This window comes from Burkholderia sp. RF4-BP95 (assembly GCF_001521985.1).
Lineage (GTDB): Bacteria > Pseudomonadota > Gammaproteobacteria > Burkholderiales > Burkholderiaceae > Burkholderia > Burkholderia diffusa.
The window spans coordinates 1-56,547 of record NZ_LOSX01000018.1 but is presented as its reverse complement, the minus strand read 5'-3'; the positions used below and the strand labels follow the sequence as shown (position 1 = coordinate 56,547).

Annotated in this window: 51 protein-coding genes and 2 pseudogenes (1 of these 53 only partly in view); 18 read left to right on the top strand and 35 right to left on the bottom strand. The window is 67.8% G+C overall.

The window, feature by feature from the left end:
* The 5 genes from WS46_RS04995 to WS46_RS04975 form a co-directional block, all read right to left on the bottom strand.
* Positions 1 to 1,783, bottom strand: partial view of a methyl-accepting chemotaxis protein gene (locus tag WS46_RS04995; protein WP_059689477.1) — the 5' portion only. It extends 80 nt beyond the left edge of the window; only the first 1,783 of its 1,863 coding nucleotides appear in the window; it begins with the start codon at positions 1,781 to 1,783; its stop codon lies beyond the left edge, outside the window.
* Positions 1,784 to 1,932: 149 nt separating this feature from the next.
* Positions 1,933 to 2,610 carry an OmpA family protein gene (locus WS46_RS04990; protein ID WP_059689476.1) on the bottom strand — a complete coding sequence of 226 codons (678 nt, stop codon included), beginning with the start codon at positions 2,608 to 2,610 and terminating at the stop codon, positions 1,933 to 1,935.
* A gap of 18 nt (positions 2,611 to 2,628) precedes the next feature.
* Positions 2,629 to 3,393 carry a flagellar motor protein gene (locus tag WS46_RS04985; RefSeq protein WP_059689475.1) on the bottom strand — a complete coding sequence of 255 codons (765 nt, stop codon included), beginning with the start codon at positions 3,391 to 3,393 and terminating at the stop codon, positions 2,629 to 2,631.
* Positions 3,394 to 3,416: 23 nt separating this feature from the next.
* Positions 3,417 to 4,664, bottom strand: coding sequence for a Crp/Fnr family transcriptional regulator (locus tag WS46_RS04980; RefSeq protein WP_059690179.1), 1,248 nt, complete (start codon positions 4,662 to 4,664; stop codon positions 3,417 to 3,419).
* Between the two features lie 235 nt (positions 4,665 to 4,899).
* The gene (locus WS46_RS04975) at positions 4,900 to 5,562 is read right to left on the bottom strand and encodes a glutathione S-transferase family protein (RefSeq protein ID WP_059689474.1); all 663 of its coding nucleotides are present in this window, start codon (positions 5,560 to 5,562) and stop codon (positions 4,900 to 4,902) included.
* Positions 5,563 to 5,865: 303 nt separating this feature from the next.
* Between WS46_RS04975 and WS46_RS04970 the strand changes: the two genes are divergently transcribed.
* Positions 5,866 to 7,224, top strand: coding sequence for a polyhydroxyalkanoate depolymerase (locus WS46_RS04970; protein WP_059689473.1), 1,359 nt, complete (start codon positions 5,866 to 5,868; stop codon positions 7,222 to 7,224).
* A 124-nt stretch (positions 7,225 to 7,348) separates the two neighbouring features.
* On the opposite strand, the gene WS46_RS04965 is transcribed toward WS46_RS04970, so the two are convergent.
* From WS46_RS04965 to WS46_RS04940, 7 genes are all read right to left on the bottom strand, one after another.
* Complete coding sequence (locus WS46_RS04965) at positions 7,349 to 7,816, bottom strand: DUF3761 domain-containing protein (protein WP_059689472.1); 468 nt, start codon at positions 7,814 to 7,816, stop codon at positions 7,349 to 7,351.
* A gap of 68 nt (positions 7,817 to 7,884) precedes the next feature.
* The gene (locus WS46_RS35940; RefSeq protein ID WP_167359252.1) at positions 7,885 to 8,022 is read right to left on the bottom strand and encodes an HHHH-motif protein; all 138 of its coding nucleotides are present in this window, start codon (positions 8,020 to 8,022) and stop codon (positions 7,885 to 7,887) included.
* 270 nt (positions 8,023 to 8,292) lie between these two features.
* Positions 8,293 to 8,727: a cupin domain-containing protein gene (locus WS46_RS04960; RefSeq protein ID WP_059531811.1), complete on the bottom strand. Its 435-nt coding sequence runs from the start codon at positions 8,725 to 8,727 to the stop codon at positions 8,293 to 8,295.
* A gap of 70 nt (positions 8,728 to 8,797) precedes the next feature.
* Positions 8,798 to 9,565, bottom strand: coding sequence for an ABC transporter ATP-binding protein (locus WS46_RS04955; protein ID WP_059511632.1), 768 nt, complete (start codon positions 9,563 to 9,565; stop codon positions 8,798 to 8,800).
* 33 nt (positions 9,566 to 9,598) lie between these two features.
* On the bottom strand, positions 9,599 to 10,312 hold the full coding sequence (locus tag WS46_RS04950) for an ABC transporter permease (protein ID WP_059531814.1): 714 nt from the start codon (positions 10,310 to 10,312) through the stop codon (positions 9,599 to 9,601).
* On the bottom strand, positions 10,309 to 10,998 hold the full coding sequence (locus tag WS46_RS04945; RefSeq protein WP_059689471.1) for an ABC transporter permease: 690 nt from the start codon (positions 10,996 to 10,998) through the stop codon (positions 10,309 to 10,311). Before WS46_RS04945 ends, WS46_RS04950 begins: the two co-directional genes overlap by 4 nt.
* A gap of 175 nt (positions 10,999 to 11,173) precedes the next feature.
* Positions 11,174 to 11,947 (bottom strand): ABC transporter substrate-binding protein, encoded by a 774-nt coding sequence (locus WS46_RS04940; protein WP_059531821.1) that lies wholly within the window; start codon positions 11,945 to 11,947, stop codon positions 11,174 to 11,176.
* A 495-nt stretch (positions 11,948 to 12,442) separates the two neighbouring features.
* On the opposite strand from WS46_RS04940, the gene hutC reads away from it, so the two are divergent.
* Positions 12,443 to 13,138: a histidine utilization repressor gene (hutC, locus tag WS46_RS04935; RefSeq protein WP_059466626.1), complete on the top strand. Its 696-nt coding sequence runs from the start codon at positions 12,443 to 12,445 to the stop codon at positions 13,136 to 13,138.
* A 16-nt stretch (positions 13,139 to 13,154) separates the two neighbouring features.
* Here hutC and WS46_RS04930 read toward each other — a convergent pair whose 3' ends face one another.
* Entirely contained in the window at positions 13,155 to 14,396 is a 1,242-nt protein-coding gene (locus WS46_RS04930) for a glycosyltransferase (RefSeq protein WP_059689470.1), read from the bottom strand.
* Positions 14,397 to 14,490: 94 nt separating this feature from the next.
* Here WS46_RS04930 and WS46_RS04925 point away from each other — a divergent pair, with 94 nt between their 5' ends.
* Positions 14,491 to 15,111, top strand: a complete 621-nt coding sequence (locus tag WS46_RS04925) for a TetR/AcrR family transcriptional regulator (RefSeq protein WP_059531824.1) — start codon at positions 14,491 to 14,493, stop codon at positions 15,109 to 15,111.
* 252 nt (positions 15,112 to 15,363) lie between these two features.
* Entirely contained in the window at positions 15,364 to 15,717 is a 354-nt protein-coding gene (locus WS46_RS04920) for a hypothetical protein (RefSeq protein ID WP_059531827.1), read from the top strand.
* 51 nt (positions 15,718 to 15,768) lie between these two features.
* Here WS46_RS04920 and WS46_RS04915 read toward each other — a convergent pair whose 3' ends face one another.
* From WS46_RS04915 to WS46_RS04900, 4 genes are all read right to left on the bottom strand, one after another.
* On the bottom strand, positions 15,769 to 16,596 hold the full coding sequence (locus WS46_RS04915; RefSeq protein WP_059690178.1) for an alpha/beta fold hydrolase: 828 nt from the start codon (positions 16,594 to 16,596) through the stop codon (positions 15,769 to 15,771).
* A gap of 112 nt (positions 16,597 to 16,708) precedes the next feature.
* A complete protein-coding gene (locus WS46_RS04910) occupies positions 16,709 to 17,626 on the bottom strand; it encodes a LysR family transcriptional regulator (protein ID WP_059448822.1) in 918 nt (305 codons plus the stop codon).
* A 239-nt stretch (positions 17,627 to 17,865) separates the two neighbouring features.
* Positions 17,866 to 18,111 (bottom strand): DUF3717 domain-containing protein, encoded by a 246-nt coding sequence (locus tag WS46_RS04905; protein WP_006761486.1) that lies wholly within the window; start codon positions 18,109 to 18,111, stop codon positions 17,866 to 17,868.
* Between the two features lie 263 nt (positions 18,112 to 18,374).
* Positions 18,375 to 19,910, bottom strand: a complete 1,536-nt coding sequence (locus tag WS46_RS04900; protein WP_059531830.1) for an amino acid permease — start codon at positions 19,908 to 19,910, stop codon at positions 18,375 to 18,377.
* 597 nt (positions 19,911 to 20,507) lie between these two features.
* Between WS46_RS04900 and WS46_RS04895 the strand changes: the two genes are divergently transcribed.
* The 4 genes from WS46_RS04895 (at position 20,508) to WS46_RS04880 (ending at position 25,642) form a co-directional block, all read left to right on the top strand.
* Positions 20,508 to 22,040: a diguanylate cyclase gene (locus WS46_RS04895; protein ID WP_059531833.1), complete on the top strand. Its 1,533-nt coding sequence runs from the start codon at positions 20,508 to 20,510 to the stop codon at positions 22,038 to 22,040.
* 153 nt (positions 22,041 to 22,193) lie between these two features.
* Positions 22,194 to 23,264, top strand: coding sequence for an FUSC family protein (locus WS46_RS04890; RefSeq protein WP_059689469.1), 1,071 nt, complete (start codon positions 22,194 to 22,196; stop codon positions 23,262 to 23,264).
* Positions 23,265 to 23,593: 329 nt separating this feature from the next.
* Positions 23,594 to 24,931, top strand: coding sequence for an argininosuccinate synthase (gene argG, locus WS46_RS04885; RefSeq protein WP_059531840.1), 1,338 nt, complete (start codon positions 23,594 to 23,596; stop codon positions 24,929 to 24,931).
* 213 nt (positions 24,932 to 25,144) lie between these two features.
* Positions 25,145 to 25,642, top strand: a complete 498-nt coding sequence (locus WS46_RS04880; RefSeq protein WP_059531843.1) for a hypothetical protein — start codon at positions 25,145 to 25,147, stop codon at positions 25,640 to 25,642.
* A gap of 49 nt (positions 25,643 to 25,691) precedes the next feature.
* Here the strand turns inward: WS46_RS04880 and WS46_RS36360 are convergent.
* Positions 25,692 to 25,917 (bottom strand): annotated as a pseudogene (locus WS46_RS36360) (MFS transporter); the annotation flags it as partial.
* A gap of 139 nt (positions 25,918 to 26,056) precedes the next feature.
* On the opposite strand from WS46_RS36360, the gene WS46_RS04875 reads away from it, so the two are divergent.
* From WS46_RS04875 to WS46_RS04860, 4 genes are all read left to right on the top strand, one after another.
* Positions 26,057 to 26,683 carry a LysE family translocator gene (locus tag WS46_RS04875; RefSeq protein ID WP_059531846.1) on the top strand — a complete coding sequence of 209 codons (627 nt, stop codon included), beginning with the start codon at positions 26,057 to 26,059 and terminating at the stop codon, positions 26,681 to 26,683.
* A 14-nt stretch (positions 26,684 to 26,697) separates the two neighbouring features.
* Entirely contained in the window at positions 26,698 to 27,459 is a 762-nt protein-coding gene (locus WS46_RS04870; protein ID WP_059689468.1) for a bifunctional 2-polyprenyl-6-hydroxyphenol methylase/3-demethylubiquinol 3-O-methyltransferase UbiG, read from the top strand.
* Positions 27,460 to 27,509: 50 nt separating this feature from the next.
* Complete coding sequence (locus WS46_RS04865; protein WP_059689467.1) at positions 27,510 to 28,733, top strand: RtcB family protein; 1,224 nt, start codon at positions 27,510 to 27,512, stop codon at positions 28,731 to 28,733.
* A gap of 188 nt (positions 28,734 to 28,921) precedes the next feature.
* Positions 28,922 to 30,217 (top strand): O-acetylhomoserine aminocarboxypropyltransferase/cysteine synthase family protein, encoded by a 1,296-nt coding sequence (locus WS46_RS04860; RefSeq protein WP_059531860.1) that lies wholly within the window; start codon positions 28,922 to 28,924, stop codon positions 30,215 to 30,217.
* 161 nt (positions 30,218 to 30,378) lie between these two features.
* On the opposite strand, the gene WS46_RS04855 is transcribed toward WS46_RS04860, so the two are convergent.
* Together WS46_RS04855 and WS46_RS04850 are read right to left on the bottom strand one after the other, a co-directional pair.
* Entirely contained in the window at positions 30,379 to 30,876 is a 498-nt protein-coding gene (locus tag WS46_RS04855) for a hypothetical protein (RefSeq protein WP_257129926.1), read from the bottom strand.
* A gap of 33 nt (positions 30,877 to 30,909) precedes the next feature.
* Positions 30,910 to 31,254: a DUF4148 domain-containing protein gene (locus WS46_RS04850; RefSeq protein WP_257129934.1), complete on the bottom strand. Its 345-nt coding sequence runs from the start codon at positions 31,252 to 31,254 to the stop codon at positions 30,910 to 30,912.
* Between the two features lie 246 nt (positions 31,255 to 31,500).
* On the opposite strand from WS46_RS04850, the gene WS46_RS04845 reads away from it, so the two are divergent.
* Complete coding sequence (locus WS46_RS04845; protein ID WP_059689464.1) at positions 31,501 to 32,661, top strand: porin; 1,161 nt, start codon at positions 31,501 to 31,503, stop codon at positions 32,659 to 32,661.
* A gap of 205 nt (positions 32,662 to 32,866) precedes the next feature.
* Here WS46_RS04845 and WS46_RS04840 read toward each other — a convergent pair whose 3' ends face one another.
* Positions 32,867 to 33,115 carry a hypothetical protein gene (locus WS46_RS04840; RefSeq protein WP_236873256.1) on the bottom strand — a complete coding sequence of 83 codons (249 nt, stop codon included), beginning with the start codon at positions 33,113 to 33,115 and terminating at the stop codon, positions 32,867 to 32,869.
* Positions 33,116 to 33,409: 294 nt separating this feature from the next.
* On the opposite strand from WS46_RS04840, the gene WS46_RS04835 reads away from it, so the two are divergent.
* Entirely contained in the window at positions 33,410 to 33,700 is a 291-nt protein-coding gene (locus WS46_RS04835; protein WP_059531872.1) for a DUF4148 domain-containing protein, read from the top strand.
* Positions 33,701 to 33,794: 94 nt separating this feature from the next.
* Here WS46_RS04835 and WS46_RS04830 read toward each other — a convergent pair whose 3' ends face one another.
* The 11 genes from WS46_RS04830 to WS46_RS04775 form a co-directional block, all read right to left on the bottom strand.
* Complete coding sequence (locus WS46_RS04830) at positions 33,795 to 35,222, bottom strand: heavy metal sensor histidine kinase (protein WP_059689462.1); 1,428 nt, start codon at positions 35,220 to 35,222, stop codon at positions 33,795 to 33,797.
* Positions 35,219 to 35,902, bottom strand: coding sequence for a heavy metal response regulator transcription factor IrlR (gene irlR, locus WS46_RS04825; protein ID WP_059466657.1), 684 nt, complete (start codon positions 35,900 to 35,902; stop codon positions 35,219 to 35,221). Before irlR ends, WS46_RS04830 begins: the two co-directional genes overlap by 4 nt.
* Positions 35,902 to 39,114: an efflux RND transporter permease subunit gene (locus tag WS46_RS04820; RefSeq protein ID WP_059689461.1), complete on the bottom strand. Its 3,213-nt coding sequence runs from the start codon at positions 39,112 to 39,114 to the stop codon at positions 35,902 to 35,904. The genes irlR and WS46_RS04820 overlap by 1 nt, the downstream gene beginning before the upstream one ends.
* A gap of 56 nt (positions 39,115 to 39,170) precedes the next feature.
* Entirely contained in the window at positions 39,171 to 40,640 is a 1,470-nt protein-coding gene (locus WS46_RS04815) for an efflux RND transporter periplasmic adaptor subunit (protein ID WP_059689460.1), read from the bottom strand.
* Between the two features lie 26 nt (positions 40,641 to 40,666).
* Positions 40,667 to 41,971, bottom strand: coding sequence for a TolC family protein (locus WS46_RS04810; RefSeq protein WP_059689459.1), 1,305 nt, complete (start codon positions 41,969 to 41,971; stop codon positions 40,667 to 40,669).
* A 228-nt stretch (positions 41,972 to 42,199) separates the two neighbouring features.
* Positions 42,200 to 43,408: a phosphotransferase enzyme family protein gene (locus WS46_RS04805; RefSeq protein WP_059689458.1), complete on the bottom strand. Its 1,209-nt coding sequence runs from the start codon at positions 43,406 to 43,408 to the stop codon at positions 42,200 to 42,202.
* A gap of 36 nt (positions 43,409 to 43,444) precedes the next feature.
* Complete coding sequence (gene pnuC / locus WS46_RS04800) at positions 43,445 to 44,056, bottom strand: nicotinamide riboside transporter PnuC (protein ID WP_059531890.1); 612 nt, start codon at positions 44,054 to 44,056, stop codon at positions 43,445 to 43,447.
* Between the two features lie 59 nt (positions 44,057 to 44,115).
* A complete protein-coding gene (locus tag WS46_RS04795) occupies positions 44,116 to 46,347 on the bottom strand; it encodes a TonB-dependent siderophore receptor (RefSeq protein ID WP_059689457.1) in 2,232 nt (743 codons plus the stop codon).
* Between the two features lie 608 nt (positions 46,348 to 46,955).
* Positions 46,956 to 47,159 (bottom strand): DUF2970 domain-containing protein, encoded by a 204-nt coding sequence (locus WS46_RS04785; protein ID WP_059531896.1) that lies wholly within the window; start codon positions 47,157 to 47,159, stop codon positions 46,956 to 46,958.
* Positions 47,160 to 47,283: 124 nt separating this feature from the next.
* On the bottom strand, positions 47,284 to 49,371 hold the full coding sequence (locus WS46_RS04780; RefSeq protein WP_059690177.1) for a pyridoxamine 5'-phosphate oxidase family protein: 2,088 nt from the start codon (positions 49,369 to 49,371) through the stop codon (positions 47,284 to 47,286).
* A gap of 31 nt (positions 49,372 to 49,402) precedes the next feature.
* Positions 49,403 to 50,047, bottom strand: a complete 645-nt coding sequence (locus tag WS46_RS04775) for a glutathione S-transferase family protein (protein WP_059689455.1) — start codon at positions 50,045 to 50,047, stop codon at positions 49,403 to 49,405.
* Positions 50,048 to 50,173: 126 nt separating this feature from the next.
* Here WS46_RS04775 and WS46_RS04770 point away from each other — a divergent pair, with 126 nt between their 5' ends.
* Positions 50,174 to 51,118 carry a LysR family transcriptional regulator gene (locus WS46_RS04770; RefSeq protein WP_059689454.1) on the top strand — a complete coding sequence of 315 codons (945 nt, stop codon included), beginning with the start codon at positions 50,174 to 50,176 and terminating at the stop codon, positions 51,116 to 51,118.
* Positions 51,119 to 51,181: 63 nt separating this feature from the next.
* Here WS46_RS04770 and WS46_RS04765 read toward each other — a convergent pair whose 3' ends face one another.
* On the bottom strand, positions 51,182 to 51,823 hold the full coding sequence (locus WS46_RS04765; protein ID WP_257129925.1) for a TetR/AcrR family transcriptional regulator: 642 nt from the start codon (positions 51,821 to 51,823) through the stop codon (positions 51,182 to 51,184).
* Between the two features lie 103 nt (positions 51,824 to 51,926).
* Here WS46_RS04765 and WS46_RS04760 point away from each other — a divergent pair, with 103 nt between their 5' ends.
* The 3 genes from WS46_RS04760 to WS46_RS04750 are packed head-to-tail and all read left to right on the top strand — an operon-like array spanning position 51,927 to position 55,382.
* On the top strand, positions 51,927 to 52,829 hold the full coding sequence (locus WS46_RS04760; protein ID WP_059689452.1) for an SDR family oxidoreductase: 903 nt from the start codon (positions 51,927 to 51,929) through the stop codon (positions 52,827 to 52,829).
* The gene (locus WS46_RS04755; protein WP_059689451.1) at positions 52,826 to 54,388 is read left to right on the top strand and encodes an NAD(P)/FAD-dependent oxidoreductase; all 1,563 of its coding nucleotides are present in this window, start codon (positions 52,826 to 52,828) and stop codon (positions 54,386 to 54,388) included. Before WS46_RS04760 ends, WS46_RS04755 begins: the two co-directional genes overlap by 4 nt.
* Before the next feature lie 7 nt (positions 54,389 to 54,395).
* Positions 54,396 to 55,382 carry an alpha/beta fold hydrolase gene (locus WS46_RS04750; protein ID WP_059531914.1) on the top strand — a complete coding sequence of 329 codons (987 nt, stop codon included), beginning with the start codon at positions 54,396 to 54,398 and terminating at the stop codon, positions 55,380 to 55,382.
* 41 nt (positions 55,383 to 55,423) lie between these two features.
* Here WS46_RS04750 and WS46_RS04745 read toward each other — a convergent pair whose 3' ends face one another.
* Both WS46_RS04745 and WS46_RS36720 read right to left on the bottom strand, forming a co-directional pair.
* A complete protein-coding gene (locus WS46_RS04745; protein WP_059689450.1) occupies positions 55,424 to 55,822 on the bottom strand; it encodes a carboxymuconolactone decarboxylase family protein in 399 nt (132 codons plus the stop codon).
* Positions 55,823 to 56,199: 377 nt separating this feature from the next.
* Positions 56,200 to 56,547: pseudogene (locus WS46_RS36720) on the bottom strand (highly repetitive protein); the annotation flags it as partial.

Sequence of the window (56,547 nt, the reverse complement as noted above, 5' to 3'; positions counted from 1 at the left end):
TTTCCTCCACCAGCGCCGCATTCTGCTGCGTCATCTGATCGAGCGACTGCACCGCGTCGCCGATCTGATCGATGCCGGCGCTCTGTTCCAGGCTCGCTTCGGCGATCTCGCTCATCATCGCGCTGACGCCCTGCACCTGCGATACGACGTCGCTCATCACCTTCCCGGCCTCGCTGACGAGCCGCGACCCGGCGTCCACCGTCCCCGCGCTGTGTTCGATCAATGCCTTGATTTCCTTCGCCGCCTGCGCGCTGCGCTGCGCGAGATTGCGCACTTCCGACGCGACGACCGCGAACCCGCGGCCCTGCTCGCCGGCGCGTGCGGCCTCGACCGCCGCGTTCAGCGCGAGGATATTCGTCTGGAACGAAATGCTGTCGATCATCACGATGATCTCGGAAATGCGCTGCGACGCATCGCTGATCTGCTCCATCGTCGTCACGACTTCGCCCACGACGTGCCCGCCGCGCATCGCCGCATCGGATGCGCCGGTGATCAGCTTCGCGGCCGTCGTCGCGGTTTCGGTGTTGTTGCGCACGACCGCCGTGATTTCCTCCATCGACGAAGCCGTCCGCTCGAGGTTGCTCGACTGCCCTTCGGTCCGTTCGCTGAGGTCAGCATTGCCCGACGCGATCTGCGCGGACCCGGTCGCGATCGACGCGGACGCCGCGCGAATCCGGTGAACGAGCGTCGACAACGACGACACGAAGCGGTTGAACGCGTCCGACAGCTGGCCGATCTCGTCCTCGCTCTCGACCGTCATCCGGCGCGTCAGGTCGCCCTGGCCGCTCGCGATCTCCGACAGCAGCGTCGCCGCGCGGCGGATCGGCGCGGCGATCGCGCGCCCGACCAACCAGATCACGACCAGCGCGACGCCGAGGCCCGCGACCGCGGCGACCAGCGCCGCGCTGCGAATCGCACGCGTCACCGGGCCGAGCAGTTCGGCCTGCGGCACTTCGACGACCACGTACGCATTCAGCTCCGGAATGAACGACGTCGCGATGAAGCGCGCACCGCCGTCGCCGTCGTAGCTCAGGTACGCATATGGCTGGCCGGCCAGCAGCGTCGACGATGCATCGCCGGGCAGCCCCGGTTCGTCCTTCAGGAAGTGCTTGCCGTCGATCAGCGACGTATCGCGATGCATCATGATCGCGCCGTCCGGCCGCACGAGGTACGCGAACCCGGTATCGCCGATCCGGTATGCGGCGATCCCCTTCGCGAGCGCGTCGACGGACAGGCTCATGCCGGTCGCGCCGACCGGCGTGCCGTCGAGTTCCACGCGGCTGTTGATGAACATCATGTAGCCGCCGGCCGTGACCTCGCGATCCATGTTCACGTCGTAGGTCTTGCCCGATGCGAGGAAGGTCGCGAGCCATCGATCGTTGTCGGTGACCTTCCGCTGCAGGCCGGCCTCGTTGTAGTAGTTGCCGCTCTTCACCGACACCCACTGCACGGACGCCGCCTTCTGCTCGTCCTTCACGTTCCTCGCCAGCTGGATCCAGTTGCGCGTGCCGGCGTCGGGCTCGCCGTCGGCTTCCCATTGCAGCAGGAACGCATCGCGCGCGAGGACGCGCGATGCGGCGATCGGCCCGGCCAGCTGCCGCTGCACGTCGGCGCGGATGCCGCTCACGGCCGTCGGCAGCCCTTCGCGGACGACGCGCTCGCGCACGGCGTTGCCGATCAGACGGACACTCAACCCGCTCGAGATCGCGACGAACACGAGCAGGCAGCTCGTCATGCTGAGAATCAGCTTGTTCTGAATGGACAGCTTGCGCCAGAAATGCATGGGGAACCCTCGATAACCGCTCGGTCTGAGCCAGCTTGAGTTATCGGCAGGCGTGCGCGGAATCGCATCGCCGGGTTCACATGTTCGTCATGCGAGATCGGATATGTCGTTGGCGGGTAACCGTCGCGCGCCTGGCGAGGTCCGCACGCTCAATACGCGACGAAGATGGTCACGCGCCGGTTGCGCGCCCTGGCGGCCGCATCGTCGCCCGCGACGAGCGGCTGCGTATCGGCCCGCCCGATCGCGGCGAGCCGGTGCGGGGCGACGCCGCGATCGGCCAGATAGCGCACGACGCTGCCCGCCCGCGCGGACGACAGCTCCCAGTTCGATTCGTATTTCGCATTCGCGATCGGCACGCTGTCGGTATGCCCTTCGACGAGAATGTCGCCGGTCGCATGTTCGCTCAGCGCCTGCGCGATCTGGCCGAGCACCGGCGTCGCATCGGGCAGCAAGCGTGCGTCGCCGACGTTGAACAGAACCTTCGCGTCGATGCCGATCTCGATGCCATGCCGCGCGCGCACGAGCGAGATGCGGCCGCTCGACTTCAGCGCGTCGAGCGATGCCAGCCAGGCGGGGGCACGCTCGGGCATCGCCGCGCCGGGCGCGCTGGCGGTCCCGCTGTCGTGCCGCGCGAGCGTCTGGTAGCGCGCGTCGAGCGCGTTGTATTTCGCGAGCTGCAGCACGTACAGCGCGAGAAACAGCACCATCAGCGTCGTGATCAGATCCGCGTAGGAAATCAGCCAGCGTCCGGACTGCGTGCCTTCGCCTTCGTCGTCGCGATCGGCGGCGAGCGAGCCCGCCCGCGCGCCGTCAGTTCGAGCGGTCATGTCGAAGCTCCCGGTGCATCATGCGAGGGACTCCGCCGCGCGGCCGCGCACGTCGCCGGTCAGCCGCGTCTCGATCGTATGCGGCGATTCCTTGCGCGAAATCGCGAGCAGGCCGTCGAGATACAGCTTGCGGAATCGCAACTCGCTGTCGATCTGCGCGCGCAGCTTGCCGTAGAGCGGCAGAAACACGAGGTTCGCGAACGCGAGGCCGTAGAGCGTCGCGATGAACGCGACCGCGATGCCCGGTCCGAGCTGCGCCGGTTCGAGAATATGGCTCGTCACCTGGACCAGCCCGAGCACCGAGCCGAGAATGCCGAACGTCGGCGCATAGCCGCCGGCCTGATGCCACACGCGCGCGGCCGCGAGCCGGCTGCGCTCGTATGCGTCGAGCTCGCGGTGCAGCGCGTCCTCGAGCACGGCGGTCGACACGCCGTTCGCGAGCAGTTCGAGCCCGCGCCGCGCGAACGGATGGATGCCGCTCACGTCCATCGATTCGAAGGCGAGCAACCCGTCGAGCTTCGCGCGATCGCCCCACTCCAGCAGGTCGGTCAGGTGCTTGCGGTCGACTTCCTGCGCACGCACGAACGCGAGCCGCAACTGTTTCACCGCATCGAAGAACCGCGCCCACGTGTTCTGAATCATCACCGCGCCGAGCGTACCGCCGAGCACGATCACGAGCGCCTCGAACTGGAACAGCGTCGAAAAATGCCCGCCTTCCAGTGCGAAGCCGAACACGATGGCCGCGCCGCCGAGCAGCACGCCGGCCAGGGTCAACAAGTCCATGGGTGTCTCCGTCGGGTTGCGCGTCACGCGTCGGATGAAGCCAGCGGCATGGGTGCCGCGCCTGCCGCAGGCGCCTTGGCCGCGCGCACGGCATCGAGCACGCGCCGTTCGATCTCCTCGATCTCGATCGGGTCGAGCTTCAGCTCGCGGCGCATCACCCACGACACCTCGTTGCGCCGCGCTTCCGTCATCACGGAGAACAGCTTGTCGGCCACCGCGCGATCGTCGAGGCTCGCGATCAGCTTCGCGAGATCGTACGTATCGAATGCGCTGATCACGTCGAACAGCGTGCGCTGGTCGACCCACACGATATCCTCGAGCGCGCGCACGTCGCCGCCGGCGCGCGGGCTGCGCCGCGAGAAATACGCGACGCCCTTCTGCTCGACGTAACCGAGCACCTTCGACTTGCGGAACGCGAACACCTCGTCGGCGATCTCGCCGTGCGACAGCTTGTTGAGCAGCAGCTTCCGGTCGACGCCGATCAGCGCTTCGAGATCGGCCAGCTCGATCAGTTCCAGCTCGCTGTTGATCGACAGGTCGAGATCGTGATCGGCGACCTGCTGCGCGCGATCGACCACGCGCGCGGCATCGAACGTGACGACCTGGCGCGCATCCGATGACGCCGTGTAATCGGCCGAGCCGCCGGCATGGTCCGCCTGCGCGGCTTCGATCGTGACGAGATTGAGCTTCTCCATGCGGCGCAGCATCGCAAGCACGTGCGGGCGCGAATGGCCGGCGATCGCGCGACAGCGGCGAATCACGTCGGCGAGCGGCACCGATGCCTCGGCCGCCTGCGCCTGCATCGGCCGCCGCGACCACGCGTCGTCCGATCCGCGCGTGTCGGCGCCCGCCATCAGCGACAGCACATGCGCATACGACAGCACGCCCGGCATGAAATCCGCGTGCGTATAGGTCGCGAGCTGGTCGTCCTTGCGCTTCACGCGCCGGATCATCGTGCGCACGACATGACGGAGCAGCGCGGACACGTGCTCGATTTCCTCGTCGAGCAGCGTGGCCGGCACGACCGTGAGCTGACAGAACGACAGCGCCTTCGCCGTATGCGCGCGCGGCTCGGAAGCGAGCAACGCGGATTCGCCGAAGAACTCGCCGCGCCCGAGCGTCGCGACGACGACACGCTTGTCTTCGCAGCGCGTCGACAGCTCGACCTTGCCGTCGGCGATCAGAAAGATGACGGGCTCGCCGGCGAAGCCCTCCGAGTAGATGATCTCGCCGGGCGCGGCCGTACGCGTCCAAGATTGCTGACGGTTCAAGTTGGTTCCCCTGCTGCGCTGGTTGTTGCGGACTGCGCGTCGCATGTCGCATGCATGCGATCGACAGTCGTCCCCGTGCCCGTTTAACGTCATCGGCGCCGGCATCCTTTAGGGAATTCGTCCTCGTTTCCAGCGAAAATCAACGTAAAACGTTTGCGAGTTGCGCAGTTGCGGCGGCGGTTCGTTTCGATGGACGTGCCGGCGTCCGATTCAACGCACGAAGGTGCGTCGCGCGTCAGAACTCCATGTCCAGTTCGTCGATGTCTTCGTGCTCCGCTTTCGCGGCATCGATCCACTCCGCGACGAACGGATGCGCGAGGATGCGCATGCAGTACTCGGCGATATCGGGTTCGAGTTTCACGTCGTAGGTCAGGAATCGCGTGACGACCGGCGCGTACATCGCATCGGCGACGCCGATCCGCTCGCCGAACAGCCAGGGGCCGCCGTACGCGTCCAGACAATCGCGCCAGATCGTCACGATGCGCTCGATGTCGTGCTGCGCACGCGACCAGATCCGGAAACCGGGGAAATGCGCGCGCAGGTTCATCGGCAGCGCGGAGCGCAACGCGCTGAAACCGGAATGCATCTCGCCGCAGATCGACCGGCAATGCGCGCGCGCATGCCGGTCGTCCGGTAACAGCCGCGCTTGCGGCCGGATTTCGTTCAGGTATTCGGCGATCGCGAGCGTGTCCCACACCGTGCTGCCGTCGTGCGTCAGGCACGGCACGAGGATCGACGGCGACAGCAGCAGCAGCTCCGCGCGCGATGCGGCGTCGATCGGCACGCTGACGGTCTCGAACACGAGGCCGCTCAGCCTCGCGAGCAGCCAGCCGCGCATCGACCACGACGAGTAGTTGCGGCTGCTGATGGTCAACGTCGTCCGCCCGGTAGCTTCCATGTCGCTCTCCCGCTGATTGCCGTTCGCGCCCCTGCACCGAAAGCGCACGCCGCGCCACGCGAACCGCACCACGCCAGTGCGGCGCGTTCGCCGAAGTGGCGCATCGCCGCCTGGTGCAGAGGCACGGCCGTTACCCCGAACCGCAGCAGCAGCGCGCGGCGGTCGGTCGCCCGGCTGCACGGGGACCGCATGTATCGCCGTGTCCGTCGCCGCGTTCGAGAACCGCGTGCAACGCGCGTGCCAGCCGCATGCTGGCACACGGCTTGCCTCGCTCCATGCAACGTGACGCAACGAGCGACGGACATGAACCTGCTTGCCTATCCGTACTACCAATGGTCTGCGGAATGCCTGCGCCCGGCGCGCGCATGGGCGGCCGTCACGCGCGCGACGATGTCGCAGTGGCCGGCCGCCACGTCGACGCCGACGGGCCGCATGGTCGACGCGCTGTGCGAACTGCTCGAATGCTGCGCGTTCTCGCACCGGCGCCCGCCGTTCGGCATCGCGTCGGTCGTCGTCGACGGCGAATCGGTGCCGATCGTCGAGGAAGCCGCGGCGGCCACGCCGTTCGGCACGCTGCTGCATTTCCGCAAGGCGCGGCCGATTGCGCGCCAGCCGCGCGTGCTGATCGTCGCGCCGATGTCCGGGCATTTCGCGACGCTGCTGCGTGGTACGGTCGCCACGATGCTGGCCGATCACGACGTGTACATCACCGACTGGCACAACCCGCGCGACATCCCGCTTTCGGCCGGGCGATTCGGCTTCGACGAATACGTCTGGCACGTGATCGATTTCATTCACCAGATCGGCCCGGACGCGCACGTGCTCGCGATCTGCCAGCCGACCGTCGCCGCGTTGTCGGCGGTCGCGCTGATGGCCGCCGCCGGCGATCCGACCCAACCCGCGAGCCTGACGCTGATGGCGGGGCCGATCGACTGCCGCGTGAATCCGACGAAAGTCAACGCGCTCGCCACGAGCCGGCCGATCGAATGGTTCGCGCGCAACCTGATCAGCGTCGTGCCGACCGGCTTCGTCGGCGCGCAGCGTTGCGTGTACCCGGGCTTCGTGCAGGTCGGCGCGTTCATGTCGATGAATCCCGACCGCCATGCCGCTTCGTTCGCCGACCTGTACTACGAGCGTGCGAAAGGCGACCCCGCGAAAGCCGATACGCTGCGCCACTTCTACGACGAATACTTCGCGACGGCCGATCTCACCGCGGAGTTCTATCTGGAAACGGTCGAGAAAGTATTCCAGCAATATGCGCTCGCGCGCGGCGAGCTGCTGGTCGGCGACCGGTTGGTGGAACCGGCCGCGATCCACCGCACCGCGCTGCTGACGATCGAGGGCGAGAAGGACGACATTTGCGCCGTGGGCCAGACGATGGCCGCGCAGGAGCTGTGTTCGGGATTGCCGCCGTACCTGAAAACGCACCACGTGCAGACGGGCGTGGGCCACTATGGCGTGTTCAACGGCAGCCGTTGGGAAACGCAGATCTATCCGATCGTGCGGGCGACGATCCATGACAACGAGCCGTACGATCGCACCGCCGATACGGACGGCGGCGCGAACGGCGCGCACTACGTGACGCTGCGGTCATTGCTCGACGCGCGCGCGGCCGATCGCGATGCGGCGGCGACCTCGCCGCAATCCGATCGCGTGCACTGAACCCGCGCGGTACGGCAGCGATCGGCTGCGGCACGTCGGAGTTGAAAACGAAGCGCCCCGCACGGATGGCGGGGCGCGATGCCGGTCAGTGCGCGAGCGGCATCGCTCGCGCATGCCGTCGATATTACGAACAGGCCTTGCCGTGCGACGCGTGGTAGCCCTTCGCCTTCGCATCGGCTTCCGACATGTAGCTGCCGTGCTTCGTCTTGCCGTAGAACTTGTCGGTCGAGCAGTGGTAGACCTTCGTGCTGTCGTTGGCCCACACTTTGCCCGCGCCGCCGCCGGGCGCCGCTGCCGCGGTCGTCGCGGGCGCGCTCTTCGCCGGTGCGGCGGCCGATGCGGCGGAAGCGGAAGCCGCGGTCGCGGGGGTTGCGGCCGGTGCGCTGGCCGCGGCTGCCGACGATGCGCCGTACCACGTCTTCACGCCCTTGTGACCGGCGCATGCGCCCTTCTTCGACGCGCCCGAGTAGAACGAGCCATCCTTGCACAGCCCGGTCGTGCCGGCCGGCGCGCTGGCCGGAACCTGTGCGAACGCACCGATCGACATGCCCATGCCCGCGACGAGCGCGGCGATCAACATCGTCTTTTTCATAGTCCTCTCCTGATTTGCCTGAATGGGAAAAACGTCCCGACGCGATGCCGGGAATACCGCGCCACGGGTCAACGGACCCAGCGGCACACGCGGTGATGGTGGTGATCGAAATGGCACACGCGGTGCGAATGGGCTTCGGCCAGCGCCGGGACGAGAGCGGCGCACGCGACGGCCGTCACGGTCAGGATCTTCGCGATGCGGGTCATGACATTCTCCTGGGTAAGCCAGCCGGTGATCCGGCTGTTATCCCCTTAACGCCGGCCACCGATGTGCCGTGCACCGCACCCGCATCGAATTGACGATCTTTGACGGCGTGTAACGAAACGTCACGCGAGGCTGACAAACGCCTGTCTGTCATTTCCAATTCCTTACATGACGAACGCTTCGGATGTCGAATGACTGAAGGCCAATAAAAAAACCGCCCGAAGGCGGTCTTTCCCAGGCACGTGGATGCCTCGCATGCGAAACGACGGCGGCTACGCGCCCGCGTCGCCCCACGGCGTCGGCGCAGGCACTTCGCACGGCCCTTCGACGTCGATCGACTTGAAATCGGCCGGCCCGACGATCTCCAGATACTCCATGTCAGGTGAATAGTCGAACAGGTAATGCACGATTCCCGGTGCCTGGTGCACGCAGTCGCCGGCGTTCACCAGCGTCTCGCGCTCGCCGTACATGAAGCGCGCCCAGCCCTTCAGCATGATCACGATGTGGAACTCGGCCTCGTGACGGTGCCAGCCGGTGCCCGCCGTCGGTGCATGATTCGCCCTGACGAGTTGCGCGACGACCTTGCCGTTCGTCGCGGCCGCGATGCCGAGATCGCGATACAGGAAGAAGTCGCGCAGGCCTTCGCCTTGATACGCGGTGTCCTGCGGCCTCACGTGGGAAAACGCGGTAGGGGTCGGCGTGCTCATCGCGGCGCTCCTCGATCGAAAGAGTCATCCGGGACAAGCATTTAGCGTTCCAGGCCGCGGCAGCGTCCGCTTACTTGAGCCGCCCCGACAGGAACTGCCCGAGCCGCTCGCTCTTCGGATTGACGAGAATCTCCCGCGGATCGCCCTCTTCCTCGATCTTCCCCTGGTGCAGGAAGATCACGTGGTTCGACACGTTGCGCGCGAAGCCCATCTCGTGCGTGACGACGACCATCGTGCGGCCTTCCTCGGCGAGCTTCTGCATCACCTTCAGCACTTCGCCGACGAGTTCCGGGTCGAGCGCCGACGTCGGTTCGTCGAACAGCATCACCTCCGGTTCCATCGCGAGCGCACGCGCGATCGCGACGCGCTGCTGCTGGCCGCCCGACAGGTGCGACGGATACATGCCTTCGACGCGCGGCGCGAGGCCGACCTTCTCCAGATACTTGCGCGCCCGCGCGACGGCCTCTTCCTTGCCGATCCCGAGCACGGCCATCGGCGCCTCGATCACGTTCTCGAGCACCGTCATGTGCGCCCACAAGTTGAAGTGCTGGAACACCATCGACAGCTTCGTGCGCATGCGCTGCAGCTGCTTCTGGTCGGCCACGCGCAGCGAGCCGTTACGGTCGCGCGTGGTCTCGATCGGCTCGCTGCCGATCGTGATCTGCCCCGAGCACGGCTGCTCGAGGAAGTTGATGCAGCGCAGGAACGTGCTCTTGCCGGAGCCGCTCGAGCCGATGATGCTGATCACGTCGCCGGCCTTCGCCTTCATCGACACGCCCTTCAACACCTCGTTGTCGCCGAATTTCTTGTGCAGGTTGTCAACGGTGAGCTTGTACATGCTTGGTCCTTCCTTGCGAATCTTGCGAATGCGTTAATGGCCGCGCGGCGACAGGTACGCGAGCCAGCGCGTCTCGAGCTTGCGGAACGCCCAGATGAGCGCGAACACGACGATGGCGTACAGCACGGCCGCGATGCCGTAGGCCTGGAACGACATGTACGTGGCGGAGTTGACGTCGCGCGTGACCTTCAGGATGTCGGGCACGGTCGCGGTGAACGCGAGCGTCGTCGCGTGCAGCATCAGGATCACTTCGTTGCTGTAGCTCGGCAGCGAGCGGCGCAGCGCGGACGGCAGGATGACGCGCGTATAGAGCTTGAAGCGCGACATCCCGTAGGCCATCCCGGCCTCGATCTCGCCGGCCGACGTCGCCTTGATCGCGCCCGCGAAGATCTCGGTCGCATACGCGCATTCGTTCAGCACGAACGCGAGCAGCGTGCAGTTCATCGCGTTGCGGAAGAACGTGTCGAGCAGCACGTGGTTGTGCACGACCTGCAGGCTGTAGATGCCGGTGTAGCACATCAGCAGCTGCACGTAGAGCGGCGTGCCGCGGAACACGTACGTGTAGAGCCACACGGGGCCGGAGATCCAGCGGTTCGACGACGCGCGCGCGATCGCGAGCGGCACGGCCAGCGCGAAGCCGAGCGCGATCGACACGACCAGCAGCCACAGCGTGATCGCGAGGCCGCTGAAGCGGTAGCCGTCGGTGTAGAGATAGCTTTGCCAGTACTGGCTGACGAGTTCGATCACAGTGCAAGCCTCCGGACGCCCGCGGAATAACGCTTCTCGAGGTGGTGCAGCACGACGTTCGACACCGTCGTGATCGCGAGGTAGATCGCGCCCGCCGCGAGCGTGAAGAAGAAGAAATCGAGCGTGCTCTTGCCGGCGTCCTGCGACGCCTTCACGACATCGGCGAGGCCGATGATCGATACCAGCGCCGTGGCCTTCACGAGCACCTGCCAGTTGTTGCCGATGCCCGGCAGCGCGAAGCGCATCATTTGCGGGAACAGGATCCGGTGGAACACGCGCCAGCCGCTCATTCCGTATGCGAAGCCCGCTTCGAGCTGGCCGCGCGGCACCGCGAGAAACGCGCCGCGGAACGTCTCGGTGAAGTACGCGCCGTAGATGAAGCCGAGTGTCACGACGCCGGCCACGAACGGGTCGATGTCGATCTGATCCCAGCCGAGCAGGTCGGTCGCGTCGTTCAGCAGGATCTGGATCCCGTAGAACAGCAGCAGCATCAGCACGAGATCGGGCACCGCGCGGATCAGCGTCGTGTAGAACGTGCCGACCGACTTCAGCGCGCGGTTGGCCGACAGTTTCGCGCCCGCGCCCGCGAGGCCCAGTATGAGCGACGCGGCGAGCGACAGCACCGCGAGCTTCACGGTCTCGACCGTGCCGGCCCACAACAGCGGGCCAAATCCTTGGAAGATCATATAAGGGATCCAGAACGAAGTGGCTGGATTGTCAATAGCCATTAACCGCGCATCAAACGATATCTGCGCACTACCTGATGCGACTTGCTCATCAAGCCGGACGCATCATGCGAAGCGGGTTGCACGCGGCAACCGGTGCGGCGCGCGCCACAGCCGACGCGCGCCGCGTGGACGATCAGCCGCCGTAGACGTCGAATGCGAAGTACTTCTTCTCGAGCTTCTTGTACGTGCCGTCCTTGATCATGTCGGCGATCGCGTGGTCGATTTTCGCCTTCAGGTCGGCGTCGTCCTTGCGCATCCCGATGCCGGCGCCGTTGCCGAGCGTCTTCGGATCGTCGATGTCCTTGCCGGCGAATTCGAAGTTCGCGCCGCGCGGCGTCTTCAGGAAGCCGAGGTCGGCCTGCACCGCGTCCTGCAGCGCGGCGTCGAGGCGGCCGGACATCAGGTCCTGGTACACGCCGTCCTGGTTCTGGTAAGGCACGACCTGCACGCCCTTCGGCGCCCAGTAGGCCTTCGCGTAGGTCTCCTGAATCGTGCCCTGCTCGACGCCGACCGACTTGCCCTTCAGCGATTCGGCCGTCGGCTGCAGATTCGCGCCCTTCTTCGCGACCAGGCGGGTCGGCGTGTTGAACAGCTTGTCGGAGAACGCAATCTGCTCGGCGCGCGCCGGCGTCATCGACATCGACGACAGCACGCCGTCGAACTTCTTCGCCTTCAGCGCCGGGATCATCCCGTCGAAGTCGTTCTCGATCCACACGCATTTCGCCTTCAGCCGTGCGCAGATCTCGTTGCCGAGATCGACGTCGAAGCCGACGACCTTGCCGCTTGCGTCCTTCGATTCGAACGGCGGATAGCTGGCGTCGACGCCGAACCGGATCGTCGACCAATCCTTGGCGTGGGCACCGACCGCGAGGCAGGCAAGGGCAATACTGAGCGCGAGTTTCTTCATGGCGTTCCTGTCTTAGGCGAACTGGGCACGGGTCCCGTCGGCGTCGCCGCCGCGAACCCTTCCAACCCGGGAGCCGCCTGTCCGGTGACTCTCGAAGTTGTACATACAACTTTGCCTTTTTCAGGTCACTGCCAGCAATCCGTGTTTATCTCTAATTGTCGGTTGATTGTTTCCATGAGCGAATTTCCCTTATATTTCAATTCGCTACAGATTACATGCAGATGAAATCCAGCTTTCTGTGCGGATTCCGTCCGTCGTCGGCGCGCCCACATTTGTCTATACTTTTTCGTCCGTCGCGCTCGCCGACGCGGCGACCGAGGTCCGTATGGCCCTCGCGGCCCCCTCGACCGGCGCGCCGGATGCAGGCCGGAATTACCCGAATCCCGGGCCCACAGTCGGGCCCGCAGCGCGTCGAACCCGGTACACTCCGCCCGGACACCGCACGAAGGCCGGCCTGCGACGGCACGCGGCCGCCGTCTCTTGAACAGCAATGCAATGACCACACCGATCTATCAGGAAATCAAGGACTTCATCCTCGCGCGCATTCATGCGGGCGAGTGGGCGGAAGGCGACCAGGTGCCGTCGGAGAACGAGCTCGCGCGCGAATTCAACGTCGCGCGGATGACGGTCAACCGCGCGCTGCGCGAGCTGACGGCCGAACAGGTGCTCACGCGCACGCGCGGCTCGGGTACGTACGTCGCGTCGCCGAAATACGAATCGACGCTGGTCGCGATCCGCAGCATCTCGGATGAAGTCGCCGCGCGCGGCCATGCGTATCGTGCGCAGGTGCTGGAGGTCGGCGCGGCCGTCGCCGACGCGAAACTCGCCGACGAGCTGCAGCTCGACACCGGCAGCCCGATCTTCCATTCGCGCGTGCTGCACTTCGAGAACGACACGCCCGTGCAGCTCGAGGAGCGCTGGGTCAACCCGGCCTGCGCGCCCGAATATGCGTTGCAGGACTTCACGACGACGACGCCGAACCAGTACCTGACGCGCGTCGCGCCGCTGCAGCGGGTCGAATACCGGATCGAGGCCGCGATGCCCGATGCGGCAACGCGCCGCCACCTGACGACGGACGAACGCGAGCCGTGCCTGCTGCTGCATCGGCGCACGTGGTCGCAAGGGATGGTCGCGTCGGTGGCCAATCTGTGGCATCCGGGCAGCCGCTACCGGTTCACCGGGCATTTCTGACGCGGGGCGGACGCGTTCAGCGCACGCCGGGGCGCCCCCAGCGCTCGATCGCGCCGACCGCCAGCCGCACCCCGTCCTCCCGCGCGATCCGCGCACCGAGTTCGGCGGCACGCGCTTGCGTGTCGGCGCGTGCCGCGAACGCGATCGCGCGTGCGAGCGCCGCGGCGTCCACACGGCGCCCCGCCACCGGCCCATCGGCCACACCGAGGCGTTGCAGCCGGCTCGCCCAGAAGAACTGATCGCCCGCGAACGGCACGACGACCGACGGAATCCCCGCCCGCGCGGCCGAATGCGTGGTACCCGATCCGCCGTGATGGATCGCCATCGATACATGCGGAAACAACCAGTCGTGCGGCGTCTCGCCGATCACGCACACGTGTGACGGCAGCATCGACGCATCGATGCCGCTCCAGCCCGGATGGAACAGCGCGCGCCGGCCGTCGAGCGCCTGCAGCAGCGCGTCGACCATCGCGGCCCGGTCGAACCCGGCCATGCTGCCGAAGCCGATATACACGGGCCGATCGCCCGCATCGAGGAAGCTCGACAGCGCGGGCGGCGGCGTCCACGCCGGCGCGTCGACGCGCCACTGACCGCATGCCAGCACATGCGACGGCCAGTCGGCGGGATCGGCCAGCAGCGCGGGCGACACGCCGTACAGCATCGGATGATCGGTCCATACGCGCCGGCGCGGCGGCAGTCCGCACACGCTGGCGCGCGCCGCATTGGTCGCCTTCCTGAACGCATGCCACAGCAGCGCGTTCACGAACCTGTGGCTCGCGCGATTCAGCCAGCGCGGCACCTTGCCGGGCGGCAGAAACGGCGACGCGAACGCCGCGGTCGGCGTGATCGGGATCATCCCCGTGCCGATCGCCGGCACGCCGCGATACTCGGCGATCGACAGCCCGACGAACGACGCCAGCCCCGACACCAGGATCGCATCGCAACCGGCCGACGCGGCCGCGACTTCGCGCATCCACGCCGCCGTATTCGTATTCGCGATCGCGGCGAGCGCCTTCGACGTGTCGTTGAACCCGCCGCGCCCGCGCACCGCGTCGGACAACGCGCCGTCCGGCGCGATCGCCGCGCGGATGTCGCCGGACAGCGGCGCGCAAGGCACGCCGAGCGCGGCGGCAGAACCGAGCGTCGCGGCGTCGGCCAGCAACCGGACCTCATGGCCGGCGTCCAGCAGCGCGCGGCCGAGCGCCGCGAGCGGGCGCGTGTCGCCTTCGGTGCCGTAGGTGGCGATGACGAGCTTCATGCGTGGTTCCTCCTGCACGATGCAGGCGAGTGGATTCATAAAAATGCACGTCGTATACTAATGCAATTCGTGCACTTTCAGTCGATACCGAACCATGCCGACGACGACCGACGATCCGGGCCGCCGCGCACGCAAGCGCATCCAGATGCTCGCGCATCTCGCCGACACCGGCGCACGCCTGTTCGATGCGCACGGCTACGATGCCGTGACGATGGAACAGATCGCCGCGCAGGCCGATGTCGCGAAACGTACGCTGTACAACCACTTTCCGACGAAGGAGGCCGTGCTCGCGCACTGGCTCGAAGGCGAACTCGCGCGCGACCTCGCGCACCTGCAGCGTGACGTCGCGCGACGGCGGACCTTCGCGTCGCGGATCGCCTGCGTGCTCGACGCGTCGGCCGCATGGTGCGAACAGCATCCGGTGTATCTGCTCGCATACCTGCGGCATCGGTTCCTGAGCATCGGCGTGGTGGAAGCGGACAGCGGGAAGGACGGCGGCGGCGACATCGCGCTCGTGTGGCAGCAACTGATCGCCGCCGGACAGCAGGCGGGCGAACTGAACCCGGCGCTGGCGGCCGACCAGCTCGCCACGTGGTTTCATCACCTCTATCTCGCGGCGATGCTGCGCTGGCTGACGGTGCCCGGGTTGTCGCTGAAGCGGGAATTCCGGTCGATCGCGAAGCTGTTCGTCGAAGGCGCGCACGCGAAAGCGTGAGCGGTCGCGCAGGCGACGCCCGGTCAGGAACGTGCGTCCGCGTCGAACGCGCATCGCGCGCGACGACCGTTGAACGCATTGCATGATGCGGAGGGGTTTTTACAACGATCGCACGCACGGGATGCCAAATTTCCCGCGCAGCAGTATGCTGGTGCCGTACGACCGCGCACGATGCCTCGGGCAATCCCTTAGTCCGCACGTCGTCGCGCCGCCGTCGCGACCGCAATCATGCGTTGCAAGGAGGGCTTCTTGATGGCTACCACGCATCAGCACTTCCACCTCGAACTACGGCACGCCACCGCGCCGACGTATTTCATCAGCTACCTGTTTCCCGCCTTGCTGTTCGTCTACGAACTGCTGCGCGTCGGCCAATGGATCCGCGATCACGGGATGCAATTCGCCGCGTACAAGCAGATGGGTTACGAATATCTGCTGATGCTGCTGTTCGTCGGACTGCAGATCGTCGTCGAGGCGATCTTCCTGCTCGGTGCCGCGATGCGCCGCGACAATCGCGACTTCGAACACCGGCTGCCGAACGTGGTTCTCGGCATCGGCTGCTCGATCGCGATTCTCGCGATCGACCTCGCAATCCAGCTGTCGTTCTGAGCCCCGGCGGGCCCGGCCCGCCGGTCGCATCGCACGCCGGCGCGCTGGCGTTCAGGCGAGCGCGTCGCGCAGGAACGTCGCCACGGCCGCGAGAACGTCGTCGGTCCGCTCGCGATGCGGCATGTGTCCGCATCGATCGAGCAGCAGGAACGACGACGGCCCCGCGACGCGCGCGGCGATCCGTTTCGGATGCACGTCGGACCCGTATTCGTCCTGCTCGCCGTGAATCGCGAGCGTCGCGCAACGCACGCGCGGCAGGTCGTCGTCGAGACACCAGTCGCGAAACGCCGGCGACAGCCACGTATCGACCCACGCACGCAGCACCCATTCAGCCTTGTCGCCGTGATAACGCGCGAGCCGGTCGAGCTGGCCGGGCGCGTCGAACTGCTGCGCCGCCTCGCGAATGCCGTCGCGCGTGCGATCCTCGACGAACGCCTGCGCGGAGACCGTCACCAGTGCGCGGCAACGCGCCGGATACGCGGCCGCGCATCCGACGGCCATCCCGCCGCCGACGCTGTGCCCGAACGCCACGAACGCATCGATGCCGAATCGCTCGAGCAGCGCATGGAATCCGTGGTCGGCCTCGTCGCGCACGAACGTCATGCCGAGCTGCCCCGGATGACGATCGGACCGGCCGAAGCCCAGCCGGTCATATGCGATCACGTCGCGCCGCGTGGCGCGCGCGAGTTGCGCGGGGAAGTCGCGCCAAAGCTCGACGCAGCCGAGCGAATCGTGCAGCAGCACGATCGGCGCGGCCTGCTCAGGTGCGGCCGGCTCAGGCGCGGCCGGTGCCTGCGCGGGCTCACCGCGCCAGCGCTTCGCGAAGAGACGCCCTTGCGGCGTCTCGACCCAGGTCTCCTCGGTCACGATGTCAGTCATGTGTGTCGTGGTCTGCATGAAGGCGGCCGCACGCGGGCGGGCTGCATCGAATGCCGACGATGGTGGCCCGGCGACGCGCGCGGCGTCAAGCAAGCCCCCACCGCCCGCACGCTCATTCGGGCTGCGGCGGCAGATACTCCATCTGCGACTCGTCGTACAGCCGGTAGATCAGCGCCTGCATCGCGCGGATGTCCTCCGATTCGTCGAGCATCCGCATGCTCATGATGATCGGCGACACGAGGTTCGGATCGTCGAGCGGCTTGTAGCTGATGTCGTCGCGCTTCAGGCCGTACACGCTGTGCGGCACGACCGACACGCCCTCGCCCATCGCGACGAGTCCGAGCGCGATCTGCAGTTCGCGCGTCTCGTATATCTTGCGCGGCTGCAACGCGCGATCGTGAAAGGCGGCGAGCACCTGGTCCGCGTAGCTCGGCCGCGGCGCCTTCGGGAAGATGATCAGCGTGTCGTTCACGAGATCGTGCAGCGACAGCACGGGCTTCGCGCCGTCGAGCACGTGACCGACCGGCAGCGCGACGATCATCCGCTCCTCGCGCAGCACGACGCGCCGCACGCTCGGATCCTCGTGACGGATGCGCCCGAACCCGACGTCGATGCGCCCTTCCTTCAGCGCCTTGATCTGATCCATCGTCGACATCTCGTGCAGACTCAGCTCGACGGCCGGATATTCGCTGCGAAAGCGCCGGATGATCTTCGGCAACATCCCGTACAGCGTCGAGCCGACGAACCCGACCGACATGCTGCGCTCGATCTTGCCGACGCGCTTCGTCATCGATTCGAGTTCGGTGGTCTGCGCGAGCAGCTGCACCGCGTGCGAATAGAAGAACCGCCCCGCGTCGGTCAGCTTCAACGGCCGCGCGTTGCGCTCGAACAGCGGCACGCCGAGCGCCTCCTCGAGCTGCTGGATCTGCCGGCTGAGCGGCGGCTGCGCGATGTGCAGGCGCTCGGCCGCGCGCGTGAAATTCCGCTCCTCGGCAACCGCGACGAAGTAGCGGAGGTGTCTCAACTCCATGTTCGATCCCTCCCGGACCGGCAACGGACGTTCATTCGGCCCCGCGCGCATGCGTGCCGCGCCGGTCGTCCCGTGATCGCCTGATCCCGATGCCATGACGATACCTCAGCCCGCGCCGATACCGGCGCGAGCAGCGCGGCGCCGCCCCGGCGTCCGGCACCGCGCAAAGCAAAACGGGAAGCCGTCAGGCTTCCCGTTGCTTCATCGACGCCGCGTCGCGGCGGCGTCTCGACCGCGCGTCACGCCTCGGTCGCGTACAGCGCATCGCGCTGCGCGTCGCTCAGCGAGTCGAGCGGCACGTCCGGCAGCCGATAGCAGATCATCGCGCCGTACAGCTCGGCCAGGCAGTTGCTGCCGGCGTCGAGCGCGTAGCCGTCTTCGCCGTCCGGCGCCGGCGGATACACTTCGCGCCACGCGTTGATCGCGGCTTCGATTCGCACGATGGAAACGGGTCCGGCCTTCCGCTCGGCGGGTGATGCGCTCATGGATTCCTCTGGGTTGCGCGCTCCGCAGGCCGTGCCGGCCGCGGCGGAGCGATGAAAACGCCGGGCGCCGCCGGCCGCCGCGACAGGCGCGCGCCGGATGCCCGATCCGCGCCGCGCTCGTCGCGCCGGCCGGGCCGTGGCCCGGTAGGGTCGGGCAATATAACCGGCTTTGACCCCGTGCAGGGAAAAGCGGACAAAAAAAACGGGAAGCGCGCGGCTTCCCGTTTCGTTGCGCCATCGCGCGGCCGCATGCCGCGCCGGCATCAGCCCACGGTTTCGCGGTTCTCCACGCGCTGCAGCTGCGCGCCGCGGTTCGCGGCGACCCACGGTGCGATCTCCATGTCCTCGTAGCGCACGAAGCGGCTCTTGTTGAGGAACCGGTAGCCGAGCCACACGACGAGGAACAGCGGAATGCCGACGTAGGTCGCGGCCACGCCCGCCCAGTCGATCCGGTTCGCGAGGAAGGCCTGATAGTCCTGGCCGAGCGCGATCACGAGACACAGGACGAATGCAAACAGCGGGCCGAACGGAAACCACTTCGACTGGTACGGCAGCTGGTCGAGCGCGTAGCCTTGCGTCACGTAGCCCTTGCGGAACCGGTAGTGGCTGATCGCGATGCCGAGCCACGCGATGAAACCCGTCATCCCCGACGTGTTGAGCAGCCACAGGTACACCGTCTTGTCGCCGTACAGCGACGTGAAGAAGCACAGCGCGCCGACGGCGGTCGTCGCATACAGCGCATTGCGCGGCACGCCGCCCGGCGACAGCTTCGCGAACAGCTTCGGCGCGCGGCCTTCCGTCGCGAGGTTGTAGAGCATCCGCGTCGACGCGTACATGCCCGAGTTGCCGGCCGACAGCACGGCCGTCAGGATCACCGCGTTCATCACGCCGGCCGCGAACGCGAGGCCCGCGTGGCGGAATACGAGCGTAAACGGGCTCACGCCGATGTCGGTCACGTCGCTCTTCAGCAGGTTCGGATCGGTATAGGGAATCAGCACGCCGATCACGAAGATCGCCAGCACGTAGAACAGCAGGATGCGCCAGAACACCTGACGCACCGCGCGCGGGATCGTCGTGCGCGGGTTCTCCGATTCGCCGGCCGCGACGCCGATCAGCTCGGTGCCCTGGAACGAGAAGCCCGCGATCATCGCGACGCCCATCAGCGCCGGCAGGCCGCCCGCGAACGGCGCGTCGCCGATCGTCAGGTTGCCCCAGCCGTTGCCCGGCGCGCCTTTCAGAATGCCGAAGATCATCAGCAGGCCGACGCCGATGAACGCGACCACGGTGACGACCTTGATCAGCGCGAACCAGTATTCGGCTTCGCCAAAACCGCGCACGGTCAGCGCGTTGAGCAGGAACATCACGCCGAGGAATGCGGCGCTCCACCAGACGCCCGGCACGTCCGGGAACCAGTAGTGCATCACGAGCTGCGCGGCGACGAGTTCGACCGCGATCGTCACGGCCCAGTTGTACCAGTAGTTCCAGCCGAGCGCGAAGCCGAAGCCTTCGTCGACGTATTTCGCGCCGTAGGTCGCGAACGAGCCCGACACCGGCATGAACGCGGCCATTTCGCCGAGGCTCGTCATCAGGAAGTAGACCATCAGGCCGATCAGCATGTACGCGACCATCGCGCCGCCGGGGCCGGCCTGCGAGATCGACGCGCCGGACGCGACGAACAGGCCCGTGCCGATCGAGCCGCCGATGGCGATCATCGTCAGATGGCGCGCCTTCAGCGCGCGATGAAGCTTGGGTGGGTTCGCGGACGAACCGGGTTGGTCGGAATTCGGAAGTGCGGACATAAACGAGACGAACGTTGAGCGGGCCGGCATCCGGAGCCGGCGCATGCGGGATCGGGGCGCGGCGCGCCGCCTGCGGCGATGCATTCGATGCGGCCCCGATACGCGTTGCGCGCCGGGCGCCTGCGGCGAAGCGCGGATTCTACCTGATTCGCCGCCCGGACAGCTGAGCGCCGGCCGCCCCGCCGCCGCATGCAGACGCAGCAGAATCAACAAGTTGGATGCGGCGCGGCGACGAGACGACGGCACAGCCGCGGGTTGCGCGGCACCGGTCGTGCCATTCGGTGGCCATCCGCGATGGCGCACCGTGCAATGTGCAATCGCGCCGGTGCAATCGTCGGATCCTGTATTAAACCGACAAATCGAACGGCATTCATCGTCAATAATCAGACAAAATATCGGCCACCCGTAATTGATTCAAATCAGTTTGCCCCCCAGGTTCACGGTAATGATGTGTAATCGTTCCAAATCGTGAACGATGCATGCATGTTTTGCATCGCGCGACGAAATTCGGGAATTCGCGAGATAATCCCGATTAATGCGAATTAATCAGTGCGCGGAATCGTCGACGACGCAAATTTCCGCCCCCCGCTCCCGAGGATGAAGCCACACACGCCGCTCGCCAAGCTGCGCGGTCATACCGCGTCGGCCGTGGCACGCATTCTGTCGCCCCGCGGCGTGCTCGTCGCGGGCATCGTGCTGCTGCTGTTCAGCTGGGGGCTCTCGACATCGCTTTTAATCGAGGCACGCCACGACGCATACGACCATGCGGTCGAAAATGCGCGCAACCTGATGCTGCTGATCGAGCGCGATATTTCCCGCAATATCGAACTGTATGATCTGTCGCTGCAAAACGTCGTCGACGGCCTCGCCGATCCGGAACTGATGGCATTGCCGCCGCACCAGCGTCACCGGCTGCTGTTCGACCGAGCCGCGAGCGGCGCGTATCTCGGCGCCATTTTCGTGATGGATCCGCACGGCAATATCGTGATCGACTCGGCCGCATCGCCGCCGCGGCAAGGCAATTTCGCCGACCGCGAATATTTCGCCGTGCATCGCGACCGGCTCGCCCAGGGCCTCTACATCAGCCGGCCCTATGCGTCCCGCCTGCGCGGCGGTGCGCTGACAATCGCGCTCAGCCGACGGATCACGCTGGCCGACGGCCGCTTCGGCGGGATCGTCGTCGGCACGCTCAGCATCGACTACTTCCGCGCGCTGCTCGACGGTCTCGCGGTCGGCAAGCACGGCAGCGCGGCGATCGTCGAGGACAACGGCGTGCTCGTATCCCGCCTGCCGTTCGATGCGCGCGTGGTCGGCCTCGACCTTCACGACTCCCCGCTCTTCATCGAGGCGCAGCGCAGCAGCGAAGGCGCGCTGACCGGCGTCGGCGCGATCGACGGCGTGCGGCGCATCTATGTTTACAAGCATCTCGCGAATCTGCCGCTGATCGTCGACGTCGCGCCCGCCGAGATCGACATCTACGCGTCGTGGCGCCATCGCACGATCTGGACCGCCGTGCTGATGGGCTTGTTTACCGTGTTCATCGCGTGGGGCTCGCTCGCGCTGTCGCGCGAACTCAGGCGCCGGCAGATCGCCGAGTCGAAGCTGTACCGGCTCGCGCACACCGATTCACTGACCGGGCTCGACAACCGCGGCACGTTCGACACGGTGCTCGCGAAGGAAGCGCAGCGCGCGTCGCGCAGCGGCCGCCCGCTGTCGGTGCTGTTCGTCGACGTCGATCATTTCAAGGCGTTCAACGACTACTACGGCCACCTCGCCGGCGACGACGTGCTGCGCCGCGTCGCGCAATCGGCGTCGCGCTGCCTGCGCCGCGACAGCGACCACGTCGCGCGCTACGGCGGCGAGGAATTCGTCGTCACCCTGCCCGACACCGATGCGCGGGGCGCGGCGACCGTCGCCGAAGGGATTCGCCGCGCGATCGCCGGGCTCGACATCGCGCATGGCCGCAGCCCGTACGGGCACGTGACGGCGAGCATCGGCGCCGCGACCGCCACCGGCGGGCGCGTCAACGCCGCGACGCTGCTGCGGCAGGCCGACGAGGCGCTGTACCGCGCGAAGTCCGGCGGACGCAATCGCGTGTCGCACGCCGAGGCAAGCACGGCCGACGCGTGACGCCGCCGCCGCCGGGGCACCCGCGCCGCGCCGCCGTGGACAGCCCGCGCGCGTTCGGCTAGCGTTACGTCAGCTGCGCGTGCGGCGCGGCGCCGGCCCGCGCTGGCCGCCCGCGCGTATTCCGGCCACCCCGCCGGCCACCCCCGCACCGTCATGACCGCCCAGCTCCCTGCCCGACTGCCGCCGCTCCTGCGCCACGCCCTCCGTCCCCTGCTGGACCCTTACCGCCGCTACCGGCACGCGAAGCTGATTCATGCGGCGCGCGTCGCGCTTGCGATCCTCGTGTCGATCGCGTTGTCCACCGGGCTGAGCGTGCCGCACGGCGAATGGTCGACGATCACCGTGCTGATCGTCGTCGGCGGGCTGCAGCACCACGGCAACATCCGCAAGAAAGCGGCCGAGCGCGCGCTCGGCACGTCGATCGGCGCGCTCGCGGGGCTCGGGCTGATCCTGCTCTACTCCGTCCTGCACGCGCCGCTCGCGATCTACCTGCTGATGGCGATCGCGTGCGGGGTCTGCGCCTATCACGCGATCGGCAAGGCCGGCTACATCGCGCTGCTGTCGGCGATCACGATGGTGATCGTCGCCGGGCACGGCGACAACGAGATCGTCGACGGCCTGTGGCGCGCGGTGAACGTGCTGGCCGGCATCGCGATCGCGCTGGCGTTCTCGTTCGCGCTGCCGCTCTACGCGACCTACTCGTGGCGCTACAAGCTCGCCGACGCGCTGCGCGCGTGCGCGGCCGTGCATACGCGCCTCGCGGGCGACCGCCATGTGAGCGACGACGCGCACCTGAAGGAAATGGCCGCGCTGAGCGCGCTGCTGGTGCAGCTGCGTTCGCTGATGCCGTCGGTGTCGAAGGAATGCGAGATCTCGGTCACGCACCTCGAGGCGATCCAGCGCAGCCTGCGCCTGTGCATCGGCTACCTGGAGATCCTGTCGAGCATGGTGCCGGCCCGCGACGACCTGGCCGCCCGCGAATACATGCGCAACGACATGAAGGCCGTGAACCGGCGCATCCGCGATACGCTCGTCGGCGCGAGCCGCGCGCTCAAGTTCGGCACGCCGAGCCGGCTCGCGGCCCGCCGCCGGCCGGCCGAGCCGCCGCACGACCTGCCTCCGCCGCAGTTGTCGGGCTACGTGTCGATCACGGCCAAGCTGGCCGGCGAAGTGGATCAGTTGCGCGAGAAACTGCTCGATACCGCGCAGGCGTGGAATATCTGAAGACCGGCGGATGGCGGGAAACGCCGACGATACTTTCAAATGTCTTTCATGAAGACGGACCGGCATCCCGTCGACGGCGACGGTGCCCGTCGGCCGATCCGGCCCCGGAAACCGGGCCGGCGCGCCGCCGCGTTCCCGCCGGTTTCGACAGCCGCCCGCGGCCGGTTCCCGCCGGATTCTCCGGCCGGTTAACCGCCCGCCGGGCCCGCCGCGACAGGCCCGACGACGTATTGGCGCGAAAATCAGGTCTTGCCCCAACTTCCCGGACAGCCGATACTCGCATATTCCGCGAAATACGATCCCACCGGCTTCAATCCACGGTAATTCCTATGAGCACGATTCTCGAAAGCCTCCCGACCGGCCAGAAGGTCGGTATCGCCTTCTCCGGCGGCCTGGACACCAGCGCCGCGCTGCACTGGATGAAACTGAAGGGCGCCGTCCCGTACGCATATACGGCAAACCTCGGCCAGCCCGACGAAGACGATTACGACGCGATCCCGAAACGCGCGATCGAATACGGCGCAGCCGGCGCCCGCCTGATCGACTGCCGCGCGCAGCTCGTCGCCGAAGGCATCGCCGCGCTGCAAAGCGGCGCGTTCCACATCACGACGGCCGGCGTCACGTATTTCAACACGACGCCGATCGGCCGCGCCGTGACGGGCACGATGCTCGTCGCCGCGATGAAGGAAGACGGCGTCAACATCTGGGGCGACGGCAGCACGTACAAGGGCAACGACATCGAGCGCTTCTACCGCTACGGCCTGCTCGTGAACCCGGATCTGAAGATCTACAAGCCGTGGCTCGACCAGACGTTCATCGACGAACTCGGCGGCCGTGCCGAAATGTCCGAATTCATGAACCAGGCCGGCTTCGCATACAAGATGTCGGCCGAGAAGGCGTATTCGACCGACTCGAACCTGCTCGGCGCGACGCACGAGGCGAAGGATCTGGAAAGCCTCGAAAGCGGCATCAAGATCGTGAACCCGATCATGGGCGTCGCGTTCTGGCGCGACGACGTGAAGATCGCCGCCGAGGAAGTGACGGTGCGCTTCGAAGCGGGCCAGCCGGTCGCGCTGAACGGCGTCGAGTTCAAGGACCAGGTCGAGCTGCTGCTCGAGGCGAACCGCATCGGCGGCCGCCACGGCCTCGGCATGAGCGACCAGATCGAGAACCGCATCATCGAGGCGAAGAGCCGCGGCATCTATGAAGCCCCGGGCCTCGCGCTGCTGTACATCGCGTACGAGCGTCTCGTCACCGGTATCCACAACGAAGACACGATCGAGCAGTACCGCGAGAACGGCCGCCGTCTCGGCCGCCTGCTGTATCAGGGCCGCTGGTTCGACCCGCAGGCGATCATGCTGCGCGAAACGGCACAACGCTGGGTCGCGCGCGCGATCACCGGCGAAGTGAAGATCGAACTGCGCCGCGGCAACGACTACTCGATCCTGAGCACGAAGTCGCCGAACCTCACGTATCAGCCGGAACGCCTGTCGATGGAGAAGGTGGCATCGACGTTCTCGCCGCGCGACCGGATCGGCCAGCTGACGATGCGCAACCTCGACATCACCGATACGCGCGACAAGCTGCGCGTGTATTCGCAAGTCGGCCTGCTGACGCCGGGTGAGGCTTCGGCGCTGCCGCAGATCAAGAGCGACAGCGGCGAGTAAGCCGCCTCGTTCGACGCCGGGCGCGTAGCCGATACACGCCCCGGCGGGGCAAGCCGCGTATGCGTCGTCGCATGCGCGGCCTGCCGTTTCCCTTCCGCCTCTCCCCTTCCTGCATTTCCCGCTGTCGCATCACGTTCGCGTCGCCCGCGAACGGCGCTGCAACGCTGCTGCGTTCATGGCAAGCTGCGAGTCGTTCGAATTCAGACTCGGCTCATGACCTCCCTCATCGTCATTCACCTGAACGGCCCGATCAACAGCGGCAAGACGACGATCGGTCGCGCACTCGCACGCCTGCTGCCCGATGCACGCTTCATCGACGGCGACGATCACGACGCGCCCGGGGACGCCCCGTTCGACGTGCAGTGGGCGATCGCGCTGACGCGTCTCGTCACGCAGGTCGCGCAGGCCAATGAACGCCACCTGGTGACCGCTTACCCGATCGGCGAAGCGGAATTCGAACGCCTGCGCGCGGCCTGCGATGCACGCGATGCGCGGCTGTTCGTCGTGACGCTCGCGCCACCGGAGGCGATCGCGTCGTCGGATCGCGGCACGCGGGCGCTGACGGACTGGGAGCGGCAACGTATCGCCGAGATGTATCGGGAAGGCTATGCGGCACGTGCGTTCAGCGATTGCGTGATCGATACGTCGAAGGCGTCGGCCGATGCATGTGCGTTGGAGATCGTGCAAAACGTCCGCGCATCGGGCGCATAGCGGAACATTCGACCGCTGCGTCCGGCAAGTCCTGCCTTCAACGATGCTGTCACACTCCCGACACGGCGTGCTCGCGCGCACCCTTGCGACTCAGCAACAGAGCGTGCCCGCCACCACGTAAAGCCTTGCCGCATACCCACCCGTCACGTGCATGAGCCAGTCGATCGCGAACGGCCCGACGAAACCGCGCAAGTTGCCGATCGAATTGATCATCGCGATCCCGCGGCCGCGTCGGCGCCGGATACGGGCGTTCGTGGATTTTCCGGCGGGGGAGCTGGGCGGCTGAAGGCCGGCGGGCGGCGCAAGCATCGATGCCCGAAACGCTGATATTCTGGCGAATCGAGCAGTGAATGATCGGAACATTCGCGCCGCCGCGTCATCCCCCGCCGCTGCGCCAACCTTGCCGGAGCCGCCATGTTCGACCTGACCACGCTGACCACCTTCACCGCCGTCGTCCTGGGTCTGTTCCTGATTCCCGGCCCCGCCGTGCTGCTCGTGCTGAGCCGCACCGTGCAGGGCGGCCGCAAGACCGGCATCCTGACTGGGCTCGGCGTCGCGAGCGGCGACTTCGTGCACACGCTGTTCGCGGCGGTCGGACTGTCGGCGCTGCTGATGACGTCGGCGCTCGCGTTCAACGTCGTGAAGCTGGTCGGCGCCGCGTACCTGATCTACCTCGGCGTGCGTGCGCTGCTCGACAGGCCGTCCGATCCGTCGCTGCCGAAAGTGTCGCCTGTCACGCCGCTGAAGGCGTACCTGCAGGCGATTCCCGCCGAAGTGCTGAACCCGAAGACCGCGCTGTTCTTCCTCGCGTTCATGCCGCAATTCGTGCATCCGGAACGCGGCTCGACGTTCGTGCAGTTCGCGGTGCTCGGGCTCATCTTCGTCGTGCTCAGCTCGCTCTACACGACGCTGATCGCGTGCTCGATCCGCCCGCTTGGCCGCCTCGTGAAGCGGCTTGCGTGGCTCACGCGCTGGCAGGGGAAGATCATCGGTTCGATCTTCATCGCGCTCGGGCTGCGCGTCGCGGTCCAGCAACGCTGACGCGCGCGTTTCGCATGACGTCCGACGCGCCAACCGCCGGCGAAATCCTCTATACCGACCCGCGCCTCGTCGCGGTCTACGACCGGTTCAACGCAGGCGATCGCGACTTCGCGTTCTACGCATCGCGCATCGGCGCCACGCGGCAACGGATTCTCGATCTCGGCTGCGGCACCGGCACGTTCGCGCGCCGGCTCGCGGCGGCCGGGCACGACGTCGTCGCGATCGATCCCGCGCCCGCGATGATCGACCATGCGCGACGCCAGCCTGGCGCCGGCGCGGTCGGCTGGCTCGCGTGCGATCTCGGCGGCCTGCCGCCCGGCGCGCCGTTCGATGCCGTCGTCATGACCGGACACGCGTTCCAGTGTCTGCTGACCGACGCGGACATCGACGCGACGCTGCACGGCGTGCGGCGCGTGCTGGCCGACGGCGGCCGCTTCCTGTTCGACACCCGCAACCCGCGTGTCGAGCCGTGGCGTCGCTGGACGCCGCGGGCGTCCGCGTCCCGCATCGATTCGCCCGAGTTCGGCAGCGTCGAGCTGCACCATGCGGTCACCGCGGTCGAGGGCCCGATCGTGTCGTTCGACACGGTCTACCACTTTCAGCGCGACAATACGCGTGTGAAGAACGCGAGCCGGCTGCGCTTCATCGCGCAGCCCGACCTGCGGGCGCGCGTGGCGGCGGCCGGCTTCACGTCGGCGGAATGGTGCGGCGACTGGCACGGCGCGCCGTTCGACGACGCGGCCAGCGCGGAGATCATCGCGATCTGTCACGCGTGAGCGGTTGAATGCCGCGCCGGACGCGAATAGTGGAATGAAGGGTGAAGCAAATGAGTAGCGACGAATTCCAGGTGATGGAATTGTCGAACGGCAAGCCGGTGAAGATGTGGACGCAAGGCGTCGCGGTCGAGGACGATGCGCGCGCGCAGTTGCGCAACACCGCGCAGATGCCGTTCATCTTCAGGCACGTCGCGGTGATGCCGGACGTCCACCTCGGCAAGGGCTCGACGATCGGCAGCGTGATTCCGACGAAAGGCGCGATCATTCCGGCCGCGGTCGGCGTCGATATCGGCTGCGGGATGATGGCGGCGCGCACGACGCTCACGGCAGCGGACCTGCCGGACTCGCTCGGCGGGCTGCGCGGCGCGATCGAACGCGCGGTGCCGCACGGCCGCGTGCCGGGGCGCCGCGATCCCGGAGCATGGGGCGATCGCACGCCGCCCGCCGTGACCGAGTCGTGGAAGTCGCTGCTGCCGGGCTTTCAGCGGATCGTCGACAAGTATCCGAAGCTGGAGAAGACGAACCACCGTGCGCATCTGGGTACGCTCGGCACGGGCAACCATTTCATCGAGGTGTGCATCGACGAGGCCGGACGCGTGTGGTTCATGCTGCACAGCGGCTCGCGCGGCGTCGGCAACGCGATCGGCAGCCTGTTCATCGAGCTCGCGCAGGCCGACATGCGGCAGCACATCGCGAACCTGCCGGATCGCAATCTGGCGTATTTCACCGAGGGCAGCCGCCACTTCGACGATTACGTCGAGGCGGTCGGCTGGGCACAGGACTACGCGCGCCGCAACCGGCAGGCGATGATGGAGGCGGTAATCGGCGCGGCGCGTGGCGTGATCGCGAAACCGTTCGCGGTCGACGAGCACGCGGTGAACTGCCACCACAACTACGTGCAGCGCGAACGCCACTTCGGCGAGGACGTGCTCGTGACCCGCAAGGGCGCGGTGTCCGCGCAGAAGGGGCAGCTCGGGATCATTCCGGGCTCGATGGGCGCGAAGAGCTTCATCGTGCGCGGGCTCGGCAATCCGGAGAGTTTCTGTTCGTGCAGCCACGGCGCCGGACGCTCGATGAGCCGAACCGAGGCGAAGCGCCGCTTCACGGTCGACGACCAGGTGAGCGCGACGCGCGGCGTCGAATGCCGGAAGGACGCGGGTGTCATCGACGAGATCCCGATGGCCTACAAGGACATCGACGCGGTAATGGCGGCGCAGCGCAGCCTCGTCGAAGTGGTGCACACGCTGCGTCAGGTGGTGTGCGTGAAAGGATAGCGCGGCGCGCGTCACGCGCCGACGATCGAGATCGAAAACCCGTCCCAGCCGCCGAGCGTGCCGACTTCGAGGATGCGTCGCTCGCCGCAAGCGCGGCGGCCCCATAAGCAACCAACCATTCGTTCTAAGGGCGGCAGCGCACCTGCTCCTATAATCGCTCGACCACGACAACAACAGACGGAGCACCCATGACCGATCAGGCCACTTCGAACTGGCGACTCGAAACCATCGCCGTGCACGGCGGCTATCGTCCCGACCCGACCACGCGCGCGGTCGCGGTGCCGATCTATCAGACCGTTGCGTACGCATTCGACGACACGCAGCACGGCGCGGACCTGTTCGACCTGAAGGTCCAGGGCAACATCTACACGCGAATCATGAACCCGACGACGGACGTGCTCGAGCAGCGGATCGCCGCGCTCGAGGGCGGCATCGGCGCGCTCGCGCTGGCGTCGGGCCAGGCGGCCGTCACGTACGCGATCCAGACCATCGCCGAAGCCGGCGACAACATCGTGTCCGCCAGTTCGCTGTACGGCGGCACCTACAACCTGTTCGCGCATACGCTGCCGCAATACGGCATCACGACGCGCTTCGCCGATCCGCGCGACCCGGCATCGTTCGAGCCGCTGATCGACGCGCGCACGAAGGCGATCTTCGCGGAATCGGTCGGCAACCCGCTCGGCAACGTGACCGACATCGCCGCGCTCGCGGAAGTCGCGCATCGCCACGGGATCCCGCTGATCGTCGACAACACGGTGCCGTCGCCGTATCTGCTGCGCCCGTTCGAACACGGCGCGGACATCGTCGTGCATTCGCTGACGAAGTATCTCGGCGGCCACGGCACGAGCCTCGGCGGCGCGATCGTCGATTCGGGCAAGTTCCCGTGGGCGCAGCACGCGGACCGCTTCAAGCGGCTCAACGAGCCCGACGTCAGCTATCACGGCGTCGTGTACACCGAAGCGTTCGGGCCGGCCGCCTATATCGGGCGCGCGCGGGTCGTGCCGCTGCGCAACATGGGCGCGGCGATCTCGCCGTTCAACGCGTTCCAGATCCTGCAGGGCATCGAGACGCTCGCGCTGCGCGTCGAGCGCATCAGCGACAACGCGCTGAAAATCGCGCAGCATCTCGCGCGCCACGAACATGTCGAGTGGGTGAACTACGCGGGGCTGCCCGATCACCCGGATCATCCGCTCGTCGCGCGCTACCTGTCGGGCCGCGCGCCCGGCATCCTGACGTTCGGCGTGAAGGGCGGCCGCGACGGCGGCGCGAAGTTCCAGGACGCGCTGAAGCTGTTCACGCGGCTCGTCAACATCGGCGACACCAAATCTCTCGCGACGCATCCGGCCTCGACGACGCACCGCCAACTGTCGCCGGCCGAACTCGCGAAGGCCGGCGTGAAGGAGGAAACGGTGCGGCTGTCGATCGGCATCGAGCACATCGACGACCTCCTCGCCGATCTCGACCAGGCGCTCGCGCAAGTGTGACCTGGCGCAGGCGTGCACACGCCCGCTTCAAGGTGTTCAATCCCCGGTTGATGCCGGAGCGACGCCCGGCACGAAACCGTCGTGCGTCATCCGGCATTTCACCGGCGGCATCGTGTTCTTCCTGATCGAAGGTTCGGTGAAGGCCGGCTGAAGCACGAGCATCACCACGTCGTCGCGGCGGTCGGATACGTCTCGACGATGCGGGTGCCGTTAACGGGCGTCACGCCCTCGTTGCGCAATGCGGCCCACAGGTCGATCGCATGCTCGCGCGACTTGCGGCTGCCGTCGTCGGTCAGCACGTTCAGCGCGATCACTTCGTCGCGCGTGGTCAGTTGCAGTTGCTCCTTCAATTTGCGCGACTGATGCGACGCGGTACGCACCTCGCGAAGCATGATCCGCTGCTCGGCGAGCGGCGCCGGCGCGGCACCCGCATCGACGGGCAGGAACGTCAGCCGCCCGTTGCCGACTTCGCATTGCCCGCGCGTGAACGTCGCGCTCCACTCGCCCGCCGGCACGGCCGAGAACTCGCAGCGCATCCGTTCGCCCGCGCGGCGGCCGGCGTCGTGTTCCGGCGCATGCGACAGCGCGCGCTCCGGCCAGCCGGCCGCCGTCGCGGCCGTCGCCGTCAGGCACGCAGCCAGTACGATCGCTTTCATCATGTTGCGCATCGTCCGTTCCTCCTCGAAAAAATATCAACGCACTGCCAAGCCGTTGTCATGCGCATCGACGACCGGCGCGGATTCGCCGCGATGCACCGTCGTGCGATGGATTTCCTGATTGCGGGCGATGGTGGCCGGGCTCGGCGGATAGTCGTGCTTCGGACTCGGGATCACGCCGTCGTGACGGGCGCGCAGCAGTTCCTGGCGCACTTCCTGCCGAGTCCTGGACTGCGCGGTGGCCGACTGCGAGAAAGCGGCGATCGACAGCGCGGCAACGGCGATCGAAATCAGGGGTCGTCGAATGTTCATGAGCTTCGCTCCTTGTCCGGAATGGGTAACGTGAGTTCCAAGATTGATCCGATGGCGGTGCGCGATCATGAACACGGGATGACGATTTCGTCATCGCATGCCACGCCCTGAATCGCAGTGCGAAGCAAATCGACGAGATGCTTCGACTCACATGACGCGCGGATGACATTTTTCTCATTTGTCCCTCACCGTCGCGATTCGAACGGTTCCCAGAATCGCCTGCACGTTCGCCATATTCGGCGCCCGCACGCGGAACGCGCGGCGGCACGATCGACGGACGCACGAAACGATCAACTCGAACCTCAGGGACCCAACATGAACACTCCAGCTCGGCTCGTCATGCTGTCCGGTGCGCTGCTCACGACCGCCCACGCGGTTCACGCGTCGGAAGTCAGCCTCTACGGCCTGTTCGATACGTCGCTGACGTATGTATGGAACGCCAATGCAGACGGCAAGAATCTCGTCGGCCTGGGCAACGGCAACCTGCTCGGGAACCGCTTCGGCGTGAAAGGCGCGGAAGACCTCGGCGGCGGGCTGAAGGCGATCTTCACGCTGGAGAACGGCTTCAATCCGAATACCGGCGCGCTCGGGCAAGGCAACCGGATGTTCGGCCGGCAGGCGTTCGTCGGTCTCGACAGCTCGCGCTGGGGCACGCTGACGATCGGCCGCCAGTACGACGCGCTTGCCGATGTCGCATGGCCGATTACCGGCGATTTCTACTTCGGCAGCGTGTATGCGACGCCCGGCGACGTCGACAACTACGACACGTCGTCGCGAACCGACAACGCGGTGAAGTACACGTCCCCCGTGATCGCCGGGTTCCAGTTCGTCGGTATGGTTGCGCTCGGCGGCGTGGCCGGCAAGACGGGCGCGGGACAAACCTGGTCGGCCGGGCTTTCGTACGGCAACGGCCCGATCGATGTCGCGGGCGGCTACTACTACGCGGCCAACAAGTCGCCGCTTGCCGACGGCATCCGAACCGGCTGGAACGGCACCTCCGACGGCACGTTCGACGGATCGCTGGTCAACGGCGGCTACATCTCCGCGAAGTCGATCGGCATTGCACGCGGCGCGTTGCGCTACAGCTTCGCGCCCTTCGCGATCGGCATCGACTACAGCAACGCGCAGTACAAGGCCGATGCGATGTCGGCGTTTCGCAACACGCAGAAATACGATACCGTGCGCGGTTTCTTCAACTATCAGGCGAGCGCGAGCCTGCTCGTCGGCGTCGGCTACAGCTACACGAAAGCCCACGGCGATACGCGCGCGACCTACCATCAGGTGTCGGCCGGCGCGGACTACGTGCTGTCGAAACGCACCGATCTCTATGCGGTCGGCGCGTGGCAACGCGCGAACGGCGAGCAACGCACGCTCGATGGCGGCACGCAGACGGCGCAGGCGTCGATCGGCTCCTACGGCTACGGCGGCACGCGCACGCAAGGGATCGTCAATCTCGGGCTGCGCCATCGTTTCTGATCGGTGCAGCGGCAACGCGCGGGCACGCGCATGACGAAAATTTCATCTTCCGATCAGGTTCGCGATGCATCGTGTCGCTACCATCGAATGCGTGACGGGCAATGCCCGTTGCAATCCACGCAAGCGGATCGCTGTCGCACGGCACGATCACGCGTTCTGCCCGGACACCGTGAGTGCCGGGCTTTTTTTTCGTCAGTACGACGGATCAAGGCGTGACGTTGCGCTTCGGGAACAGGCACGGATGCGTCTTCACGTGGAAGTTCGGATTGCCGCAGCGATGTCCCGCATAGTCGATCTGCTCGCCGGGCGTCAGGCCGGCGGGCACCGCATTGCGCACGGCCTTCGGCGCGGACGATCCGACCGTTCCTGCATCGGGACGGGACGACGCGCAACCGGCGACCAACGGGGCAATCAGCAACGCAAGCAACGACAGGCGAATGGCGGGACGATCCACTGTTTGGTCCGGAATGAAAGTCGAAACGAAGCCGGCCGCCTTCCATGCCGGCGCGGCGAACGGCGCGCATGCCGACGACACCATCGGCCGTCGGCAAGCGACATGCTCCGCTTTCCGTTCATCGCACGCATGACCCGAACATGACGATTGCGTCATGTCGGCCAGGGCCCGCACGTTGGACACGCCGCCGCGCAATCTGACGGATTTTTCATCTGCCGATCACGGTCACGCTCGGCTGCTTTCGCATACTGGTTCCATGGATCGCCACCCGGCGGCCTCATCAAGGAGAGCTCCATGAAAACGGTAAAACTCGCTGCCCTGTTCGTCACCGCGACGCTGTCGCTCGGCATCGCCACGCAAGCCGCATTCGCACAAACGCAAACACAAATGCAGGGCAAGACCCGCGCGGAAGTCATCAACGAACTGAAGCAGGCGCAGCACGACGGCGTGGTGCCGACGAGCAAGACCCAGTACCCGCCGACCGGCGAGATCGTCGCGCGCAACAAGGAGCTTCACGGGATTTCGGTGCATGCCGGCGAGAAGGCGCCGCAGGCCGACAATCACGACAGCCTTGCGACCCGCTGATGCCGGTCAGGCGCGGGCGCTGCCGCGCGATCGCGGGCAGCGTGCCGCGCGCCGCCATATCGCGGCGAACGCGCGGCCGTGCCGGCGTGCGATCTCAAGCATGGGCCGCCGGCATCGTCTTCGGCGCACCCGGCGGCCGCTGCGGAAAGCGCAGCCAGAATGTCGTGCGCCGGCCGGGAACGCTGTCGACGCCGCATTCGCCGCCATGGTTGTCCATGATCGACCGGACGATCGCGAGGCCGAGGCCCGTCCCCGACGCCGAATTGTGCCGCGACGGATCGACGCGATAGAAGCGCTCGAAAATCCGCGCGACGTGCTGCGCATCGATGCCCGGCCCCGTATCCGATACGGCGATCGTCGTCGCGCCGGCCTGTTCCGAACAATCGATCGTCACGACACTGCCGCGCGGCGCATACGCCAGCGCATTGGACAGCAGGTTGCTCAACGCGCGCTGATACAGCGTGAGATCGGCATCGACCCATGCGTAGCCGTCGACCTTCACCGACACACCCGCGTCCTCCGCGAGCGGCTCGTAGTAGCCGGCGACTCGCGAGGCCTCCTCGGCCGCATCGAGCCGCCGCACGTCGATCGACGTGCCGGCCTGCTCCGAGCGCGCGAGGAACAGCATGTCCTCGATCATCCTCGACAGCCGCTGATACTCGTCGATGCTCGACTCGATCACGCTGCGATATTCGTCCGCGCCGCGCGGCTGCGACAGCACGACCTGTGCGGCCGCCTGCAGGTTCGTGAGCGGCGTGCGCATGTCGTGCGCGAGATTCGACGAGAACTGGCTCAACCGCGTAAACGATTCGTTCAAGCGCGCGAGCATCCCGTTGAACGCATGCTCCAGTTCCTTCAGTTCGCCTGACGTTTCGAGTTCCGGCAGCGGATGGGCCAGCCGGCTCGTCGACATCTGCTCGGCCCGCGCCGCGAAGCGCCGCAGCGGGCTCAGCCCGAGCGCCGCGATGCCGTATGCGATCGCGGCCGCCAGCACGACGCCGAACACCTCGATCACGACGATCGTATAAGCATGCGTGCGCAGCAGCAGCACGTCGGCGCTGCGGTCGTACTGCACCGCGACGCGCACGACGGGCGCGCCCGCGCCGGCGAGCGGCACGGTCATCACCAGATACTGATGCCGCGCGCCGGGCGGCGCGACGAATACCGGAATACGGCCCGCGTCCGTCGACAGCAGCGGCGCGTAGGTCCGGAATCCCGGCGTGCCGACGATGCGCGTGCCGGCCGCATCGTAGATCGCCAGGTCCATGTTCGGATGCCCATGCAACTGGTCGATCCAGATATCGGGGTTGCGCGCGACGTCGGCCGTCGAACGCGCTTCCGCCAGATGCGTGCCCAGCGCGGTCGAAATACCGGCCATCTGCTCGGCCGCCGTCGTCTCGATGCGATTGCTCAACGCCTCGTACAGCGCGACGCCGCTCGAGGCGAGGATCACCGACGTCGACAGGATGATCAGCGCGGTCAGGCGTCCGCGCAGCGTGCGCGGCAGCAGGCGCGCGATCATTTGGCCGCGCCGTCGCGCACTTCGAGCACGTAGCCCATCCCGCGCACGGTGTGGATCAGCTTCGGTTCGTAGGCGTCGTCGATCTTCGAGCGCAGTCGCCGAATCGCGGAATCCACGACGTTCGTATCGCTGTTGAAGTTCATGTCCCACACCTGCGACGCGATCGTCGCACGCGGCAGGATCTCGCCTTCGCGACGCATCAGCAGCCACAGCAGCGCGAATTCCTTCGCGGTCAGCAGGATCGTGTCGCGCTGCCGCGTGGCCTTGCGGCGCGTCAGGTCGAGTTCGAGATCGGCCACGCGCAGCGTGTTCGAATCGCGCGGCTGGCCACGCCGCAAAATCGACTTGATGCGCGCGGTGAGTTCGACGAAGTCGAACGGCTTGGCCAGATAATCGTCGGCGCCGAGTTCGAGCCCCTTCACGCGGTCGCCGACGTCGTCGCGCGCGGTGAGGAACAGCACGGGCGTCGACTTGCTGCGACGCAGGTTCTGCAGCAGCGTCCAGCCGTCCTGCCCCGGCAGCATCACGTCGAGCACGAGCAGATCGTACTCCTCGGTCTCGGCCTGATGCTGGCCCGTGATGCCGTCCTCCACCCAGTCGACGACATAGCCGGCTTCGGTCAGGCCCTTGCGCAGATAGGCGCCGGTTTTCGGTTCATCCTCGACAATCAGAATTCGCATCACGCATTACCCTTGAAGAAACCCAGCCGGCGCAGCACGCCCGCGCCGAACCCGCCGCGCAATACCGCGCGCCACGACACCGCGTGGCTCACGCGGTACAGCACCGGCAGCACCAGCAGCGTCAGCGCCGTGGACGACAGGATACCGCCGATCACGACCGTCGCGAGCGGGCGCTGCACCTCGGCGCCGGTGCCGGTCGCGAATGCCATCGGCAGGAAGCCCAGCGACGCGACGAGCGCGGTCATCAGCACGGGCCGCAACCGCGTGAGCGCGCCTTCGCGCACGGCCGCGTCGAGCGGCATCCCGTCGTCGCGCAGGTTGCGGATGAACGAGATCATCACGAGACCGTTGAGCACCGCGACGCCGGACAGCGCGATGAAGCCGACCGCCGCGGTGATCGACAGCGGAATCCCGCGCAGCCACAACGACACCACGCCGCCGCTCAGCGCGAACGGAATGCCGGTGAAGACCAGCAGCCCGTCCTTCACGTTGTTGAACATCACGAACAGCAGCACGAACACCATGAACAGCGCGAGCGGGACGACGAGCTTCAGCCGCTCGCTCGCGCTCTGCAACTGCTCGAACTGGCCGCCCCACGACACCCAGTAGCCGGCCGGCACGCGCACGTCCTGTTGTAATTGCTCGCGCGCATCGGCGACGAACGAGCCGACGTCGCGGCCGCGCACGTTCGCGCTGACGACGACGCGCCGCTTGCCGTCCTCGCGGCTGATCTGGTTCGGGCCCGGCGCGACCTCGATCGTCGCGAGTTCCGCGAGCGGCACGTACGGCGCCTGCGCGAGCGGCGCGCTGGCACCCGCGGCCGGCGCGGGCAGCGCGATCGGCAGACGCTTGATCGCCTCGATGTCGGAGCGCAGCTCGTCCGGCAGCCGCACGACGATGTCGAAGCGGCGATCGCCCTGGAACAGCGTCCCCGCCTTCTGCCCGCCGACAGCCGCGGCCACCGTATCCTGCAGGTCGGCGACCGTGACGCCGTACCGCGCGAGCTTGTCGCGGTCGAGGTTGACGGTCAGCACGGGCAGGCCGGTGGTCTGCTCGACCTTCACTTCGGATGCGCCCGGCACCTTCTGCAACGCGGCCGCGATCTGCTCGCCGGTCTGGTTCAGCACGGTCATGTCGTCGCCGAAGATCTTCACCGCGACGTCGCTGCGCACGCCCGAGATCAGCTCGTTGAAGCGCAACTGGATCGGCTGCGAGAACTCGTACGCGTTGCCCGGCAGTTCCGCGAGCGCCGCCTCGATCTCGCGCACGAGCCGATCGCGCGGCTTGTTCGGATCGGGCCACTTGTCGGTCGGCTTCAGCATGATGTAGCCGTCCGACAGGTTCGGCGGCATCGGATCGGCCGCGATCTCGGCCGTGCCGGTGCGCGCGAACACGCGCTCGATTTCCGGGAAGCGCGCCTTCAGCGTCTTCTCGATCGCCTTCTGCATCTCGACCGATTGCGACAGGCTCGTGCCGGGAATGCGCAGCGCGGCGACCGCGAGATCGCCTTCGTTCAGGCTCGGGATGAACTCGCTGCCGAGCCGCGTCGCGAGCCCGAGCGTGGCCAGCACGATCGCGCCGGCGCCGAGCATCACGCGCGCGGGGCGCGTCATGAACGCGGCGAGCACGGGTTCGTACGCACGCCGCGCCCAGCCCATCAGCCGGTTTTCCTTTTCCTCGACGCGCTCGCCGATGAACAGCGCCACCGCTGCCGGAATGAACGTGACCGTCAACACCATCGCCGCCGCGAGCGCCATCACCACGGTGACGGCCATCGGATGGAACATCTTCCCCTCGACACCGGTGAGCGCGAAGATCGGCAGGTACACGACCATGATGATCAGTTGCCCGAAGATCAGCGCGCGGCGCGCCTCCTGCGATGCGCCGAATACTTCCGCGAAGCGCTCGTCGCGCGTCAGCGGCCGGCCCGCGACGGCCTGCGCATGCGCGAGCCGTCGCACGCAGTTCTCGACGATCACGACCGCGCCGTCGACGATGATCCCGAAGTCGAGCGCGCCGAGGCTCATCAGGTTCGCGCTGACCTTCGCGTTGACCATCCCGGTGAACGTCATCAACATCGACAGCGGGATCACGAGCGCGGTGATCAGCGCCGCGCGGATGTTGCCGAGAAACAGGAACAGCACCGCGATCACGAGGATCGCGCCCTCGAGCAGGTTCTTCTTCACCGTCGCGACGGCCTTCTCGACGAGCACGGTGCGGTCGTAGACGGGAATCGCCTTCACACCGGCCGGCAGCGTGCGGTTCACGTCCGCCATCTTCGCGGCGACGGCTTTCGCGACCGAGCGGCTGTTCTCGCCCATCAGCATGAACACCGTGCCGAGCACGACCTCCTCGCCGTTCGACGTCGCGGCGCCGGTGCGCAACTCGCGGCCGATGTCGACCTGACCGACCTCCTTCATCCGCACCGGCACGCCGCCGACGTTGGTCAGCACGATGTTCGCGATGTCGTCGACGGTGCGCGCCTGGCCCGGCACGCGCACCAGGTACTGCTCGCCGCGCTTCTCGATGTAGCCCGCGCCGACGTTGTCGTTGTTGCGTTCGAGCGCGCGCACGACGTCGGCGAGCGTCAGCCCGTACGACATCAGCTTCGCCGGGTTCGGCGCGACGCGGTATTCCTTCACGTAGCCGCCGATCGAATTCACCTCGGTCACGCCGCGCACGTTTCGCAGTTGCGGCCGGACGACCCAGTCCTGGAGCTCGCGCAGGTCGGCCGCCGTGTAGCGCGTGCCGTCGGGCTTGCGCGCGGCCGCGTCGGCCTCGACGGTCCACAGGTAGATCTCGCCGAGGCCGGTCGACGTCGGCCCCATCGCGGGCGCGATGCCGGCGGGCAGCTTGTCCTTCGCTTCCTGGATGCGTTCGTTGACGAGCTGCCGCGCAAAGTAGATGTCGGTGCCGTCCTTGAAGATCACGGTGACCTGCGACAAACCGTAGCGCGAAATCGAACGCGTCTGCTCCAGGCCTGGCAGGCCGGCCATCACGGTCTCGACCGGATACGTGATGCGCTGCTCGGCCTCCAGCGGCGAGTAGCCGGGCGCGGCCGTGTTGATCTGGACCTGCACGTTCGTGATGTCGGGCACCGCGTCGATCGGCAGCTTCTGGTAGCTGAACACGCCCAGCGCGGCCACGGCCGCGATCGCCAGCATCACGAGCCAGCGGTGCGCGATCGCAAAGCGGATCAGGCGCTCAAACATGGCGGGATTCCTCGAAGCGGGGAACGTCCACTGCGTGGGCCTTCGATGCGTGACGCTCATTCATGTTCCGCACTCCCCTTGCCGAGCTCGGCCTTCAGCACGAAGCTGTTCGCGGCCACATATTCCTGGCCCGGCTTGAGCCCCTTCAGCACTTCGGTCGCACGGTCGTCGCGCCGCCCCGTCTCGACGGCCTGTGCGACGAAGCCCTTCGGCGAGCGCACGAATACCGACGGCACGCCGTCGACGTCCTGCAGCGCGTCGCTCGCGACGGCGAGCGGCACGGCCTGCTTGCCCGCGTCGACCGACACGTTCACGAACATCCCCGGCCGCCACACGCCGTCCGGATTCGGCAGCACGACGCGCGCGGGCGCGGTGCGCGTCTGTTCGCCGAGCAGCGAGCCGACGTAAGCGATCGGGCCGTTCGAGCGCGATTCGAACGCGGTCGCGCTGACCGTCGCGTCGCGGCCGACGCGCACGTCGTTCAGCCGCTGCGCGGGCACGGCCATCTCGGCCCATACCGTCGACAGGTCGGAAATCACGAACATGCTCGCGTCGGCGGCGATCGCTTCGCCGGGCGTCGCATGCTTCTCGACGATCGTGCCCGCAAACGGCGCGCGCAACTCGTAGCGGTTCAGCGCGCCCGGGCCGGCCGGCGCGTTCAGCGCGGCCAGTTTCTGCCGCGCGTTCTGCACGGCGATCTCGGCCTCGCGCAACTGAACCTGCGCCTGCTGGTAGTCCTGTTCCGCCGAGATGCGCTCCTGCCACAGCGTGCGTTCGCGTTCATAGGTCGCGCGCGCGCCCGACAAGCGGCGTTCGGCGGTCAGCAGTTCGCTGCGACGGTCCGCGAGATCGGTGCTCGCGATCACGGCCAGCACCTGCCCCTTCGCGATGTTCTGCCCGAGCGACACCGACACCTGTTCGACGATGCCGGCCACGCGCGGCACGACGTGCGCGGTGCGATCCTCGTTGAATTTGATCTCGCCCGGCAGCTGGAACGGCGTGGCGATCTGCGCGGGGCCGGCCTTCGCGAGCGCGATCTTCGACGTCTGCAGTTGTGCGTCGGTCAGCGCGATCGCGCCGTCCGCGCGTGCGAACGGAAACGACGCGGCCTCGTTGCCTGCCTTGACGTCGATCGTCGCGTCGAACACGTGCGGCTTCGCGATCGATTGCGCAGACACGAACTTCTGGCCCGCCGCGTCGAAGCGCATCGGTTCGTGCGAGCGGTCGTACCGCACCAGCGTGCCGGACACGGCGACGCCCTTGATCGCAGGCTTGCCGTCGACGAACGGATAGACGACGAGCCGCGCGTCGCCGGGCTTTTCCGTCATCACGATCTCGACGGACAACGTGCCGCGCGTGAGCACGACGCCGCCGTGCGAGCCGGTGCCGACGCCGTCGGCCGCCTGCGCGGCTTCGGTGCCCGCGGGCTCGGACGCGCCGCCTCGCGTGACGGCGAGCGCGCCGAGCACGATCCCGACGCCGCCGAGCACGGCCGCCGCAATGATGAAGATTCTGCTGCGTGACATGATGATCCTTCAGGTAAGAAGCGCGGCTATTGCGCGACGGCCGCGAGCGGCGTGCCGACGAGCCGGCCGATGTCGGCGCGGGCCGCATGCGCGTCGGCGAGCGCGCGCACGTATTGCGATTGCCCCTGGAACAGCGTGCGCTGCGCGTCGAGCACGTCGAGGAAGCTGAACTTGCCGAGCTCGTAGCCGCGCGACATCGCATCGAGCGCGAGCCGCGCGCCGGGCAGGATGTCGGTCTTCAGCCGCCGCGCTTCCTGCGCAGCCGCGTCGAAATTCGCGTACGCCTGCGTGAGTTCGAGCCGCAGCCGCGTGCGCTCGCGGTCGAGATCGGCATTCGCGCGCTCGGCCTTGTGCGTCGCTTCGAGCAAGGCGCCACGGTTCGTGTCGAAGAGCGGAATCGGAATCGACACGCCGACCACCGCCTGGTTGTCGGGCACGCCGCCCGTCGTCACCCGCTTCATGCCCGCGCTGACCGTCACGTCGGGAATGCGCCGCGCGCGTTCGAGCGACACGGCCGCGTTCGAGCGCAGCATCTGCGCGCGCGCGACGCGGGCGAGCGGCGCGTCGTCGAGCTGCGCGGTCAGCGCGGACAGCGGCTCGACCGCCGGCACCACTTCCAGATCGCCGAGCGCGACGCGGCGGTCGCTGCGCGCTTCACCCATCACCGCATTCAGCTTCTCGCGCGCGACGTCGACACGGCCGCGCGCGGTCGCCACCTCGATCTGGACGCCGGCCGCCGCCACCTGCGCCTTGGTCGCCTCGACCGGCGACACCTTGCCAGCCTGCGCGCGGCGGCCCGCGAGGTCAGCCGAGCGCGCGGCGATCGCGGCCGACTCTTCGGTAACCTGAAGTTGCCGCTGCGCGGCAAGCAATCCGTAGAACGCCGCGATCACATCGGCGCGCACGGCGGCGCCCTGCTCGTCGAACGACGCATTCGCGGCCTCGCGGCCGTACGACGCGACATCGAGCCGCGCGCGGCGCTTGCCCCCAAGTTCGATGGTCTGGTTGATCAGCGCGGTCGACGTGCGCTCCGCACGGCTGAAGCCTTCCTGCAGGAACGACACTTCCGGATTGGGACGCGCACCGGCCTGCATCAGCGCGCCGGCCGATGCGTCGACGTCCGCGCGCGCGCCGCGCAACGCCGGGTTGTTGCGGGCCGCGGCCGCGAGCGCGTCGGACAGCGTCAGCGATGGGGAAGAAGCGGCGTCGGACGGCGGTGCAACAGCGGAAGTCGTCGAGGCCAAGGCCGGGGCCGCGACCTGCAGCGATTGCGCATGGGCCGTCGCGGCCGTCGCGAAGACGACGGCCACGGCGAGGGTGAGCTTGAGCATGTTCGGTTCTGCGATAACGGTTCGCACCGATGCTACGGATCGGGTGAAGTGCGAACATGAGCCGAAGATGACATTTCCGTCATGTTGGATGCGACGGCGTGCGGACGTGCGGCGTCCTGCGGGAGCAGGGTCCGCTTCGTGGATCGGATGATTTCAGTGAATGTGCGGTGCGATCGCCGCACGGAAGGAAAACAACATTGCCGGCTCGACGACGTCCGGCGCGCAGCTTTACACGCTGCCCCGCTTCGCGCGCCGGCGTTGCACCAGCCAGTCGAGCAGTTGTCGTCCGTCGCGTTCGCCGAACCAGCGTGCGTGCCCGAGCAGGTAGCCGTCGTACGCGACGTCGACGATCGCCGGGGCCTCGATGATGCACCCGAAATACGCGACTTCCGACAGCGCGAACTCCGTATGCACGATCGGCAGCATCGCGACCAGCGCCGCATACGCATCGTCGCTCAGCGGTTCGAGCGATTCGTAGCCGTCGAGCAGCGCATCGATGTGCGCGTATTCGATGCGGCGCGCATCGGCCGGCGCCATCCAGTCGATCGTATTGCGCTCGATCGCCAGCGCGACGTCCATCACCGCGCACGTGCGATCGGACAGGCCGAAGTCGAGCACGGTGCGCACCCGCGCGCCGGGGCCGGCGTCGGTCCACAACAGGTTCGACGCATGCCAGTCGCCGTGCGTCCACAGCGGCGGCAGCGCGGGAAGCAGCGGCACGAGGCGCGCATGATACGGGCCGATCGCATCCGCTACGTCGCCGCGCCAGTCGCGCGTGCCGAGCGCGCGCACCAGCAGCGGCTGCGCATCGACCCAGCGTTCGAGCGCACCCGCCAGATCGGTGGACGACAGTACGCGAAAACTCGACAACAGCGTGCGCACGGGCCGCGCCGGCGCATCGTATCCGGCCGATGCGCGATGCAGTTCGGCCAGCGCGCGGCCGGCCGCGTATGCATGCGAAGGATCCGTGAACGGCTGCCACGACATCACGCCGCGATACGCGTCGACGCCCGGCGCAACCACGTGCACTTCATAGGTCCAGTCGCCGGATGCGAACGCGGTCGCGCCGTCGCGACCGGCGAGCACGTCGGCGACCGGAACATCGCGTGCACGCAGATGCGCGATGAAGCGATGCTCTTCCTCGAGTCCGGCGACATCACGCAGGCTCACGTGATGACGCTTGACGAACAGCGTGCGCTCGTCCGTCGTGTGCACCAGCACGGCCGCCGAGAACGGCCGCGGGCTGTGCCACGTGAGCCGCGCCGGCGCGCCGACGCCATCGATCCGCGCGAGCACGCCCGCGACTTCGTCGTGCGTCATCAGCGGCCAGTCGCGTTCGGCCTGCTCGCCGTCGACGCCGAATTGCGGCGGTGCGACGTCCCGCGCGTCGACGGCGTCACGCGACGCAGGCGCGTTCGGCTCGAGAGGAAATGTCATGAACGACGCAGCTCCGTTGTTGAATCGGCCCGTGAATCAGCCCGCCGGGCTCGCCGTCGCGCGCAGCGCGTCGGCCGTCCGGCTCCAGTCGCGCCAGCCGATGACGGCGAGCGCGATGAACAGCGCATAGAGTCCGGCCGTCAGATACAGTTCCTTGAACACGAACATCCCGACGTATACGACGTTCACGACGATCCACAACCCCCACGACGCGATGTAGCGCCGCGCGGTCCAGTATTGCGCGACGAGGCTGAACGCGGTCAGCGACGCATCGACGAACGGCAGCGCCGCGTCGGTCCAGCGCGCCATCATCCCGCCGAGCAGCGCGCTGCCGACGACGGCCGCGATCAGGTCGGGCAGCATCTGCCGCGGCCGCACGCCAGTGACGGGCGCGACATCGCCGGCCGGCGCCGCGCCGCCGCTCGCCTCCAGCGTACGCTGCGCGATCCAGCGGCGCCAGCCGTACACCTGCAACACCGCGAACGCGCCCTGCAGCAGCATGTCGGAATACAGCTTCGCGTCGAAGAAGATCCAGCCGTACAGCGCGACCGACGCGAGCCCGACCGGCCAGCACAGCATGCGCCGTTTCGCGGTCAGCCAGATCGCGAGCGCGCTGACGATCACGCCGGCGATTTCGAGTGGGGACATCGTCTGTGCTCTCCTGGTTGGCTGCCGGGGCCGCGCATCACGCGGCCGGATCCGGACGATCAGAAATCATAGGTCAACGATACGCGGGCGGTGCGCGGCGCGCCCGGGAACAGGTACGCGTCGCCCTGCTGCTCGCCCGCGTCGCGCCAGTAGAACTTGTTGAACAGATTGTCCACCGACACGCGCAGCACCGTGCGATGGCCCGCGATCTTCGTCGTATAGCGCGCGCCGAGATTGAACACGAACCACGACGGCACGCGCGCGGTGCCTTCCTCGTTCGCATAGCGCGCGGCGCTGTACTCGACGCCGCCGAGCACGTTCAGACCGGCGACGCCCGGCACCGCGTAGTCCGCATACAGCGATGCGCGCAGCGCCGGCACGTTGATGATCTGGTGCCCCTCGTACGCCGGCGAACCCGAATCGTACGCGCGCGCGCGAATCGCCGCGACGCTGGCCGTCAGCCCGAGCCGCTCGGTCACGCGCCCGGCCGCGCCGAGTTCGATCCCCTGGTGGCGCTGCGTGCCGCGCTGCACGAACGTATAGCTCGTGCCCGACGCATCGGGATCGGCGAACTGGAACGGCTTGCTGATCGAGAATACGGCGGCCGTGAGGCTCAGCCGGTCGAGCCAGTCGTATTTCGCGCCGAGTTCGAACTGATGCGATTCGACCGGCGGCAGGAACGCATACGCGTTGGTCGCGCGCACCGGCGCCTGGTCGCCGAGCGACAGCGCCTTGCTGTACGACGCGTACAGCGACAGCACGTTCACCGGCTTGTAGACGAGCGCGACCTGCGGCAGGAACACCGAGCGGTCGGTGTGCGTCGCGTCGCCGTCGAGGCTGTTCCAGCTGCGCTGGCGCAACAGCACTTCCTTGCCGCCCGCGAGCACCTGCCAGTGCTCGCCGATGCTGATGCGGTCGAGCCCGAACACGCCGTACTGCCACGCGTCGAGCTGCGGATACGACGGCCCGGCCGTGTTCGGCGACGGCGTGAACGCGACGTCGGGCCCATAGATGTTCTCGCTGCCCACGTAGTCGTACACGGCGTTCGCCATGTGTACGACGCGGCGCTGCACGCTCACGCCGAGCGTCAGCTCGTGGCGCAGCGGGCCCGTCGCGAACCTGCCCGTCGTCACCGCGCGCAGGTCGTCGTTGCGGCGGTATTCGCCCGGGCTGCGGAAGTCGTACACGTCGTAGTCGCCGTTCGCGCCGAAGAAGAACGGCGACGTCGTGCCGGCCGCGCAGCTCGCCGCGTAATAGCAGCCGTACGCGAACGCGCTGTTGTCGTCGATCATCGTGCGGCTGCGGCCGGCGGCGATGTAGGCCTTCCAGTCGTCGTTGAACTGGTAGTCGAAGCGCGCGTTCAGGTTCAGCGCGTCGGTCGTCACCGGCTTCGCCCACGGCTGCGTGCCGAGCGCCTTCGACGTCGTCTTGACCGACGGCACGACGGTGCCGCCGAGCAACTGGTAGCCGGGCGCGGAACGCTGGATCCACTGCTGGAATTCTGCGTTCAGCTGCAGGCTCGCGCGCGGGCTGATGTCCCAGTCGGCGGCGATCGAGCCGAACGTGCGTCGCCCGTTGGTGCCGTCGATGTACGAATGCATGTTCTCCTTCGCGGCATTGATCCGGAAGCCGAACTGATTGTCGGGGCCGAAGCGGCGGCCGAGATCGACGGCCGCCGACGTCGAGCCGCGGCTGTCGACGCCGGTCGTCACGCTCGCGACGTTCGCCGAGCGCTTCGTCACGAAGTTGATCACGCCGCCCGGCGCGACCACGCCGCTGTCGATGCCGGCCAGTCCCTTCAGGATCTCGACACGCTCCTTGTTCTCGAGCGGCACGTTCTGCTCACCGGACACCGTCAGCCCGTCGATCCGGATCGCGCTCGCGAGATCGACCGGAAAGCCGCGGATCGCGAAGCCTTCGAAATAGCCGACCGGCGCATAGTCGTTGACGACCGACGCATCGTTGCGCACCACGTCGCTCAGGCGCTTCGCCTGCTGGTCGTCGATCAGCGCCCGCGTGACGACGTTGACGGAGGCCGGCGTGTCGCGCAGCGGCGCGTCGTCGAGCCCCGCGACCGACGCCTCGCGCACGCGAAACGAGCCGCCGCGCTCGCCGCTGACCGTGATCGTCGGCAGTGTCGTGGCCCGGGGCGCATCGGCGTCGGATGCCGGCGCGTCGCCCTGTGCCGCGGCGGCCTGCGCCGCGAAAAGCGTGATGCCGAGACCGACGCCAAGCCCGACCTTCGCGCGCCGCCGCCGTGCGGGCGCCGCTGTTGTTCTATTCACCGTCATTGTTCTGGATGGAAAACTCGCCACTCGACCCTGTCGAAACACTCGAAACGCGTTATGCCGCCGCGAAGCGCGACCTCGCGCAAGAACCCGCGGCGGCCCCGCGAACGCCGGGCGCGAACGTCGACACGACATTCATCAGACGAATCGGACGATCGGGCAGCATGCTTGCCGATCGATCGGGAAAGCGCTGGATGGGACATCGGATGACGGTGGCGCGCCGGGTACCGACGCAGCCGCCGACCGGTTCGTCGGGGGCGTGTCGGGCGGCCGGCTGCATCGCGCGCGGCTTGTCATGCGGGGGGACGCTTCGAACGCCCCGTTACGGGCGCGACGTACTTGCGCGCGCCGTTCGCTGGAACGGCGGCATGCCCGTCGCGCACGACATCGCGGCGCGGCGCGCATTTTACCCCGGGCGGGGTTGACCGCCCTGGAATCGGGCAAATCGGGGGCGAGGAAGGCGGGAACGGACACCGCGCGATTCATGCGGCACGGCGACGGCGCCGAGGTGCGCGTGACTGGCGTCGTGCGCGGGCACCTCGATGGCCGGCACGGTCACGCGGCCGGAAACCGGAGCCGGAACGTTCGCCCGCTCGCGATTCGGCGGTCGGTCAGAACCCCTGCATCGTCGCGGTCGGATCGACGACCAGGTGCACCACGCCGTAGATCACCGCGCCGACCAGCACCGCGAGCACGATCGCCACGAACGGCAGCAACGTGTAGTTGACGTTCGCGAGATCGGCGGCGTGCGCCTTGCTGTTGCGTACGCCGAAGAAACTCCACAGGACCAGCTTGATCATGCCGAGCAGTTTCATGGTTGTGCTCCTTTCATCGAATCGGTTGACGCTATCGTCGACCCGACCGGCATCCGAAAAAAGCAGCAGTTGCGCGCGCTTTTCGCGCAGCAGGCCATCTGCGGCGGCATGTCGCATGGTGCGTTCAGCGCTCGAGCACGAGCGGCGTCACGGCCCCTTCGGCAGGCTGCGCGACGCACAGCAGCACGCAGCCGGGTTCGACCGGCGCATCGTGCGACTGCACGTAATCGACCGCACCGGACAGCATGCGCGTCGCGCACGTCCCGCACGACCCGGAACGGCACTCGGACGGCACCGCCACGCCCTGACCTTCGGCGAATTCGAGCAATGTGCCGTCGGCGGGTGTCCATGCAGCTTCGCGGCCGGTGCGCCGGAATATGACGGGCACGCTCGCCGCCGGCGCGCCGGCCGCACGTGTCGTGTTACGCACGACGCTCGACGGCCCGAACGCCTCGAAACGGATACGCTCGTCCGGCACGTTCAGCGCGCACAACCCGTCGTACAAATCGCGCATGAACGCGGACGGCCCGCACAGGTAGAAATCGTAGTCGTCGAACGGCAGGATGCGCTTCAGTTGCGCGATGTCGATGCGGCCCGGTCGTGCCGCGCCGTCGCGCTGCGGCCGGCTGTCGAACCAGTGCAGCGATACGCGCGGGTCCGCGTCGGCGATGCGCGTCAGTTCCGCCGCAAACGGCCGGTCGGCCGTGTCGCGCGCGCCGTGCACGAACACGATGCGACGCGACGCCTTGTCGTCGGCCAGCGCGCGGCGCAGCATCGCGATCATCGGCGTGATGCCAATGCCGGCCGACACCAGCACCGCAGGACGCGGGCTCGCGACGTCGAACGTGAAGCGGCCGCGCGGCATCTGCGCGTCGAGCGTCATGCCTGCCCGAGCATGATCGTGCAGCCACGTCGACACGCGTCCTTCGCGCTTCACGGTGATCCGGTAACGCGGCGCGCCCGGTGCATCGGACAGCGTGTAGCTGCGGATCGTCAGCGCGTCGCTGCCCGGCAACGCGACGCGCAGCGTCAGGTGCTGCCCGGCTTCGTACGTCGGCAACGCGTCGCCATCGGCTGCTTCGAAATGAAACGAGCGGACCGCGCGCGCTTCGTCGACGATCTTCGCGATGCGCAGCGGGCGCCACGCGGGAGCCGATGCGATTGCTGATGAAGGCGCGGACGTGCGTGCCGTTGCCGATGCGAGTGCGGACGGCACCGGCCCGCCCGCCGCAACCGCGCCCGCCGCCATCGCCGCGAACTGCGGCGCGCGTTCAACCGCCGACCACCTGAACGGCAACACCGCGCGCATGCGCCGCACTTCCCGCACATGAAACCGCACGACCCGCTGCGCGCCATCGAACGACGCGACGAGCGGCCCGTCCCACACGATCTCCGCCCGCGCGGCGACATACAGCAGATCGCCGCTGTCGAAATCGACGAACAGCAGCCCCGCGCGCGGATCGTGCTGCAGGTTGCCGAGCGTGTTGAAGAAGCGGTTGCCGCTGAAATCCGGCGTCGTCAGCGTGTGCGCGTCGTCGACGCGCACGAAGCCCGGCATGCCGCCGCGATGCGACACGTCCGCGCCGTGCGCGGCGCCCGCGTCGGCCGACGTGTTCGCACTCGCGACGAAGAACGTATCGGCCTGCGCGAGCAGCGCGCGATCCGCGTCGCTTAGCCGGTCCGACACGTCGGACGCAATGGACGCCCCGGCTTCACGCGCGACGAAGGTGGGTTTGCGGCCCTGGATGTACTTCGCACAGTTGCCGAAGCTCTGCTCGACCGCGATCGTCAACGCGCCGCCGTCGGTCGCGCGCACGACGCCGTTCACGCGATTGCGCCTGCGCGTATCGAACTCGATCCCGAGCCCGCCGAGCGGCGCACCCCGCTGCCACGCGCCGGCCAGCGGATCGCCGGGCAGCGCATCGCCGTCGATGCGCAGCGTGCGCGCGTCCGGCGCCGTCACGAAGCCGGGTGTCCCGACCCGCAGCGTCGCCCAAGGCTGGCCGTGCGCATCGACGCCGCCGAGCACGAAGAACGGCAACTGCGCAAAGAACGTCCGGTGCTGGTCCGGCATGAAGCGGCGAATCCCGCGCCGGCCGGCCGTGCCCGCAGCCTCCGTCACGCCCGCGCGCTGCTGCACGGCAAGCTCGCCCGCGTGAAACGGCGCAACGTCGAGTTCCCAGCCCGGTACGGCGGCGGTCGGCGTGGTCATCGCGTGCTCCCGGTCAAGGCGCGGCTTCGCGTCAGGCGGCAAGCAGGCCGGCGCGGGTCGGCGGCATCGCGACGAAGCCCGGCAGCGCCTCGACGCGCGCGAGCCACGCGCGCACGTGCGGATACGGTTCGAGCGACACGCCGCCTTCCGGCGCGTGCGCGATGTACGTGTAAGCGGCGACGTCGGCGATCGTCGGCTGCTCGCCTGCGGCGAACGGCTTGCCGGCGAGTTCCCGGTCGATCACGGCCAGCACCTTCGCGGCCGTGCGCTTGGCCGCGTCGTGATCGAGCGGCGCGCTGAACACGGTGACGAGCCGCGCGGCCGCCGGCCCCGATGCGATCGGCCCGGCCGCGTACGACAGCCAGCGCTGCACGGTCGCCGCGCCGGCGGCATCGTCGGGCAGCCAGTGCGCGTCGCCGTAGCGCTTCGCGAGATAGACGAGGATCGCGTTCGAATCGGCGAGCACGGTGCCGTCGTCGTCGATCACCGGCACCTGGCCGAGCGGATTGAGCGCGAGGAACGCGGGTTCGCGCTGCGCGCCGGCCGCGAGATCGACGTCGACGGTGTCGAACGGCAGCCCCAGCAGCGACAGGAACAGCCGCACGCGATGCGCATGCCCCGACAGCGGGAACGAATAGACACGAACCGGACGGGCGGGCTTGCTGGCGGCTGGCATGGAGAGGCTCCTGGATCTCGCGCCGCCGGGAATCGGCGACGAACGGCCCCAGCGTAGCGCTCGCCGTTCGTGTCCAGAAGACGGATAATCGCTGAAACATTATCCTTTTCCATAGGACAATCGACGATGGCCGATCTTCGCGACGTGAACCTGAACCGGCTGGCGATCTTCGTCGCGGTGGTCGATGCCGGCTCGCTGACGGCCGCGGCCGAGCGGCTCGGCCTCGCGAAAACAGTCGTCAGCACGCACATGCAGCGGCTCGAATCCGAGGTCGGCGCGAACCTGCTGGTGCGCACCACGCGGCGGCTGAGCGTGACCGATGCGGGGCGCGCGTTCTACGACGCGTGCCGCGACATCGTGCGCGCGACCGAAAGCGCGCTCGACGCGGTGTCGTCCGACGCGGGGCCGCTGCGCGGCACGCTGCGCGTGAGCGTGCCGATCGACTACGGCGCGCTCGTCGTCGCGCCGGCCGTCGTCGCGCTGCGCGACGCGCATCCGGGGCTCGACGTCGAGCTGATCGCGAACGATCGCGTCGTCGATCTCGTCGCGGACAATCTCGACGTCGCGATCCGCATCGGCCGTCTCGCGGATTCGAACTATCGCGCGGTGCAACTCGGCGAGTACGAGAAATGGCTGGTCGCGAGCCCGGCGTTCGTCGCGCGGCACGGGCTGCCGCGCGCCCCGGATGCGCTCGCCGCGCTGCCATTCGTGATGCTGTCGACGCTGTCGCGCCCGCATACGCTCGAACTTCTCGACGCGAGCGGCGGCCATGCGTCGGTGCGCTGCGTCGCGCCCGTCGTGTCGAACACGGCGACGGCCTGCCGTGCGATCGCGCTCGCGGGCGGCGGCTTCGGGCTCCTGACGGATTTCTCGATCGCGGAGGACGTCGCGGCCGGCCGGCTCGTCCGGCTGCTACCCGCATGGCGCTCGGCGCGGGCCGGGATTCACGCGGTGTATCCGTCGACGCGGCTGCCTTCGCCGAAGGTGCGTGCGTTCGTCGATGCGATGAAGGCGAGGATCGGAGAAGCGCGGTCAGCGACGCCGGCACGATCGAAACGCTCGAGCGGCTGAAGCGTCGGACGGCTCCGCAACGCAACCGGATGCGAATCGCGCAGGTCCGATCGTCGCCGCATCCTAGCCCGCTTCGCGCAACGTCCCCAGCAGCACCTTCCTGCAACTCGCGACCATCTGCGCCTCCGGGTCGCGATACCCGGTGAGCAGCCACGCCGCGCCGACGTTCGTCATCGCGCCGACCAGCGCGAGCCCGACGAGCCGCTGCTCGGTGCGCTCGGCAGGCGTCACGGCCTCGCGCGCCGTGCCGATCGCCATGATCAGCTTGCCGAAGTCGATCAGTATCCGCTGGTACGTCATGTCGGTATCCGCGCTCACGCCCATCACCTCGAGCAGCAGCACGCGCGCCGCGCACGGATCGCGCAGGAATCCGAAGAACGCGGCGAGCCCCGCGTCGATGCGCTCGCGCAGATCGCCGCCGCGCTCCGCCACCGCCCGCGCGACCGCGTCGTGCAACTGCTGCGCGTGATGCAGGTAGGTGCAGCGCAGCAGATCCTCGGTACTGTCGAACGCCGCATAGAAATAGCGATCGTTGAGCTTCGCTTCCTGGCAGATCGACCGCACGGTCGCCTTGCGGAAGCCGACCGTGCCGAACACGCGCGTCGCCGCGCGGATCAGCGCATCGCGCCGCTCGGCGGCCCGCACCTCGGGCGCCACGCCGCCGTATGCCCGGCCCCGTTTTTCCGTTTCGAGTGCTTTCTCCATTTCGCTATTTGACATCAGGACACCCGAAAACTAAAGTGGTGACGAATAACACCACAATAGGCGCGCCGCCGACTCAGCGCAAGCGGAACGGGAGGAACGACGAATGAAGGGTTTTTCCGGCAAGGTCGCCGCGATCACGGGCGCCGGCTCGGGCATGGGCCGCAGCCTCGCGGTCGAGCTCGCGCGGCGCGGCTGCGAGGTCGCGCTCGCCGACGTCGACGAAGTCGGGCTCGCCGGCACGGCGGCGGCGTGCGCGAAGCACGGCGTGCGCACGAGCACGCGGCGGCTCGACGTCGCCGACCGCGATGCTGTATTCGCGTGGGCCGATGACGTGCGCGCCGAACACGGCAAGGTCAACCTGGTCTTCAACAACGCGGGCGTGTCGCTGGCCGCGAGTGCCGAAACCGCGCGCATCGCCGATCTCGAATGGATCGTCGGCATCAACTTCTGGGGTGTCGTGCACGGCACTCAGGCGTTCCTGCCGCATCTGCGCGCGTCGGGCGACGGGCACGTGATCAACACGTCGAGCCTGTTCGGGCTCGTCGCGATGCCGACGCAGAGCGCGTACAACGCGACCAAATTCGCCGTGCGCGGCTTCACCGAGGCGCTGCGGATGGAGCTCGAACTCGACGGCGCGCCCGTCAGCGCGACCTGCGTGCATCCGGGCGGCGTCGCGACCAACATCGTCGACGCGAGCCGCGTCGACACCAGCATCCACGCGCTCACGGGCCAGGACGAAGCGACCCACCGCCGTCAGGCGAACCGCCTGATCAACGCGACGACGGCCGACGATGCCGCGCGGCAGATCCTCGCCGGCGTCGAGCGCAACGCGCGCCGCGTGCTGGTCGGCGCCGATGCCCGCCGCCTCGACAAGCTCGCGCGCCTGCTCGGCGCCGGCTACCAGCGGCTGGTGCTGCGCCACGTGCGCCGCGCCCGCGCGCGCAATCTCGAACGCATCCATGCGCCGGCCGCGCTCCCGACCACCCCGACCAAGGATCCCGCATGACCTCGACGACGACCGACCGGCGCGACGTGCCGTCCGCCCGCGGCGACAGCCGCGACCTCGACGTGCTGATCGTCGGCGCCGGCCTGTCCGGCATCGGCGCCGCCTATCACCTGAAGCGGCGCTGCCCGTATGCGAGCGTGGCGATCGTCGAGGCGCGCGACGCGATCGGCGGCACCTGGGACCTGTTCCGCTATCCCGGCGTCCGTTCGGATTCCGACATGTTCACGCTCGGCTACAGCTTCCGCCCGTGGCACAGCGACAAGGCGATCTCGGACGGCCAGACGATCCTCGACTACATCCGCGACACCGCGCGCGCGTACGGCATCGACCAGACGATCCGCTACGGCCAGAAAGTGGTCGCGGCAGACTGGGATTCGAACCGCGCGCGCTGGACGGTGCACATCGAGCGCACGCGGGACGGCGCGGTCGACACGCTGGTCTACACGTGCCGCTTCCTCTACATGTGCAGCGGCTATTACGACTACGACGGCGGCTACCTGCCCGACTGGGCCGGCATGGAATCGTTCGAAGGCCGAATCGTTCATCCTCAGCAATGGCCGAAGGACCTGTCGTACGCGGACCGGCGCGTCGTCGTGATCGGCAGCGGCGCGACGGCCGTCACGCTGGTGCCGTCGATGGCGGCCGACGCGAAACACGTGACGATGCTGCAGCGCTCGCCGACCTACATCGTGTCGCTGCCCGCACGCGACAAGATCGCGAACGCGTTGCGCCGCGTGCTGCCGTCGAGCCTCGCGCACCGGATCGTGCGCATGAAGAACGTACTGCTGACGATGTACCTGTACAACGTGTCGCGCCGCAAGCCCGAGCAGACGAAACGGTTCATCATCCGCGCGGCCGGCAAGCAGCTCGGCCCCGACTTCGACGTCGCGAAGCATCTGACGCCGCGCTACATGCCGTGGGACCAGCGCGTGTGTCTCGTGCCGAACGGCGACCTGTTCAAGTCGATCCGCGCGGGCCGCGCCTCGATCGTCACCGACGAGATCGAGCGCTTCACGCCGACCGGCCTGAAGCTGAAGAGCGGCCAGCAGCTCGACGCGGACGTGATCGTCACCGCGACGGGACTGAAGGTGAAGATGCTCGGCGGCGCGCGCGTCACGGTCGACGGCCGCGCGGTCGATCTGCCGCAGACCGTGTCTTACAAGGGAATGATGTACAGCGACGTGCCGAACCTCGCATCGTCGTTCGGTTACACGAACGCGTCGTGGACGCTGAAGGCCGAGCTGATCGCGCGCTACGTGTGCCGGCTGCTCAACCACATGCGCGCGAACGGCTACGACACCTGCGTGCCGCGGCTCGGCGCGGGTGATCTCGGCGACGTGCCGGCGGTGAACCTGAGCTCCGGCTACATCCAGCGCGCGGCCGGCATCCTGCCGAAGCAGGGGCATCGCAAGCCCTGGAAATTCCATCAGAACTACGTGCTCGATCTCGCGTCGCTGAAGTTCAGCGGGCTCGCCGATTCGGCGATGCAGTTCGAACGCCGCGCGAAAGCCGGCCCGGCCGCCGCGCCGGTCGCCGACCCCATACTCGAAACCCGTTGAGGCCGACATGAGCCATACGCTCCACCTGATCCAGAACGTGCTGCTCGGCGTCGTCGCGGTGCTCGCCGCGCTTGCGCTGTTTTCCGGCTACGTCGCGCGTCGCGTGACGCGCGCGTTTCCGCCCGAAGGCCGCTTCGTCGACATCGGCGGCGACCACATCCATTACGTCGAATACGGCAGCGGGCCGCCGCTCGTGTTCGTGCACGGGCTCGCCGGGCAGTGGCGCAACTTCGCGTACCTGCCGCTCACGCGGCTCGCGCAGCATCATCGCGTGATCCTCGTCGACCGGCCCGGCGCCGGCCGCTCGCTGCGCGGCGCCGGTTCGCAGGCGAACGTGTTCGCGCAGGCCCGCACGATCGCCGCGTTCATCGATGCGCTGAAGCTCGATCGGCCCGTGCTCGTCGGCCACTCGCTCGGCGGCGCGATCGCGCTCGCGGTTGGCCTCAACCATCCGGAGCGCGTGAGCCGGCTTGCGCTGATCGCGCCGCTGTCGCACGAGCAGACCGAGCCGCCGGCGCCGTTCAAGCCGCTGATGCTGCCGTCGCCGCTGGTGCGCCGCTTCGTGTCGTGGACCTTCGCGATCCCGCTGACGATCCTGACCGGCCGCAAGGCCGTGAGCCAGGTGTTCGCGCCGGAAGCCGTGCCGCGCGACTTCCCGGTGAAGGGCGGCGGGCTGCTCGGGATGCGGCCGCACGTGTTCTACGCAACGGCGACGGACCTGCTGTCGGCGCCGGTCGACCTCCCCGCGATGGAGCGCCGCTACGCGGACCTCGCGTTGCCGGTCGACGTGCTGTATGGTCGCGCCGATCCGATCCTGAACTGGCGTACGCACGGCGAGGCGCTCGCGCAGAAGTCGGCGCGCGTGCGGCTGAAAGTCGTCGAAGGCGGGCACATGCTGCCGGTCACGATTCCGGACGCAACGGCGGACTGGCTGCTCGAAGTCGCCGCCGCGCCGGTCGAGACGCCAACGCAGAGCGCGCACGTCGCGCATTGATCGGCCGCGGGCCTGCCGGCACGCGACGCGCCGCGTGCCGGTCAGCCTTCGTCGTCGGGCAGCGACAGCCCGAGTTCCGTCATGACCTCGCGCGCGCTGCGGAACGCCTCGACCGCCGCCGGCGCGCCCGCGTACAGCGCGCTGTGCAGCAGCACCTCGCGGATCTCGACGAGGCTCGCGCCGTTGTTGAGGGCGCCCCGCACGTGGCCCTTCAGTTCCGTGCCGCGGCCGAGCGCGGCCAGCATCGCGCAGGTACAGAGGCTGCGCGTCTTCAGGTCGATCCCGCCGCGCTGCCACGTGCTGCCCCACGCGTGCTCGTTCAGCCAGTTCTGCAACGGACGCGAAAAACCGTCGAGGTCGCGCATCGCACGCTCGACGAACGCCTCGCCCATCACCTCGGTGCGGCGCGCCTTGCCCTGTTCCCTGTCCTGTTCGCTCATGTCGTGTCCTGTCTGAAGTCGTGGCCGCTTCGGCGTTGCCTGCGGCCGGGTGGGTCCGCGTCATGTTCGCGGCGCGCGGGCGTTTCGTCAAAGACCGTGTCCTCGGGTCGTGACCGGCCACGTCACACGCGGAACGTCGGGTCGAACGCTACGTAACATCCGGCCCGGCGTTACGGTTCCTTACGGGAACATCACGGCGAGGGCGCCGGCACGTCCGGGGTCTCCGTCTCGCGAAAGCGCCATTCCTCCGTTTAATTCGCGTCGATATTCCCGATTCCCGCAACAAAGCGCTGGCGCGTTTCGCGAAAGATGTCATGGCGCGGAATTTGCAGTAATGGCCCGGACACAACTTCCAATGTCGAGGCCACCATGCACCATTACTTAAAGAAGTCAGCGGTATCGCTGGCCGTCCTGTCGCTGCTCTCACTGTACGGCTGCGGCTCGGTCGACGGACCGGTCACGCCGCCGATCAAACCGAGCTCGTCGGGGACTTCGGGGACGTCGGGGACCTCCGGCACTTCGGGCTCCTCCGGTACGTCGGGTACTTCCGGCACTTCGGGCTCCTCCGGCACTTCGGGCACTTCGGGCACTTCGGGCACTTCGGGCACTTCGGGCACTTCGGGCACTTCGGGCACTTCGGGCACTTCCGGCACTTCCGGCACTTCCGGCACTTCCGGCACTTCCGGCACTTCCGGCACTTCCGGCACTTCCGGCACTTCCGGCAC

What these genes read in the sequence shown, in the direction of transcription:
- WS46_RS04850 (WP_257129934.1), bottom strand. Translation starts at nt 31,254, where the DNA reads ATGATCGCGCACCGCCATCGGATCAATCTTGGAACTCACGTTACCCAT.
- WS46_RS04745 (WP_059689450.1), bottom strand. Translation starts at nt 55,822, where the DNA reads ATGAGCGAACAGGACAGGGAACAGGGCAAGGCGCGCCGCACCGAGGTG.
- WS46_RS04910 (WP_059448822.1), bottom strand. Translation starts at nt 17,626, where the DNA reads ATGGAGTTGAGACACCTCCGCTACTTCGTCGCGGTTGCCGAGGAGCGG.
- WS46_RS04865 (WP_059689467.1), top strand. Translation starts at nt 27,510, where the DNA reads ATGAGTAGCGACGAATTCCAGGTGATGGAATTGTCGAACGGCAAGCCG.
- WS46_RS04830 (WP_059689462.1), bottom strand. Translation starts at nt 35,222, where the DNA reads ATGATCGCGCGCCTGCTGCCGCGCACGCTGCGCGGACGCCTGACCGCG.
- argG (WP_059531840.1), top strand. Translation starts at nt 23,594, where the DNA reads ATGAGCACGATTCTCGAAAGCCTCCCGACCGGCCAGAAGGTCGGTATC.
- WS46_RS35940 (WP_167359252.1), bottom strand. Translation starts at nt 8,022, where the DNA reads ATGACCCGCATCGCGAAGATCCTGACCGTGACGGCCGTCGCGTGCGCC.
- WS46_RS04905 (WP_006761486.1), bottom strand. Translation starts at nt 18,111, where the DNA reads ATGAGCGCATCACCCGCCGAGCGGAAGGCCGGACCCGTTTCCATCGTG.
- WS46_RS04925 (WP_059531824.1), top strand. Translation starts at nt 14,491, where the DNA reads ATGCCGACGACGACCGACGATCCGGGCCGCCGCGCACGCAAGCGCATC.
- WS46_RS04780 (WP_059690177.1), bottom strand. Translation starts at nt 49,371, where the DNA reads ATGACCACGCCGACCGCCGCCGTACCGGGCTGGGAACTCGACGTTGCG.
- WS46_RS04940 (WP_059531821.1), bottom strand. Translation starts at nt 11,947, where the DNA reads ATGAAGAAACTCGCGCTCAGTATTGCCCTTGCCTGCCTCGCGGTCGGT.
- WS46_RS04955 (WP_059511632.1), bottom strand. Translation starts at nt 9,565, where the DNA reads ATGTACAAGCTCACCGTTGACAACCTGCACAAGAAATTCGGCGACAAC.
- WS46_RS04965 (WP_059689472.1), bottom strand. Translation starts at nt 7,816, where the DNA reads ATGAAAAAGACGATGTTGATCGCCGCGCTCGTCGCGGGCATGGGCATG.
- WS46_RS04785 (WP_059531896.1), bottom strand. Translation starts at nt 47,159, where the DNA reads ATGAAACTGCTCGGCATGATCAAGCTGGTCCTGTGGAGTTTCTTCGGC.
- WS46_RS04835 (WP_059531872.1), top strand. Translation starts at nt 33,410, where the DNA reads ATGAAAACGGTAAAACTCGCTGCCCTGTTCGTCACCGCGACGCTGTCG.
- WS46_RS04765 (WP_257129925.1), bottom strand. Translation starts at nt 51,823, where the DNA reads ATGGAGAAAGCACTCGAAACGGAAAAACGGGGCCGGGCATACGGCGGC.
- WS46_RS04970 (WP_059689473.1), top strand. Translation starts at nt 5,866, where the DNA reads ATGAACCTGCTTGCCTATCCGTACTACCAATGGTCTGCGGAATGCCTG.
- WS46_RS04875 (WP_059531846.1), top strand. Translation starts at nt 26,057, where the DNA reads ATGTTCGACCTGACCACGCTGACCACCTTCACCGCCGTCGTCCTGGGT.
- WS46_RS04855 (WP_257129926.1), bottom strand. Translation starts at nt 30,876, where the DNA reads ATGATGAAAGCGATCGTACTGGCTGCGTGCCTGACGGCGACGGCCGCG.
- irlR (WP_059466657.1), bottom strand. Translation starts at nt 35,902, where the DNA reads ATGCGAATTCTGATTGTCGAGGATGAACCGAAAACCGGCGCCTATCTG.
- WS46_RS04930 (WP_059689470.1), bottom strand. Translation starts at nt 14,396, where the DNA reads ATGAAGCTCGTCATCGCCACCTACGGCACCGAAGGCGACACGCGCCCG.
- WS46_RS04805 (WP_059689458.1), bottom strand. Translation starts at nt 43,408, where the DNA reads ATGACATTTCCTCTCGAGCCGAACGCGCCTGCGTCGCGTGACGCCGTC.
- WS46_RS04820 (WP_059689461.1), bottom strand. Translation starts at nt 39,114, where the DNA reads ATGTTTGAGCGCCTGATCCGCTTTGCGATCGCGCACCGCTGGCTCGTG.
- WS46_RS04770 (WP_059689454.1), top strand. Translation starts at nt 50,174, where the DNA reads ATGGCCGATCTTCGCGACGTGAACCTGAACCGGCTGGCGATCTTCGTC.
- hutC (WP_059466626.1), top strand. Translation starts at nt 12,443, where the DNA reads ATGACCACACCGATCTATCAGGAAATCAAGGACTTCATCCTCGCGCGC.
- WS46_RS04775 (WP_059689455.1), bottom strand. Translation starts at nt 50,047, where the DNA reads ATGCCAGCCGCCAGCAAGCCCGCCCGTCCGGTTCGTGTCTATTCGTTC.
- WS46_RS04890 (WP_059689469.1), top strand. Translation starts at nt 22,194, where the DNA reads ATGACCGCCCAGCTCCCTGCCCGACTGCCGCCGCTCCTGCGCCACGCC.
- WS46_RS04860 (WP_059531860.1), top strand. Translation starts at nt 28,922, where the DNA reads ATGACCGATCAGGCCACTTCGAACTGGCGACTCGAAACCATCGCCGTG.
- WS46_RS04810 (WP_059689459.1), bottom strand. Translation starts at nt 41,971, where the DNA reads ATGCTCAAGCTCACCCTCGCCGTGGCCGTCGTCTTCGCGACGGCCGCG.
- WS46_RS04870 (WP_059689468.1), top strand. Translation starts at nt 26,698, where the DNA reads ATGACGTCCGACGCGCCAACCGCCGGCGAAATCCTCTATACCGACCCG.
- WS46_RS04960 (WP_059531811.1), bottom strand. Translation starts at nt 8,727, where the DNA reads ATGAGCACGCCGACCCCTACCGCGTTTTCCCACGTGAGGCCGCAGGAC.
- WS46_RS04895 (WP_059531833.1), top strand. Translation starts at nt 20,508, where the DNA reads ATGAAGCCACACACGCCGCTCGCCAAGCTGCGCGGTCATACCGCGTCG.
- WS46_RS04815 (WP_059689460.1), bottom strand. Translation starts at nt 40,640, where the DNA reads ATGTCACGCAGCAGAATCTTCATCATTGCGGCGGCCGTGCTCGGCGGC.
- WS46_RS04920 (WP_059531827.1), top strand. Translation starts at nt 15,364, where the DNA reads ATGGCTACCACGCATCAGCACTTCCACCTCGAACTACGGCACGCCACC.
- WS46_RS04880 (WP_059531843.1), top strand. Translation starts at nt 25,145, where the DNA reads ATGACCTCCCTCATCGTCATTCACCTGAACGGCCCGATCAACAGCGGC.
- WS46_RS04760 (WP_059689452.1), top strand. Translation starts at nt 51,927, where the DNA reads ATGAAGGGTTTTTCCGGCAAGGTCGCCGCGATCACGGGCGCCGGCTCG.
- WS46_RS04750 (WP_059531914.1), top strand. Translation starts at nt 54,396, where the DNA reads ATGAGCCATACGCTCCACCTGATCCAGAACGTGCTGCTCGGCGTCGTC.
- WS46_RS04945 (WP_059689471.1), bottom strand. Translation starts at nt 10,998, where the DNA reads ATGATCTTCCAAGGATTTGGCCCGCTGTTGTGGGCCGGCACGGTCGAG.
- WS46_RS04975 (WP_059689474.1), bottom strand. Translation starts at nt 5,562, where the DNA reads ATGGAAGCTACCGGGCGGACGACGTTGACCATCAGCAGCCGCAACTAC.
- WS46_RS04845 (WP_059689464.1), top strand. Translation starts at nt 31,501, where the DNA reads ATGAACACTCCAGCTCGGCTCGTCATGCTGTCCGGTGCGCTGCTCACG.
- WS46_RS04795 (WP_059689457.1), bottom strand. Translation starts at nt 46,347, where the DNA reads ATGACGGTGAATAGAACAACAGCGGCGCCCGCACGGCGGCGGCGCGCG.
- WS46_RS04755 (WP_059689451.1), top strand. Translation starts at nt 52,826, where the DNA reads ATGACCTCGACGACGACCGACCGGCGCGACGTGCCGTCCGCCCGCGGC.
- WS46_RS04915 (WP_059690178.1), bottom strand. Translation starts at nt 16,596, where the DNA reads ATGACTGACATCGTGACCGAGGAGACCTGGGTCGAGACGCCGCAAGGG.
- WS46_RS04990 (WP_059689476.1), bottom strand. Translation starts at nt 2,610, where the DNA reads ATGACCGCTCGAACTGACGGCGCGCGGGCGGGCTCGCTCGCCGCCGAT.
- WS46_RS04985 (WP_059689475.1), bottom strand. Translation starts at nt 3,393, where the DNA reads ATGGACTTGTTGACCCTGGCCGGCGTGCTGCTCGGCGGCGCGGCCATC.
- pnuC (WP_059531890.1), bottom strand. Translation starts at nt 44,056, where the DNA reads ATGTCCCCACTCGAAATCGCCGGCGTGATCGTCAGCGCGCTCGCGATC.
- WS46_RS04900 (WP_059531830.1), bottom strand. Translation starts at nt 19,910, where the DNA reads ATGTCCGCACTTCCGAATTCCGACCAACCCGGTTCGTCCGCGAACCCA.